The organism is Amycolatopsis ruanii, assembly GCF_003385175.1.
Lineage (GTDB): Bacteria > Actinomycetota > Actinomycetes > Mycobacteriales > Pseudonocardiaceae > Amycolatopsis_E > Amycolatopsis_E thermalba.
Genome location: NZ_PQHY01000007.1, coordinates 1 through 57,671, shown reverse-complemented (window position 1 = coordinate 57,671; position 57,671 = coordinate 1). Strand labels below are relative to the sequence as shown.

50 protein-coding genes, 1 rRNA gene and 1 pseudogene (1 of these 52 running past the window's edge) are annotated in these 57,671 nt (G+C 73.1%); 17 read left to right on the top strand and 35 right to left on the bottom strand.

Annotated features, from left to right (window positions below; genetic code table 11):
- Positions 1-554, bottom strand: partial view of a CitMHS family transporter gene (locus D0D28_RS05775; protein WP_116109971.1) — the start only. The gene continues 739 nt to the left of window position 1, outside the view; 554 of the gene's 1,293 nt are visible here — the first part of the coding sequence; the start codon lies at positions 552-554; the stop codon falls past the left edge of the window.
- 99 nt (positions 555-653) lie between these two features.
- Between D0D28_RS05775 and D0D28_RS05770 the strand changes: the two are divergent.
- Positions 654-1,665, top strand: a pseudogene (locus D0D28_RS05770) (LysR family transcriptional regulator).
- On the opposite strand, the gene D0D28_RS05765 reads toward D0D28_RS05770, so the two are convergent.
- The gene (locus D0D28_RS05765) at positions 1,580-3,496 is read right to left on the bottom strand and encodes a primary-amine oxidase (RefSeq protein WP_116109970.1); all 1,917 of its coding nucleotides are present in this window, start codon (positions 3,494-3,496) and stop codon (positions 1,580-1,582) included. The pseudogene D0D28_RS05770 and the gene D0D28_RS05765 sit on opposite strands and share 86 nt — an antisense overlap.
- A gap of 11 nt (positions 3,497-3,507) precedes the next feature.
- Positions 3,508-4,908 (bottom strand): APC family permease, encoded by a 1,401-nt coding sequence (locus D0D28_RS05760; RefSeq protein WP_116109969.1) that lies wholly within the window; start codon positions 4,906-4,908, stop codon positions 3,508-3,510.
- A 242-nt stretch (positions 4,909-5,150) separates the two neighbouring features.
- Here D0D28_RS05760 and D0D28_RS05755 point away from each other — a divergent pair, with 242 nt between their 5' ends.
- The 4 genes from D0D28_RS05755 (at position 5,151) to D0D28_RS05740 (ending at position 8,819) form a co-directional block, all read left to right on the top strand.
- Entirely contained in the window at positions 5,151-6,590 is a 1,440-nt protein-coding gene (locus D0D28_RS05755; protein WP_116109968.1) for an APC family permease, read from the top strand.
- Entirely contained in the window at positions 6,587-7,333 is a 747-nt protein-coding gene (locus tag D0D28_RS05750) for an IclR family transcriptional regulator (RefSeq protein WP_116109967.1), read from the top strand. Before D0D28_RS05755 ends, D0D28_RS05750 begins: the two co-directional genes overlap by 4 nt.
- Positions 7,334-7,400: 67 nt before the next feature.
- Entirely contained in the window at positions 7,401-7,889 is a 489-nt protein-coding gene (locus tag D0D28_RS05745) for a pyridoxamine 5'-phosphate oxidase family protein (protein WP_094008664.1), read from the top strand.
- A 9-nt stretch (positions 7,890-7,898) separates the two neighbouring features.
- Positions 7,899-8,819 carry a cobalamin-binding protein gene (locus D0D28_RS05740; RefSeq protein ID WP_094008665.1) on the top strand — a complete coding sequence of 307 codons (921 nt, stop codon included), beginning with the start codon at positions 7,899-7,901 and terminating at the stop codon, positions 8,817-8,819.
- Here the strand turns inward: D0D28_RS05740 and D0D28_RS05735 are convergent.
- Positions 8,774-9,277, bottom strand: a complete 504-nt coding sequence (locus D0D28_RS05735; RefSeq protein ID WP_094008666.1) for an OsmC family protein — start codon at positions 9,275-9,277, stop codon at positions 8,774-8,776. The two genes, D0D28_RS05740 and D0D28_RS05735, sit on opposite strands and share 46 nt — an antisense overlap.
- A gap of 144 nt (positions 9,278-9,421) precedes the next feature.
- On the opposite strand from D0D28_RS05735, the gene lysA reads away from it, so the two are divergent.
- Together lysA and D0D28_RS05725 are read left to right on the top strand one after the other, a co-directional pair.
- Positions 9,422-10,738: a diaminopimelate decarboxylase gene (gene lysA / locus D0D28_RS05730; RefSeq protein ID WP_116109966.1), complete on the top strand. Its 1,317-nt coding sequence runs from the start codon at positions 9,422-9,424 to the stop codon at positions 10,736-10,738.
- A 17-nt stretch (positions 10,739-10,755) separates the two neighbouring features.
- Positions 10,756-11,139, top strand: coding sequence for a VOC family protein (locus D0D28_RS05725; protein WP_094008668.1), 384 nt, complete (start codon positions 10,756-10,758; stop codon positions 11,137-11,139).
- A gap of 9 nt (positions 11,140-11,148) precedes the next feature.
- On the opposite strand, the gene D0D28_RS05720 is transcribed toward D0D28_RS05725, so the two are convergent.
- Positions 11,149-12,030 carry a LysR family transcriptional regulator gene (locus D0D28_RS05720; RefSeq protein ID WP_233157517.1) on the bottom strand — a complete coding sequence of 294 codons (882 nt, stop codon included), beginning with the start codon at positions 12,028-12,030 and terminating at the stop codon, positions 11,149-11,151.
- 87 nt (positions 12,031-12,117) lie between these two features.
- Between D0D28_RS05720 and D0D28_RS05715 the strand changes: the two genes are divergently transcribed.
- The 5 genes from D0D28_RS05715 (at position 12,118) to D0D28_RS05695 (ending at position 19,143) form a co-directional block, all read left to right on the top strand.
- Positions 12,118-13,905: a gamma-glutamyltransferase family protein gene (locus D0D28_RS05715; protein WP_094008670.1), complete on the top strand. Its 1,788-nt coding sequence runs from the start codon at positions 12,118-12,120 to the stop codon at positions 13,903-13,905.
- Positions 13,906-14,082: 177 nt separating this feature from the next.
- Positions 14,083-15,723 carry an ABC transporter substrate-binding protein gene (locus tag D0D28_RS05710; RefSeq protein WP_116109965.1) on the top strand — a complete coding sequence of 547 codons (1,641 nt, stop codon included), beginning with the start codon at positions 14,083-14,085 and terminating at the stop codon, positions 15,721-15,723.
- 5 nt (positions 15,724-15,728) lie between these two features.
- On the top strand, positions 15,729-16,685 hold the full coding sequence (locus D0D28_RS05705; protein ID WP_094008672.1) for an ABC transporter permease: 957 nt from the start codon (positions 15,729-15,731) through the stop codon (positions 16,683-16,685).
- Positions 16,682-17,563, top strand: coding sequence for an ABC transporter permease (locus D0D28_RS05700; protein WP_094008673.1), 882 nt, complete (start codon positions 16,682-16,684; stop codon positions 17,561-17,563). The genes D0D28_RS05705 and D0D28_RS05700 overlap by 4 nt, the downstream gene beginning before the upstream one ends.
- Positions 17,560-19,143 carry an ABC transporter ATP-binding protein gene (locus D0D28_RS05695; RefSeq protein WP_116109964.1) on the top strand — a complete coding sequence of 528 codons (1,584 nt, stop codon included), beginning with the start codon at positions 17,560-17,562 and terminating at the stop codon, positions 19,141-19,143. The genes D0D28_RS05700 and D0D28_RS05695 overlap by 4 nt, the downstream gene beginning before the upstream one ends.
- Before the next feature lie 111 nt (positions 19,144-19,254).
- Here D0D28_RS05695 and D0D28_RS05690 read toward each other — a convergent pair whose 3' ends face one another.
- The 10 genes from D0D28_RS05690 to cmk form a co-directional block, all read right to left on the bottom strand.
- A complete protein-coding gene (locus D0D28_RS05690; RefSeq protein ID WP_094008675.1) occupies positions 19,255-20,430 on the bottom strand; it encodes an ROK family transcriptional regulator in 1,176 nt (391 codons plus the stop codon).
- A 45-nt stretch (positions 20,431-20,475) separates the two neighbouring features.
- Positions 20,476-21,906, bottom strand: a complete 1,431-nt coding sequence (locus tag D0D28_RS05685) for a sugar ABC transporter permease (RefSeq protein WP_116109963.1) — start codon at positions 21,904-21,906, stop codon at positions 20,476-20,478.
- Between the two features lie 14 nt (positions 21,907-21,920).
- On the bottom strand, positions 21,921-22,694 hold the full coding sequence (locus D0D28_RS05680) for an ATP-binding cassette domain-containing protein (RefSeq protein ID WP_094008677.1): 774 nt from the start codon (positions 22,692-22,694) through the stop codon (positions 21,921-21,923).
- A 92-nt stretch (positions 22,695-22,786) separates the two neighbouring features.
- The gene (locus D0D28_RS05675; RefSeq protein ID WP_094008678.1) at positions 22,787-23,905 is read right to left on the bottom strand and encodes a sugar ABC transporter substrate-binding protein; all 1,119 of its coding nucleotides are present in this window, start codon (positions 23,903-23,905) and stop codon (positions 22,787-22,789) included.
- A 125-nt stretch (positions 23,906-24,030) separates the two neighbouring features.
- Complete coding sequence (locus tag D0D28_RS36550; protein WP_240323105.1) at positions 24,031-24,210, bottom strand: hypothetical protein; 180 nt, start codon at positions 24,208-24,210, stop codon at positions 24,031-24,033.
- A 148-nt stretch (positions 24,211-24,358) separates the two neighbouring features.
- Positions 24,359-25,609, bottom strand: a complete 1,251-nt coding sequence (locus D0D28_RS05665) for a M1 family metallopeptidase (protein ID WP_094008679.1) — start codon at positions 25,607-25,609, stop codon at positions 24,359-24,361.
- Positions 25,597-29,457, bottom strand: coding sequence for a Pls/PosA family non-ribosomal peptide synthetase (locus D0D28_RS05660; protein ID WP_116109962.1), 3,861 nt, complete (start codon positions 29,455-29,457; stop codon positions 25,597-25,599). The genes D0D28_RS05665 and D0D28_RS05660 overlap by 13 nt, the downstream gene beginning before the upstream one ends.
- Positions 29,458-29,598: 141 nt before the next feature.
- Positions 29,599-31,023, bottom strand: coding sequence for a ribosome biogenesis GTPase Der (gene der / locus D0D28_RS05655; protein ID WP_094008681.1), 1,425 nt, complete (start codon positions 31,021-31,023; stop codon positions 29,599-29,601).
- Positions 31,020-31,697 (bottom strand): lysophospholipid acyltransferase family protein, encoded by a 678-nt coding sequence (locus tag D0D28_RS05650; protein ID WP_094008682.1) that lies wholly within the window; start codon positions 31,695-31,697, stop codon positions 31,020-31,022. Before D0D28_RS05650 ends, der begins: the two co-directional genes overlap by 4 nt.
- Positions 31,694-32,395 (bottom strand): (d)CMP kinase, encoded by a 702-nt coding sequence (cmk, locus tag D0D28_RS05645; protein ID WP_094008683.1) that lies wholly within the window; start codon positions 32,393-32,395, stop codon positions 31,694-31,696. Before cmk ends, D0D28_RS05650 begins: the two co-directional genes overlap by 4 nt.
- Positions 32,396-32,510: 115 nt before the next feature.
- Between cmk and D0D28_RS05640 the strand changes: the two genes are divergently transcribed.
- Positions 32,511-32,993 (top strand): cation:proton antiporter regulatory subunit, encoded by a 483-nt coding sequence (locus D0D28_RS05640; protein WP_116110024.1) that lies wholly within the window; start codon positions 32,511-32,513, stop codon positions 32,991-32,993.
- Between the two features lie 4 nt (positions 32,994-32,997).
- Entirely contained in the window at positions 32,998-34,194 is a 1,197-nt protein-coding gene (locus D0D28_RS05635) for a cation:proton antiporter (RefSeq protein WP_116109961.1), read from the top strand.
- Positions 34,195-34,515: 321 nt separating this feature from the next.
- Here D0D28_RS05635 and D0D28_RS05630 read toward each other — a convergent pair whose 3' ends face one another.
- Together D0D28_RS05630 and recQ are read right to left on the bottom strand one after the other, a co-directional pair.
- Positions 34,516-34,872, bottom strand: a complete 357-nt coding sequence (locus D0D28_RS05630) for an arsenate reductase family protein (protein ID WP_094008685.1) — start codon at positions 34,870-34,872, stop codon at positions 34,516-34,518.
- Positions 34,872-36,704 carry a DNA helicase RecQ gene (gene recQ, locus D0D28_RS05625; protein WP_094008686.1) on the bottom strand — a complete coding sequence of 611 codons (1,833 nt, stop codon included), beginning with the start codon at positions 36,702-36,704 and terminating at the stop codon, positions 34,872-34,874. Before recQ ends, D0D28_RS05630 begins: the two co-directional genes overlap by 1 nt.
- On the opposite strand from recQ, the gene D0D28_RS37560 reads away from it, so the two are divergent.
- On the top strand, positions 36,698-37,459 hold the full coding sequence (locus tag D0D28_RS37560; protein ID WP_116110023.1) for a M50 family metallopeptidase: 762 nt from the start codon (positions 36,698-36,700) through the stop codon (positions 37,457-37,459). The genes recQ and D0D28_RS37560 overlap by 7 nt on opposite strands.
- Here D0D28_RS37560 and D0D28_RS05615 read toward each other — a convergent pair.
- From D0D28_RS05615 to D0D28_RS05580, 8 genes are all read right to left on the bottom strand, one after another.
- Entirely contained in the window at positions 37,413-38,156 is a 744-nt protein-coding gene (locus D0D28_RS05615; protein WP_116109960.1) for a pseudouridine synthase, read from the bottom strand. The genes D0D28_RS37560 and D0D28_RS05615 overlap by 47 nt on opposite strands.
- On the bottom strand, positions 38,146-38,847 hold the full coding sequence (gene scpB, locus D0D28_RS05610; RefSeq protein WP_116109959.1) for an SMC-Scp complex subunit ScpB: 702 nt from the start codon (positions 38,845-38,847) through the stop codon (positions 38,146-38,148). The genes D0D28_RS05615 and scpB overlap by 11 nt, the downstream gene beginning before the upstream one ends.
- Positions 38,844-39,698 carry a segregation and condensation protein A gene (locus tag D0D28_RS05605; RefSeq protein ID WP_094008689.1) on the bottom strand — a complete coding sequence of 285 codons (855 nt, stop codon included), beginning with the start codon at positions 39,696-39,698 and terminating at the stop codon, positions 38,844-38,846. Before D0D28_RS05605 ends, scpB begins: the two co-directional genes overlap by 4 nt.
- Positions 39,695-40,120 (bottom strand): cobyrinic acid ac-diamide synthase, encoded by a 426-nt coding sequence (locus D0D28_RS05600; RefSeq protein ID WP_205413189.1) that lies wholly within the window; start codon positions 40,118-40,120, stop codon positions 39,695-39,697. Before D0D28_RS05600 ends, D0D28_RS05605 begins: the two co-directional genes overlap by 4 nt.
- Positions 40,117-41,088 (bottom strand): ParA family protein, encoded by a 972-nt coding sequence (locus D0D28_RS05595; protein ID WP_094008690.1) that lies wholly within the window; start codon positions 41,086-41,088, stop codon positions 40,117-40,119. Before D0D28_RS05595 ends, D0D28_RS05600 begins: the two co-directional genes overlap by 4 nt.
- Positions 41,089-41,174: 86 nt before the next feature.
- On the bottom strand, positions 41,175-42,077 hold the full coding sequence (xerD, locus tag D0D28_RS05590; protein WP_094008704.1) for a site-specific tyrosine recombinase XerD: 903 nt from the start codon (positions 42,075-42,077) through the stop codon (positions 41,175-41,177).
- A 46-nt stretch (positions 42,078-42,123) separates the two neighbouring features.
- Positions 42,124-42,750: an NUDIX domain-containing protein gene (locus tag D0D28_RS05585; protein ID WP_116109957.1), complete on the bottom strand. Its 627-nt coding sequence runs from the start codon at positions 42,748-42,750 to the stop codon at positions 42,124-42,126.
- Positions 42,747-44,447 (bottom strand): CTP synthase, encoded by a 1,701-nt coding sequence (locus D0D28_RS05580; protein ID WP_116109956.1) that lies wholly within the window; start codon positions 44,445-44,447, stop codon positions 42,747-42,749. The genes D0D28_RS05585 and D0D28_RS05580 overlap by 4 nt, the downstream gene beginning before the upstream one ends.
- Positions 44,448-44,544: 97 nt before the next feature.
- Here D0D28_RS05580 and aroA point away from each other — a divergent pair, with 97 nt between their 5' ends.
- Positions 44,545-45,831, top strand: coding sequence for a 3-phosphoshikimate 1-carboxyvinyltransferase (aroA, locus tag D0D28_RS05575; RefSeq protein ID WP_094008693.1), 1,287 nt, complete (start codon positions 44,545-44,547; stop codon positions 45,829-45,831).
- Here aroA and D0D28_RS05570 read toward each other — a convergent pair.
- A complete protein-coding gene (locus tag D0D28_RS05570; protein WP_094008694.1) occupies positions 45,824-46,651 on the bottom strand; it encodes an LLM class flavin-dependent oxidoreductase in 828 nt (275 codons plus the stop codon). The genes aroA and D0D28_RS05570 overlap by 8 nt on opposite strands.
- 212 nt (positions 46,652-46,863) lie before the next feature.
- Between D0D28_RS05570 and D0D28_RS05565 the strand changes: the two genes are divergently transcribed.
- Positions 46,864-47,412, top strand: coding sequence for an SUKH-4 family immunity protein (locus D0D28_RS05565; protein WP_116109955.1), 549 nt, complete (start codon positions 46,864-46,866; stop codon positions 47,410-47,412).
- A gap of 224 nt (positions 47,413-47,636) precedes the next feature.
- Here D0D28_RS05565 and D0D28_RS05560 read toward each other — a convergent pair whose 3' ends face one another.
- The 9 genes from D0D28_RS05560 to rrf all read right to left on the bottom strand — a co-directional run bounded on the left by D0D28_RS05560 (position 47,637) and on the right by rrf (position 57,562).
- Positions 47,637-48,584, bottom strand: coding sequence for a copper transporter (locus D0D28_RS05560; RefSeq protein ID WP_116109954.1), 948 nt, complete (start codon positions 48,582-48,584; stop codon positions 47,637-47,639).
- The gene (gene steA, locus D0D28_RS05555) at positions 48,581-49,765 is read right to left on the bottom strand and encodes a putative cytokinetic ring protein SteA (RefSeq protein WP_094008697.1); all 1,185 of its coding nucleotides are present in this window, start codon (positions 49,763-49,765) and stop codon (positions 48,581-48,583) included. Before steA ends, D0D28_RS05560 begins: the two co-directional genes overlap by 4 nt.
- Positions 49,766-49,868: 103 nt before the next feature.
- Complete coding sequence (recN, locus tag D0D28_RS05550) at positions 49,869-51,659, bottom strand: DNA repair protein RecN (RefSeq protein WP_198958384.1); 1,791 nt, start codon at positions 51,657-51,659, stop codon at positions 49,869-49,871.
- A gap of 47 nt (positions 51,660-51,706) precedes the next feature.
- Complete coding sequence (locus D0D28_RS05545; RefSeq protein ID WP_116109953.1) at positions 51,707-52,618, bottom strand: NAD kinase; 912 nt, start codon at positions 52,616-52,618, stop codon at positions 51,707-51,709.
- Positions 52,615-53,424: a TlyA family RNA methyltransferase gene (locus D0D28_RS05540; RefSeq protein WP_094008700.1), complete on the bottom strand. Its 810-nt coding sequence runs from the start codon at positions 53,422-53,424 to the stop codon at positions 52,615-52,617. Before D0D28_RS05540 ends, D0D28_RS05545 begins: the two co-directional genes overlap by 4 nt.
- Before the next feature lie 4 nt (positions 53,425-53,428).
- On the bottom strand, positions 53,429-53,638 hold the full coding sequence (locus D0D28_RS05535; protein WP_191244011.1) for a hypothetical protein: 210 nt from the start codon (positions 53,636-53,638) through the stop codon (positions 53,429-53,431).
- Positions 53,639-53,648: 10 nt separating this feature from the next.
- Positions 53,649-54,659, bottom strand: a complete 1,011-nt coding sequence (locus D0D28_RS05530; RefSeq protein ID WP_116109952.1) for an HAD-IIA family hydrolase — start codon at positions 54,657-54,659, stop codon at positions 53,649-53,651.
- The gene (locus D0D28_RS36545) at positions 54,652-57,348 is read right to left on the bottom strand and encodes a hypothetical protein (RefSeq protein ID WP_233157518.1); all 2,697 of its coding nucleotides are present in this window, start codon (positions 57,346-57,348) and stop codon (positions 54,652-54,654) included. The genes D0D28_RS05530 and D0D28_RS36545 overlap by 8 nt, the downstream gene beginning before the upstream one ends.
- 97 nt (positions 57,349-57,445) lie before the next feature.
- Positions 57,446-57,562 (bottom strand): 5S ribosomal RNA (rrf, locus tag D0D28_RS05520).
- Positions 57,563-57,671: the final 109 nt, after the last annotated feature.

Here is a 57,671-nt window from a genome sequence, read left to right as displayed (position 1 = left end):
ATCCCGGCCAGCATCGCGGGCAGCAGCGGCAGGAAGATCCGCCCGCTGTCGGCGTTCAGCGCCGCCATCGCCCGCGCGGTCGGGCCGCCCCACGGGACCAGGTTCATCACGCCGGCGCCGAGGGCGACGACCCCGGCGAGCACCAGCCGCCGCATCCCGAGCCGCTGGTACAGCGGGAGCAGCGCGGACACGGTGATCAGGAACGTCGAGGCGCCGTCGCCGTCGAGGGCGACCAGCACGGTGAGCGCGGCGGTGCCGACCGTGATCTTCAGCGGATCGCCCTTCGCCCACCGCAGGATCCGCCGCACGGCCGGGTCGAACAGGCCGGCGTCGATCATCAGGCAGAAGTACAGGACCGCGAAGGTGATCATGATCGCGACCGGGGCGACGGTGGTGAGCCCCTTGCCGATCAGCTCGCCCAGACGCGGGGCCGCGCCCACGGCGAGCGCGGCCACCACCGGAACCACGGTGAGCGCCAGCAGGACCGAGACGCGGCGCGAGAGCACCCCGGCGAGGAACATGCCGATCGTCAGAAAGCCCGCCAGGGCAAGCATCTCGGAGACCTCCAGTGCGCTGTCGACGATGACGCCTGCCGACTCTGCGGCATCACAGCTATCGAGGTCAAACAAGAGTTCCGCATAGACTCATGCGTCATGCGCATGGATCTGACGGTGCAGCAGCTCCGGGCCGTGGTCGAGGTGGCCGACGCCGGCGGGTTCACCACGGCCGCCCAGCGGCTGCACCTGGCCCAGGTCGTCGCTGAGCCGCACGGTCGCCGAGGTCGAACGCAAGGTGGGCGTGCCGCTGTTCGAGCGCACCACCCGGCGGCTGGTGCCCACCGCCGAGGGCGTGGAGTTCACCCGGATCGCCCGGGAGGTCCTGGCCTCGTTCGACGCCGGGCTGCGGCACTTCACCGGATTCCTCGCCGGCACGCGCGGGCACGTCCGGGTGGCGACCCTGCCGTCGCTGGCCGCGATCCTGCTGCCGCCGGTGATCGCCCGCTACCGGCGGGAGCTGCCGGACGTCGAACTGTCCATCGAGGACTGCCTGTCCGACGAGGTGCTCACCCGGGTCCGCTCCGGCGCGGTGGACCTCGCGGTCACGGTCGCCGGCGAGCCGCCCGGCGACCTGGAGGTGCGGCCGCTGGCGGCCGACGAGTGCTGCTGCGTCTTCCCGCCCGGCCACCCCTTCGCGGACGCGGAAACGCTGACCTGGCAGGACATCTCCGGTGAGCCGTTCATCGCGTTCTCCCCCGGCAGCAGCATCCGGCCGCTGGTGGACCACGCGCTCGCCGGGGCCGGGGTCGTGCCCGGCCGCACCATCGAGGCACGCAACATCGCCGCCGTCGCCGGGCTCGCCGCGGCCGGGCTGGGCGTGTCCGCGATCCCCGGCCTGGTGCTGCCGCTGGTCGCCTTCGCCGGGCTGCGCCACCGGCCGCTGGACGGGCCGCGCGCCGAGCGCACGATCGCCCTGGTGCGCGACCCGTCCAGGCCGCGGCCGCCGGCCGTCGCCGCGTTCACCGAAGCCCTGCTGCGGGCCCGGGACCGCGGCGACGGCCTGCCGGATCACGCGCGCTGGCTCACCCGCCGTGGCAGTGGCCCTGCGCCGAGGGCGGCACGTCCAGCGTCGGGTTCCGGTCGAAGAAACCGACCGGCTTCAGCTTGAACCCGGTGTAGTCCACGGGCATCACCGGCCAGTCCTCCGGGCGCGGGAAGTGCGTCAGCCCGAAGGTGTGCCACAGCACGATGTCCTCGCCGTCGATGTCCCGGTCGGCCGCCGTCCACGCGGGCAGCCCGGCGCCGCCGGGGTTCTGGTTCACCAGGTCCCCGGCCGGATAACGCTCGGCGGCGTCGTAGCGGGTCACCCACAGGTGCTTCGTCGCGAACGTCGCCCGCGCGTGCACCGACGACGACTCGTCCGCCAGCAGCGTCGGCTGCCCCTCCGGGTACAGCACGTACGCCGGGTTGCGGCCGAAGCGGTTCCGCCGCTCCGGGTTGACGATGTGCCACACCCGGCCACGGGTGTTGTCGGCGGCACGCGCCGCCTCCGACTCCCGGGTCAGCCGCGTGCGGGCCTCGCGGAAGGCGTTGCCGTACGGGTTGGCCTCGCTCACCGGCACCCGCACCGCGTCGACCTCGTCCACCGCGTTGCGGTCACCGTCGACGCTGACGTCCAGCCGCGCGCAGAACAGGTGCTGGTGGTAGGGCGCGCCCAGGCCGGGCGCCATCTCGGTCGCGTACTCGTGCCCCTCCGCCGGGTAGGCCGAGGTGAACGTGATGCCGGTGGCCTTCGCCTCCAGCTCGATCGTGCCGTCGAGGTAGAAGTACCAGTAGAAGCCGTAGTCGTAGTTGCCGATCGTGGTGAAGAACGACACCACCAGCCGCCGCTGCCGCCGCGTCTCGTGCGAGCCGGCGAACATGTCGCTGTGCTTCCACAGCACGCCGAAGTCCTCTTCGTGCATGCAGATCGCGTTGCGGATGGTGCGCGGCTCGCCGAGGTCGTCGGCCACCACGGCGTCGAAGTAGCGGATCTCGCCCAGGCAGTCGCAGCCCAGCTCCAGCGAGTTGGTGTAGCGGGCGAACATGTACTCGCCGCAGTCGAAGTAGTTCTGCCAGAACCGCACCGGCGACGGGTCGGCGTAGGGCACCACCATCTCGGCCACCGACGCCCGGTACAGCACCGGCCGCTCGTGGAACGCGATCTGGTGCAGGGTCAGGCCTTCCCGCTCGTTGAAGCCCAGCCGCAGGTCCCAGTTCTCCCACCGCACCCGGCTGCCCTCGACCGTGAAGCTCGGGCCCTCGGGCTGGGTGATCTCGATCGGCTTGAGCGTGGTGCGGTGCGGCCCGGTCTGCGCCGGGTCGTCGAAGTTGCCCGGCTCGGCCGGCACCGGCAGGTCCCGGTGGTCGATCACCCGCGTCACCGCGCGGGCGGTCAGGTCGACGTAGGCGACCAGCCCGTCCACCGGGTGCGCCCACGGGTGGTCCTTGGCGTGCAGCTGCTGGAAGCCCAGCGCCCGCACCACGCGCCGCCCGGTCTCCTCCGGGTGGTCGTAGGCGCCCGCGGACAGCGGCACCGCGCGCACCGTGGCGGGGTCGAGGCCGCGCCTGCGCAGCGCCTCGGTCCACCGCGGTTCGGCGTTCAGGATGTCCTCGATCAGCTCGAACTCGGTGTCGATGATCGGCGGCTGGCCGTCGGTGACCGGGTCGATCTCCCGCAGCTCGTCCACAGTGGACCGGGTGACCGACACGACCACGTCCGTCGACGTGCCGTCGGCCAGGTCGAGCAGGATCGCCCGGAACCGGCGGTCCACGTCGTCGCCCCGCTGGCGGGCGCGCACCGCCGCCTTGTCCGGCTCCTCCAGCGCGAGGAAGGCGAACCGGGCGGATTCGCCCAGCAGCCCGGCGGCGGCGAGGATCTCGCGGACGGCGCGCACCTCCCCGGCGGTCATCGGGTCCAGCGGGTGCGCGGTGGTGATGCGTTCTTCGGCGAGTGTCATCGGCGATCCTTTCAGGCGAGGGCGGGTTCGGTGGCGGGCGAGCGCAGGACGGCCGAGAGCACGGCGCCGAGGGCGAACGCTCCGGCGAGCACGGCGAAGATGACGGCGGCCAGGCCGGACGAGCCGCCGATGAGCGTCGGGAAGTTGAGCACGGTCAGCACCAGGCACGTGCCCAGCCCGGCCAGGCCGAGCACCGGCGCGGCGAACGTGTGCCAGGCGCGCCGGTCCACCCGCGTGCGGCGGAAGAACACCACCACAGCCAAGCACGTCAGCGTCATCAGCACGAGCACGCCGAGGGTCGCGGTGCCGGCCATCCACGAGAACACCTGGGTCACCGGGTCCATCCCGGCCAGGGCGAACACCGCGATCAGCGCGACCGCGCTCGCCGACTGCGCCAGCGACGCGACGTGCGGCGAACCGTGGCGGGCGTGGCTGCGGCCGCACGCGGCGGGCAGCGCCCCGGAGTTGCCGAGCGAGAACGCGTACCGGGCGAGGACGTTGTGGAACGACAGCAGCGCGGCGAACAGGCTCGTGACCAGCAGGACCTGCACCACGTCGGCGCCGGCGGTGCCCAGGTAGCGGCCGACCGTGGTGATCAGCATGCCGCCCGGGTCGGCACCGGCCTGCTCGACCGCGCCCGCATCCCCCCACGCGGACACGACCGCCCAGCTGGACAGCGTGTAGAACCCGGCGATGAGCAGCAGCGACAGGTAGGTGGCGCGCGGGATCGTGCGGGCCGGGTCGCGGGCCTCGTCCCGGAAGACCGCGGTGGCCTCGAACCCGATGAAGCTCGCGATGGCGAACATGATCGCGATGCCCACCGAGCCGGAACCGATCTGCGCGGGCTGCAGGAACGCCGTGGACAGCCCGCCGTCCCCGCCGCGCACGGTGACGACCGCGTCGAAGACCAGCACGATCCCGGCCTCGCACAGCAGCAGCACGCCGAGCACCTTGCTGCTCAGGTCGATGTGCCGGTAGCCGAGCACGCCGACCACCTCGTGCCCGGCCAGCGACCACACCCACCACGGCAGCGCGGGACCGCCGTAGTGCTGGACCAGGCCGTCCAGGGCAGCGCCGAGGTAGCCGTAGACGGCCAGCTGCACCGCGGTGTAGGTGACCAGGGCGAGGAACGCCGCGCCGAGGCCGGGCGCGCGGCCCAGGCCCTCGCGGATGTAGGCGTAGAACGCCCCGGCGTTGGGCACGTGACGGCTCATCGCGCAGAACCCCACCGCGAACAGCAGCAGGACCACGCAGCACAGCACGAAGGTGGCGGGGAAGGCGGCGCCGTTGCCGAGCGCGACGCCCAGCGGCACGCTGCCGGCGACGACGGTGAGCGGCGCGGCGGCCGCGACGACCATGAAGACGATGGAGCCGGCGCCCAGTGAACCGGTCAGCGACCGTGGCGTATCCATGAGACCTCCGGGGGCTCATCGGGGATTTCCGGTGACGGCTGCACAGCGTTGAGCAGCAACGTTGCGCCGCCGTCAGCCCCGGGTCAAACCCCGGTCTCCGGCACCGGGAACTCCCGCGGCGGCGTTCTCCCAACGCGGGAACGGGCCGGGGAAAATTCTCATTCGGCGTCACGAGGCGTGTGCCGCGGCGTGACCCCGGAGTTACAGTGCCAGGCTACCGTCCACAGAGGAGGAAGAGCCGGATGTCCCTGCCACCCCGGGTGCTGCCGCCGCTGCGGCGTGAGTCCCCGATGTCCGGGCTCGACCGCCGTAACCTCGGCCCGCTCCAGGTGTTCGCGCAGTCGATCTCGGCGGCGGCGCCGTCGGCGGCGATGGCGGCCGCGCCCGCGGTCGCCGCGGCCGGAGCCGGCACCGGGGTGCTGTGGTCGTTCGTCGTGGCGACCGTGCTCGCGCTGCTCATCGGCCTGGGCATCGCCCAGTTCACGCGCCGCATGGCCGCGGCCGGGTCGCTGTACAGCCTGACCGCGAAGGGGCTCGGCCCGGTCGCGGCCTTCGCGTGCGGCTGCGCGCTGCTGGTCGGCTACGGCCTGCTGACCATGGCCGCGCTCACCGGGTCCGGCGTCTACCTGCAGGACCTGCTGCGGCGGGCCGGGGCGGACCCGGGCTGGGGCCTGGTGGCGGTGCTGGTACTCGTGCTGGGCGCGCTGGCCACGGCGTGCGTGCTGCGGGGCGTGCGGTTGTCGGCCACGGTCGTGCTCGTCACCGAGGCGGTGTCGATCTCGCTGATGCTGGTGGTGTTCGGGCTGCTGCTGGCCCGCGTCGGGCCGGAGCTGGCGCCCGCCGCGCCGGACCGCGGCGTCGGCGGGATCGCGGCCGGGGTGCTGCCCGCGCTGGGCGCGTTCATCGGCTTCGAGGCGGCCGCGTCGTTCGGGGTGGAGGCCCGGCGGCCGTTCCGCACGGTGCCGCGCGCGGTGCAGGGCACGGCGGCGCTGTGCGGGGTGCTGTACCTGGTGGCGGCGTACACCCAGGTCGTCGGGCTGGGGGAGCTGCCGGGCGGGCTGGCGGGGCAGGCCGAGCCGGTGAGCACGCTGGCCGCGCGGCAGCAGCTGCCGTGGCTGTCCTACCTGCTGGACCTGGGCATCGCGGCGTCGTTCCTGGCGTGCACGCTGGCGACCGGCAGCGCGCTGGTGCGGGTGCTGCTGTCGATGGGGCGCGAAGGTGTGGCCCCGGCGGCGCTGGGCCGGACGCACCCGCGGTACCGGACGCCGCACGTGGCGATCCTGGCGGTGCTCCCGCCGGTCGCGGTGGTGCCGGTGGTGCTGATGGCGGCCGGGATGAGCACCACGTCGGTGTTCGTCACGCTGCTCAACGTCGCGGTGTTCGGGTACCTGGTGGCGTACTTGCTGGTGTGCGTGGCGGCGCCGGTGTTCCTGTACCGGATCGGCGAGCTGACGCGCGGGGTGCTGGTGGTCAGCGCGATCACCGCGCCCGCCCTGCTGGCGGCGCTGGTGGTGTTCACGGCGGACAACCTGGGCGGGCCGTACCCGGCGGTGTTCGGGCTGTTCGCGCTCGGCGGCCTGGCGTGGTTCGCCTGGTTGCGGCGACGGCGGCCGCGGCAGCTGGCGCGGATCGGCATCTACGACGAGACCTCCGAGGCCGATCTGCTGGGCGGTGCGCGGTGAGCCCGGAGACGCCGCTGTCGGGCCGCCAGCCGAAGGCGGTCCGCAGCGCGCTGGCCGTGCTGGAGGAGGTCGTGGCGTCCGGGCCGGGCGTGACGGCGAAGGAGATCTCGGCCGCGCTGAAACTGCCGCCGGCAACGACCTATCGGCTGCTGAACCTGCTGGTCGGCGAGGAGTACCTGGTGCGGTTGCCGGACCTGCGGGGGTTCGCGCTGGGCCGCCGCGCCGGACGGCTGGCGATGCCGGTGACGGAGCAGGCGCCCGCGGCGGCGCGGGCGATCGTGGAGCACCTGCGGCAGCGGGTGCGGTGGGGCGTGCACCTGGCGTCCTACCGGACGGGGCGGCTGACGCTGGCCGACCCGGACCCCGACCACCCGCCGTCGGACGGGGCGCTGCTCGCGCGGTACCCGCACGTGTCCGCGCTGGGCAAGCTGCTGCTGGCCGAGCAGGCCGACTGGCGGGCGGTGGTGCGGGAGCTGCGGTCGTTCACCGAGCGCACGATCGTCGACGCCGACCGGCTGGACGCCGAGCTGGCGGAGGTGGCGCGCAGCGGGATGGCGCGGCAGTGCGGTGAGCTGCTGGAGCGCAAGGGGTGCCTGGCGGCGGCGATCCGGGACGTGGTGACCGGCGAGCTGGTCGCCGGGCTGGCGGTGAGCGGCCCGGCGGAGCGGGTCGCCGAGCCGAACGCCGAGCTGGTGGCGCTGGTGCGCGACCACGCCGGGCAGCTGGCGCCGCTTCTGGCGTGAGCGATGTCGAGAACGCGGGGCCGGGTCCGTCCCTGGCGTGACACACCCCGAACCGGAGGAGACGGACATGGATGTCACCGCTGAACTGGCCAAGCCGATCGCGCGGGAGCTGCTGCGTTCGGACATCCCGGCGAGGCTGGCCTACGACGGGCTGGACGGTGTGCCGCGGGTGATCCCGATCGGCTTCTGGTGGGACGGTGAGCACCTGGTGATGGCGACCCTGCCGGCGTCGGCGAAGGTGGCGGCCCTGCGACGCAACCCGCGCGTGGCGATCACCATCGACCGCATGGCCCCGTGGCCCCCGCGCGTGCTGCTGATCCGCGGCACGGCGCGCCTGGAGCTGGTCGGCGGGGTGCCGGAGGCCTACATCGAGGCGTCCCGGAAGGTGACGCCCGCCGAGGTGTTCGAGTCCTGGGAGCAGAGCGTGCGCGCGCTGTACGAGCAGATGGTGGTCATCACGGTCACCCCGGACTGGGCGAAGCTGCTGGACTTCGAGACGACCCTGCCCAAGGCGGTCGAGGACCTGATCCGGGCGCGGAGTGCCGGCCCCGCCTAGGCTCGAACCGTGCGGATCGTGTCGTTGTTGCCCGCCGCGACGGACCTCGTGGCCGAGCTGGGGCTGCTCGGGGACCTCGTCGGCCGGACGCACGAATGCGACTGGCCGCCGGGCATCGAGGACGTGCCCGTCGTGACCGGCAGCGGTCTGGACACCACGATGAGCAGCCGCGAGATCTCCCAGGCCGTCGGGGGCGCGCACGCCGGCTCCGCGCTCTACGCCCTCGACGCGGCGAAACTCGCCGAGCTGCGGCCCGACGTCGTGCTCACCCAGGACCTGTGCGACCTCTGCGCGGTCTCCTACCGCCACGTCTCCGGCACCCTGCGCCTGATGGACGCCGGCCCCCGGGTGCTCAGCCTGGAACCCCGCACCCTGCCCGAGGTCCTGGACTGCGTGCGCCAGGTCGGCGACGTCCTCGGCGTGCCGGAGGTCGCCCGCGCCAAGCACGAGGAACTCCGCGCCCGCCTGGCGACCCTCCAGGAGCGGACCCGGCGCCTGCCCCGGCCGCGCGTCGCCGCGATCGAGTGGCTCGATCCGCTCTGGCCGGCCGGTCACTGGGTGCCCGAGCAGATCACCGCCGCCGGCGGGGAGCCCCTGCTCGCGCGCCCCGGCGAACACACGAAAGCCATCAGCTGGGCCGAACTGACCGCCGCCCGGCCGGACGTCCTCCTGCTGCTCCCCTGCGGCCTGCCGCCGGACCGCACCGAAGCCGAACTCGGCCTGCTCACCGGCCGCCCCGGCTGGAGCGACCTGCCCGCCGTGCGCGGCGGCCGGGTGTGGATCCTCGACGGCCCGTCCTACTTCAACCGTCCCGGCCCGCGCGTCGTGCGCGGCGCCGAAATCCTCGCCCACGTGCTGCACGGCATCGGGACCGTCGAGCCGGATCAGGCGAGGCGCACCTCGATCTCCGGTGGCGTCCGCAACGTCTGATACACCACGCAGTACCGCTCGGTGAGCTTGCGCAGCGTCGCCAGCTCGTCGGCGGAGGCGTCGGTGTCCAGGTCGAAGGACAGCCGGATCGACCGGAACCCGACCGGCGCCGTCTTGTCGACCCCGAGCGTGCCGCGGAAGTCCAGGTCGCCCTCGGCGCGCACGGTCCCGCCGCGGATCTCCAGCCCCAGCGACGTCGCGACCGCCCGCAGTGTCACCCCGGAGCACGCCACCAGGGCCTCCAGCAGCATGTCGCCGGAGCAGGCGAGGCTGCCGTCCCCGCCGGTGGCCGGGTGCAGGCCCGCCTCGACCACCGCCCGGCCGGTCTCGACCTTGCACGAGATGCCCAGGCCGTCCAGTTCCGCGTTGGCGCGCAAGGTGATCAGCGCCCGTGACGGGTCCTCCCGGTAGCGCTCCTTGAGCGGCGCCTGCAGTTCCCTGAGTTCGGTCGCGTCCATGCCGCCAGTATGGCCGCGTGAACGGGGTCACGCCGGTGTCAAGGCCGGATCAAGACCGCGCCCGCGCGAGTCATGGCCGCGTCAGCCCCGGCCCCGCGCGAGCCGCCGCGGCGATCTCCTTCAGGGAAACCGAAGGAGGACGTCATGACACTCGCCGAGGTGCTGCCCAGCGTGGGCCTCGCCGGTGAACCGCCGCTGGACGAGGGCCTGTGGCCGCGCACCACCCGCCTCGCCGAGGGCGGTGACCTGACCTGCGGCGGGGTGAGCCTGTCCCGGCTCGCCGCGCGGTTCGGCACGCCGGTGCAGGTGCTCGACGAAACCGAGATCCGGCACCGCGCCGAGACGCTGCGCGCCGCGTTCCCGGGCGCCGAGATCGCCTTCGCCACCAAGGCACTGCCCGTGCGCGGGGTGCTCCGGCTGCTGGGCTTCAGCGCGGACGTCTGCTCGGCCGGGGAGATCGCGATGGCGCGCTCGGCGGGCGTGCCGGGCGACCGGATCCTGGTGCACGGCAACGTGAAGACCCCGGAGGACCTCAAGGCCGCGTTCACCGCGCGCGCCGGCCGGATCGTGGCCGACTCCGGCGACGAGATCGACCAGCTCGCCGCGCTCGCCCCCGCCGGGCAGCGGGTCCTCGTGCGGGTCACCCCGGGCGTCGACGCGCACACCCACCGCGCGCTGGCCACCGCCGTCGACGGCCAGAAGTTCGGGTTCTCCCTCGCCTCGGGCGCCGCGCTGGACGCCGTGGGGCACGTCCTCGCCCAGCCGGGCCTGCGGGCCGCCGGGCTGCACTGCCACCTCGGGTCGCAGGTCCGCGACACCGGCGCCTACGCCGAAGCCGTACGGCGCATGGTGCACCTGCTCGCCCAGGTCCGCGACCGGCACGGGGTGACGCTCGACCAGCTCGACCTCGGCGGCGGGTTCGCCGTGCCCTACCGGCCGGGCGAGGCGGCCTTCGACCTGACCGGCGCCGCCCGCCGCATCCTGGGCACGCTGCGCCTGGAGTGCGACCGCCACCGGCTCGGAGTCCTGGCCCTGGTGCTGGAACCCGGCCGCTGGCTCGTCGCGACGGCCGGAATCACGCTGTACCGGGTGGCCGCGGTGAAGGACGGCTTCGTCGCGGTGGACGGCGGCATGAGCGACAACCCGCGCCCCGCGCTGTACGGCGCGCGCTACACCGCCCGGCTCGTCGGACGGCACACCAGGGCGCCCCGCCGCCCGGTGACCATCGCCGGCCGGCACTGCGAGGCCGGGGACATCCTGGCCGAGGACGTCCCGCTGCCCGCCGACGTCCGCCCCGGCGACCTGCTCGCGGTGCCGGTGAGCGGCGCCTACCACCACGCGCTGGCGTCGAACTACAACCTGACCGGCCGCCCACCACTGGTCGCCGTCGCCGCCGGCGCGGCGCGGGTGCTGGTGCGCCGGGAGACCGAGGAGGACCTGCTGCGCCGCGACGTGGGCTGATCCGGGAAGCTCGGCACATGGTCTCGGTATTGCAGAACGTCGCGATCGACTGCGCGGACGCCTACGAGCTGGCCCGGTTCTGGAGCGGGGTGACCGGCCGTCCGCTCCACCCGGACGACCGGCCGGGCGATCCGGAGACGCAGGTGCTGCTCGCGGAGGGCCCGGTGCTGCACTTCAACCAGGTGCCCGAGCCCAAGACGATCAAGAACCGGATCCACCTGTGCCTGCGCCCGGAGACCTCGCGCGACGAGGAGGTGGCGCGGCTGCTGGGCCTCGGCGCCACGTTCGTCGCCGACCGCCGGAACCCGGACGGTTCCGGCTGGGCCGTCCTCGCCGACCCCGAGGGCAACGAGTTCTGCGTGCTGCGCAGCGAGTCCGATCGGGCCGCGGGGGAATCCTGACGCGCCGGGTCAGTTCCGCGCCGCCAGTGTCGTGTCGATGAACGCGCGCGTCGCGGCGGTGACCGGGCCGCTGCGGTGCACCAGCCACTGCGGCAGCCGCTCCGGCGGGTCGAACCGGTAGACGTCCGCGCCCGCCCGGACGGCCAGGTCCGACCAGCCGTCCGGCATCAGCCCCGCCCCGATGCCCTTCAGCACCATCGGCAGCACCACGCCCCGGTCCCCGGCCTCGGCCGCGATCGTCATGTCCCCCACGGTCGCGGCCAGCCGGTCGAACAGCGCCCGCACCGCCGTGGCCGGCTTGGTGACCACGAACCGCATGCCGCGCAGCATCTCCGGCGCCACCGCGGGCCCCGGCACGCCGAGCGCGCCGGGCGGCACGACCAGCAGGAACTCCTCGTCCCGCAGGTGGTGCGTCACCAGCCCCTGCCCGGACGGCCGCTCCGCGCTGCCGCACACCCCGACCTCGCACCGGCCCTGCAGCACCATCGCGACCACCTCGGCCGCCGACATCGCCGACGTCGTGCTGACCGTGACCCCCGGATGCCGCCGCGCCAGCTCGGCGATCACGCTGGTGACCGGTTCCAGCCCGGACGACGAGGTCGCGGCGACGTCCACCCGCCCGGCCGCGCCGTCCCCGATCGCGCCCGCCGCGGCCCGCAACGCGTCCAGGTCCCGCAGCACCAACCGGGCCCGGCCGGTCAGCGCCTCGCCCGCGGTGCTCAGCACGGCGTGGCGGCCGACCCGGTGGAACAACGTGACGCCCAGCTCGTGTTCGAGCTTGCCGATCGCGCGGGACAGCGACGGCTGCGCGACGTGCAACGCCTTCGCCGCCGCGGTGAACCCGCCGTGCTCGACGATCGCGACGAAGTACTCCAGCTGGCGGCGTTCCACCACGGCTCCCATCGATAGCGAACGGCTATGGGGATGGTGTCACACATGTCTTGGACGTTCACCCGTTCGAGGGTGTCTACTCGATCCGTGTTCACCACCCGTCCCACGCTGCAGGGCACTCACGGCATGGTGTCGTCGACCCACTGGCTCGCCTCCGCCACGGCGATGGCGGTGCTGGAGGACGACGGCAACGCCTTCGACGCGGCCGTGGCCGCCGGGTTCGTGCTGCACGTCGTCGAACCGCACCTCAACGGTCCCGGCGGCGAGGTGCCGATCATCCTCGCGCCCGCCGGCCAGGCGCCGCGCGTGCTGTGCGGGCAGGGCCCGGCCCCGGCGGGGGCGACGGTCGCGCACTACACCTCGCTCGGCCTGGACCTGGTGCCCGGCACCGGCCCGCTGGCCGCCGCCGTGCCCGGCGCGTTCGACGCCTGGATGCTGCTGCTGCGCGACCACGGCACCAAGACGCTGGCCGAGGTGCTGCGCTACGCCATCGGCTACGCCGAGCACGGGCACCCGGCGGTCGAGCGGATCGGCTCGACCATCGCCAGCGTGCGGGAGCTGTTCGAGACCGAGTGGACCAGCTCCGCGGAGATCTACCTGCGCGACGCGCGCCCGCCGAAGCCCGGTGAGATGCTGCGCAACCCGGCGCTGGCCGCGACCTGGCGCCGGGTGATCGCCGAGGCCGAAGCCGCCGGCGCGGGCCGGGAGACCCAGATCGAGGCCGCCCGCCGGATCTGGCGCGAGGGCTTCATCGCCGAGGCGATCGCCGAGGCCGCCGCCCGCCCCACCCTGGACACCTCCGGCGAACGCCACGCCGGCACCCTGACCGCCGACGACCTCGCCGCGTTCGAAGCCGGCTACGAGGACCCGGTCACCTACGACTGGCAGGGCTGGACGGTCGCCAAGTGCGGCCTGTGGAGCCAGGGGCCGTCGTTCCTGCAGCAGCTCGCCCTGCTGCCGGACGGTCTCGAGTACGGCACCCCGGACTACCTGCACACGCTGATCGAGGGCACCAAGCTCGCCATGGCCGACCGCGAGGCGTGGTACGGCGACAGCACCGGCGTCTCGCTGGACACCCTGCTGTCCGCGTCCTACAACGACTCCCGCCGCGCCCTGATCGGCGAGCGGGCGTCGGCCGAACTGCGGCCCGGCTCGCCCGACGGCCGTCAGCCGCGGCTGAGCAAGCAGGCCGAACTGGCGCTCAGCGGCGCGGTCCCGCCGCCGCCCGCCGCGGGCGCCGGTGAGCCGACCGTCGCCAAGGACGGCGCCACCCGCGGCGACACCTGCCACCTCGACGTGGCCGACCGGTGGGGCAACCTGATCGCGGCGACCCCGAGCGGCGGCTGGCTGCAGTCCAACCCGGTCATCCCGGCCCTCGGCTTCCCGCTGGGCACCCGGCTGCAGATGGCCTGGCTCGACGAGGGCCTGCCCAACTCCCTGGTACCCGGCCGCCGCCCGCGCACCACGCTGTCGCCGTCGATGGCGCTGCGCGACGGGGTGCCGGTGATGGCGTTCGGCACGCCCGGCGGGGACCAGCAGGACCAGTGGAGCGTGCATTTCTTCCTCGCCGTCGCGCTGCGCGGAACGGTACGCGGAAGCCTCGACCTGCAGGGCGCGATCGACGCCCCGAACTGGCACACCGACAGTTTCCCGAGTTCGTTCTACCCGCGCGCGATGAAACCGGGCAGCGTCACCGTCGAATCGCGCATCGGCGATTCCGCGATAACCGAACTGCGCCGCCGTGGGCACGATGTCGAGATCGCCGACCCGTGGTCGGAGGGACGGCTCTGCGCGGTCGCCCGCGACCCGGAAACCGGTGTGCTGTCAGCGGGTGCGAACCCGCGCGGCATGCAGGGCTACGCCGTCGGACGCTAGCCCGCGACATTTCCGAAAACGGAAATCAGCGGTCCGATCCATCCCCCCGGACCGCTGTTTTTCCTGCCCGCGCGGCGACCGTGATTCGTTACCGGAATTAACTCGCCGGAAATCGATGACAAACCGCGGGAAACTACCGTAGGCTGCGCACACATTCGAACGCGCTGGAGTTTGCCCATGCCCCACGAGAAGTCCCGGTGGCGCGTTTTCGCGTCACTCGCGGCGGTCACCGTGGCGCTCACCGCGTGCGTGCCGGTTCAGCACGTGGCGAGCACCGCCGAGCACACCGACGACTACGGCACGCCGGTCGGCGCCCAGGCCGTGCAGGCCGGGGGCGAGCTCGTGATGGGCCTGTCGTCCGAGCCGGACCGGCTCGACCCGACCACGTCCAGCTCGCTCTACACGCGGTACGTGATGAGTTCGATCTGCGAGAAGCTCTACGACCTGGATGCGTCCGGGCAGATCGTGCCGCAGCTGGCCACCGCGCTGCCGGCGCTGTCCGCGGACGGCCTCACGGTCACCATCCCGGTGCGCACCGGCATCACGTTCGCCGACGGCACCCCGTTCGACGCCGCCGCCGTCCGCACCAGCCTGCAACGCCACCTCACGCTCAAGGGCTCGCAGCGGGCCAGCGAGATGGGTCCCGTGCAGAGCGTCGAGGCGCCCGACGCGACCCACGTCGTGCTCACCTACAAACGCCCGTTCGCGCCGATCACCGCCGCGCTGGCCGACCGCGCCGGGATGATCCTGTCCCCCGCCGCGCTGGCGGCCGATGGCGCGAACTTCGGCGACCACCCGGTGTGCGTGGGGCCGTTCAAGTTCGTCAAGCGCGTGCCGCAGACCTCGATCGAGGTCGAGCGCGACCCGCTGTACTACGACGCGGCGCACGTCCACTTCGACCGCATCCTGTACCGGATCATGCCCGACGCCAACATCCGCGCCGCGAACCTGCGCTCCGGTGACATCCAGGTCGCCGACCTGATCTCGCCGCAGGACGTCGACGCGCTGGCCAAGGACCCGGACCTGAAGGTGCTGCAGTCCCCGTCGCTGGGCTACCAGGGCGTCACCATCAACACCGGCAACGTCGACGGCGCCGGCACCCCGGCCAAGCCGATCGACACCCCGATCGCGCGCGATCGGCGGGTGCGGGAGGCGTTCGCCGCGAGCATCGACCGGCAGACCCTGGTCGACACCGTCTTCAACAACTGGTTCGACGTGGCCTGCTCCCCCATCGCGCCGCAGTCGCCGTACGCGACACCGGCCAGCAACGCCTGCCCCGCCTTCGACCCGGCGCGGTCGCGGCGGCTGCTGGCCGAGGCCGGCGTGCCGGTGCCCTACACCGTCACGCTGCAGGTGTCCAACAGCCAGGACCAGCTGCGCTACGCCCAGGCGCTGCAGGCCAGCGTCGCCGAGGGCGGGTTCGACCTGAAGATCGTCCCGGTCGAGTACTCGACGCTGCTGGACGTGCAGAAGCGCGGCGCGTTCGAGGTGCTGCAGCTGGGCTGGTCGGGCCGCATCGACCCGGACGCCAACACCGCGCGGTTCCTGTCGTCGGGCTCGGCCGGCAACTACGGCGGGTTCGCCTCGCCCGAACTGGACGATCTGCTCGCCAGGGCCGCCCGCACCACCGACACCGCCGCCCTCGCCGAGCTGTACGGCCAGGCCACGCGGGTGATCCAGCGGGAGAACCCGATCGTCTACACCTACCGGCTGCGCAACCTCACCGTCCACTCGGCCCGGGTGGCCGGGGTCGAGGTGTACGCCGACGGCGTGGTCCGGCTCGGCAAGGCCGCCTTCCGCGCGGGCCAGGAGGGCTGACGACCATGCTGCGTTACCTGTTCCACCGGCTCTGGCAGTCCGCGGTCACGCTGGTGCTCGCCTCGATCGTGGTGTTCGCCGGGGTGCGCGCGCTGCCCGGCGACCCGGCGCTGGCGATGGCGGGCGAGGAGGCCGACGCCGAGACGCTGGCCGCCGTGCGCGCCCAGCTCGGCCTCGACCAGCCGCTGCCGGTGCAGTACTTCAAGTTCCTCGGCAACGCGGTGACCGGCGACTTCGGCCGCTCGACCCGCACCGGCACGCCGGTGACCGAGATGATCGGCACGACCCTGCCGGTCACCGTGCAGCTCGCGGTGTACGCGATGCTGATCGCGGTGCTGGCCGGCGTGCTGCTCGGCGTGCTCGCCGCGGTGTTCCGCGGCCGCTGGCCGGAGTGGGCCGCCAACGGGTTCTCGCTGTTCGCCCTGTCGGTGCCGACGTTCTGGCTCGGCATCCTCGCCGTGGTCTACCTGTCCGTCCAGCTGGGATGGTTCCCGGCGTCGGGATACGTGTCCCCGCTGAAGGATCCGCTGCGCGGCGTGTACTACCTGACGCTGCCCGCGGTGATCCTCGGCCTGTCGCACGCCGCGGTGGTGCAGCGCCAGACCCGCGCCTCGATGACCGGCACGCTGACCGCCGACTTCGTGCGCACCGCGCGGGCGAAGGGCCTGGGCCGCGGCGCGGTGATCTTCCGCTACGGGCTGCGCAACAGCCTCATCGTGGTCACCACGATCGTCGGCCTGCAGCTGGGCGGGCTGATCGCCGGGGCGGTGGTCACCGAGCGGATCTTCAGCCTGCCCGGCATCGGCAAGCTCACGCTCGACTCGGTGTTCAGCCGGGACTACCCGGTGATCCAGGCCGTCGTGCTGGTGATCACCTTCGCCTACATCGTCATCAACCTGCTGGTCGACGTCCTCTACACGGTCATCGACCCGCGGGTCCGGGTGTCTGGGAGGGCCGCATGACCGCGCCCGAGGTCACTGCCGAAACCACGCTCGCTCCCGGGCGGGTCCGCGGCCGGGTGTGGCGCAACCTGCTGCGCAACCCGATGGGCATCACCGGCGGCGTGCTGCTGCTGATCGTGCTCGTCGCCGGGATCTTCGCGCCGTGGCTGGCGCCCTACGCACCGTCCGAAGTGCACTTCACGACGCCGTTCCAGCAGCCGGCGACGGTCGGGTTCGCCCTGGGCACCGACGACCTCGGCCGCGACGTGCTCTCCCGCGTGCTGTACGGGACGCGGACCTCGCTCGAGGTCGGGCTGCTGTCGGTGCTGCTCGCGATCGTCGTGGGCGTCCCGCTGGGGCTGCTGGCCGGATACTGGCGGTGGCTCGACGCGATCGTGTCCCGGCTGACCGACCTGATGCTGGCGTTCCCGTTCCTGCTGCTGGCGGTCGGGCTGGCCGCGATCAACGGCGGCGGGCTGACCAACGCGGCGATCGCGCTGGGCATCGCCAACATCCCCACGATGATCCGCGTGGTGCGGGCGGAGACGCTGCGGCTGAAGGACAGCGATTTCGTGCTCGCGGCGCACACCATGCACGCCGGGCCGCTGCGCGTGCTCGGGCAGCACATCCTGCCGAACGCGATGTCGGCGATCATCGTGCAGGCGACGGTGATCATGCCGGCCGCGGTGCTCGGCGAGGCGATCCTGTCGTTCCTCGGGCTGGGCATCCAGCCGCCCGAGCCGAGCCTGGGCATCATGCTCTCCGACGCGCAGCAGTACCTGTTCCGCACCGTGTGGCCGGGGGTGTTCCCGGGCATCGCGCTGGCCCTGATCTGCCTGGGGTTCAACCTGTTCGGCGACGCGCTGCGCGACGCACTCGACCCGAGGAGCTCCCGATGACCGAACCGTTGCTGCGGGTCGAGGACCTGCGGGTGTCCTTCGGCGGCACCGAGGTCGTGCACGGCGCGGACCTGACGATCATGCCCGGGGAGCGGGTCGCCGTGGTGGGCGAGTCCGGGTCCGGCAAGTCGACGACGGCGCACGCGGTGCTGGGCCTGCTGCCCGGATCCGGCCGGGTGACCGGCGGGCGGATCGTGGTGCGCGGCGAGGACGTCACGCACGCCGGCGAAAAGCGGATGCGGCGGCTGCGCGGCCGGGAAATCGGCCTGGTGCCGCAGGATCCGATGACGAACCTGAACCCGGTCGCGCGGGTGGGCAGGCAGGTCGCGGAGACGCTGGTGACGCACGGGCTGGCGAACCGGCGGGAGGCGATGGCGCGGGCGGTGGAGATCCTCGGCGAGGCGGGGCTGCCCGATCCGGCGCGGCGCGCGCGGCAGTACCCGCACGAGTTCTCCGGTGGCATGCGGCAGCGGGTGCTGATCGCGATCGGGCTGGCGTGCCGGCCGGACCTGCTGATCGCCGACGAGCCGACCTCGGCGCTGGATGTCACGGTGCAGCGGCAGATCCTGGACCACCTGGACGGGCTCACCCGCGAGCTGGGCACGGCGATGCTGCTGGTCACGCACGACCTGGGGCTGGCCGCGGACCGGGCCGACCGGGTGGTGGTGATGTCGCAGGGCCGGGTCGTGGAGTCCGGTCCCGCGCGGCGGGTGCTGACGGCGCCGGAGCACGAGTACACGCGGCGGCTGATCGCGGCCGCGCCGTCGCTGAAGGAACCGCTGCCGGTGGCGGCCGCCGCGGCGGCGGTGCTCGAGGTGTCCGGGGTGTCGAAGGAGTACCGGATCCGCGGCGGCGGGGGCGTGTTCAAGGCGGTGGACGACGTGTCGTTCACGGTCGAGCGCGGCCGCACGACGGCGATCGTCGGCGAGTCGGGGTCGGGCAAGACGACGACGGCGCGGATGGTGCTCGGGCTGGTCCCGGTGACCGCCGGCACGATCCGGCTGGACGGGGAGGACGTGCTGGGCCTGCGCGGGGCGCGGCTGAAGGCGGCGCGCCGGGCGATGCAGCCGGTGTTCCAGGACCCGTACGCCTCGCTCGACCCGCTGTTCACGGTGGAGCGGCTGATCAGCGAGCCGTTGCGGGTCTTCCGGATCGGCGACAAGGCGAGCCGCGCGGCGAAGGTGCGGGAGCTGCTGGACCAGGTGGCCCTGCCGTCGTCGGTGGCGCACCGGTACCCGAACGAGCTGTCCGGCGGCCAGCGGCAACGGGTGGCGATCGCGCGGGCCCTGGCGCTGGACCCCAGGCTGGTGGTGTGCGACGAGGCGGTGTCCGCGCTGGACGTGCTGGTGCAGGACCAGATCCTCACCCTGCTGCGGCGCCTGCAGGAGGAGCTGGGGCTCAGTTACCTCTTCATCTCGCACGACCTGGCCGTGGTGCGCGCCATCGCGCACGACGTGGTGGTGATGCGCGCCGGGCGGGCGGTGGAGCAGGGCCCGGTCGGGAAGGTGCTGGCCGCCCCGGAGGAGCCCTACACGCAGGCACTGCTGGACGCCATCCCGGGAGCGGGCGTGTTCGCCTGACCGGTGCACACGGACCGGCCGACCAGCGCGACGAGTCAGCTCCGCGGTCGGCCGGGCGTCCTTGCGCCGCGCCACCGTCCAGGCCCCGCGGCGTGCCGCCGGGGCATGCCCTCACCCGTCGGCGAGTACCGTCTCGAAGGCCAGCTCCGCGGCGCCCAGCAGCTTCGCGTCCGTGCCCAGCGCCGAGGTCGCCACCCGGGTGCCGGCCAGGGCCCGGCTCACCAGGCTCCGCTCGCGCACCGAGCGCTCCACCTGCTCGACCAGCACCGGCGGCAGCGCGGTCAGCAGGTCGCCCAGCACGACCAGCTGCGGGCACAGCAGGTTGACCACGTTGCCGAGCCCGAGCGCGAGCCAGTCGGTGAACTCGGCCAGCTTGTCCAGCGCCGCACCGTTCGCCGACAGCAGCCGCAGCTCGTGCACGATCGCGCCGACCGGGCTGTCCTCGTCCAGCCCCAGCGCCCGCGCCAGGGCCCGCTCCCCCACCTCGGTCTCCCAGCAGCCGCGCGAGCCGCAATAGCACTGCCGCCCCCTCGGCCGCACCACCATGTGCCCGACCTCGCCGACGTGGTGCCCGCCGGCGCCGCGCATCGACACCCCGTTGGAGATCACGCCGCCGCCGACGCCGACGTCCGCGCTGATGTAGACCAGGTCGTCGAACCCGCGCGCCACGCCCCGCAGGTGCTCGGCCAGCGCGCCCAGCTCGGCGTCGTTGCCCATGTGCACCGGCAGGTGCAGCGCGCGCGACAGCCACGCGCCGAGCGGGATGTCCGTCCAGTGCAGGTTCGGCGCCTCGTGCACGAACCCGTCGGCGTGCCGCACCACACCCGGCACCGACACCCCGGCCGCGACCGGCTGGACGCCCAGCTCGTCGATCAGCGGGCCGGCCGTGTCGACGATCTTGGTGAACACCTCGCGCGGGTCGTTGGTGGTGGAGCGGATGTTCCACCCGCCCCGCCCGAGGATCTCGCCGCCGATCCCGACCAGCGCCATCCCGGCCCGCTCGACCCGGATGTCGATCGCCAGCACCACCGCGGCCTGCGGCTGCGGCAGCACCAGCAGCGACGGGCGGCCGGCCCCGCTGCGCTGGGCAGGCACCCGTTCCTCGACGAGCCCGTCCTCGGCCAGCCCGTCCACCAGCGCCTTGATCGTGCTGCGGTTCAGCCCGAGATCGGTGGCGAGACTGGCCCGTGTGGACGGACCATGGACGTGCAGCCGGCGCAACAGGGCGGCCCTGTTGTGCCGGCGCACGTCGTCCGGGCGCGTGCCCGCGGTCGGTGTGGTCGTCACCTGCGCTTCCCTGCTGGCCTGTGATCGGCGGTCCTCACCCGTGCCTCAGCGCGCCACCGCGGCACGCTTGCGGGAGAGCGCGTCGACGGCTGCCGCCACCAGTAGGACCAGGCAGGTGATGATGTTAACCGTTGCCGCCTGGAATCCGAGCAGGCCGAGGCCGTTCTGGACGGTCGCCAGCACCAGACCACCGATCACCGCGTCCCGCAGCCGGCCGCGGCCGCCGAACAGCGACGTGCCACCGATCACCGCCGCGCCGACGGCGAACAGCAGCGTGTTGCCGCCACCGGAGTTGCCGTCCACCGCGCCCACCTTGGAGCTGTAGACGATCCAGTGGATCGCGGCCACCGCCGAGCAGATCAGGAACACGCTCATCCGGATCTTGTCGACCTTGATGCCGGCGCGCCGCGCGGCCTCCTTGTTGCCGCCGACCGCGTAGATGTGCCGCCCGTAGCGGGTGCGGTCCAGCACGAACGTGCCGGCGACCAGCAGCACCAGCACGATCGGCACGACGTAGGGCACGCCGGCGATCGTGGTCAGGTCCGGGTTGGGCGAGCGGTTGGTGTTGAGCAGGTAGGTCGCGACCGCGCCGATCACCAGCACCGCAGCGGCCTTGACGAGCACGATCGTCGTGGGCTGCGCCACCAGCCCGCGGCGCAACCGTCCGAAGTGGCGGGTCAGGACGACCGCGGCGTACCCGCCCGCGGCGACGGCGAACATGATCCAGCCGCCCAGGATGGACAGGTTGCCGTTGGCCACCTGGTAGAGCACGTCGCTCTGCCGGATGGAGATCGTGCCGCCCTCGCCGACCAGCTGCAGCAGCAGGCCGTACCAGCCGATGAACAGCGCCAGGGTCACCACGAACGACGGGATGCCGATCTTGGCGACGATGGTTCCGGTCAGCGCGCCGATGACGACGCCGACGCAGATCGCCAGCACGATCTCGATCCACGGGTTGGCCGCGAACCCGGCGAGCATCACGACCGGTACGACGAGCGAGAGCACCGCGCCGATCCAGACGCGCATCCACACGCACAGCGCGGCCGCCACGATCGACCCGGCGATGAACCCGTAGAACACCGTGCTGCCGAAGTTGCCCAGCAGGTTGCCGTTCTGCGTGAAGTGCAGCGCCATCACCGACGCCGCGAGCCCGGAGGCGGTGCCGGCGGACAGGTCGATCTCGCCGAGCAGCAGCACCGGCACGATGCCCATCGCGATGATGGTCTGCCCGGCGCCCTGTGCGAACAGGTTCGCGATGTTGTTCAGCGACAGGAAGGTGTCGGACAGCCCGGTGAACACCAGCACCAGCACGAGCAGGCCGAGCAGCGCGGGCAGGGCGCCCAGCTCGCCGCCGCGCAGGCGCCCGAAGTAGTCACCGATCGCCTCGCGGGTGGACCGCGAGGTGGTGTCGATGCCGAAGTCCGAGATCGCCGCCGGGGGCCGGCCCGAGCCGGGCTTGGTGGGGGTTTCAGTCATGGCCACTTCTTTCCTCACACGGCCGCGGTCTCGGGGCGGGCCAGGCCGAGGTCGCCGGACCGGCCCGCGGTGATCAGTTCGACGACCTGGCTGTTCGTGACGTCCTTGGTGGCGACGTCGGCGGCCAGCCGGCCGAGGTAGAGGGTCGCGATGCGGTCGGCCACCTCGAACACGTCGTTCATGTTGTGGCTGATCAGCACCACACCCAGGCCCTGCTCGGCCAGGCGCCGGACCAGGTCGAGCACCTGCCGGGTCTGCGCCACGCCGAGCGCGGCGGTCGGCTCGTCGAGCAGCACGACCTTGCTGTTCCACAGCACGGCCTTGGCGATCGCGACCGTCTGCCGCTGCCCGCCGGACAACGACGACACCGGGGTGCGCACCGACTTGACCGTGCGCACCGACAGCGACGCCAGGGTCTTGCGCGCGGCCAGCTCCATCGCCGCCTCGTCGAGCAGGCCGCGCTGGTTGCGCTCGCGGCCGAGGAACATGTTCTGGACGATGTCGAGGTTGTCGCACAGCGCGAGGTCCTGGTAGACGACCTCGATGCCCAGCGCGGCGGCGTCGCGCGGGTTGTGGATGTGGACCGGCTCGCCTTCGAAGACGATCTCGCCGCTGTCGATCGGGTGGATGCCGGCGATGCACTTGACGAGCGTGGACTTCCCGGCGCCGTTGTCGCCGACCAGCGCGGTGACCTCCCCCGCGCGCACCTGGAAGTCCACGTCGTGCAGGACGTGCACCGGCCCGAAGCTCTTGTTGACGCCTCGCAGCGCGAGGACGGGCTCGTTCATGGCAGAACCTCCGCTATCAGTGGCGTGACGCGCGTGCGGGGGACGCGCGGCCGGGGTCACCGGTCCGCGCGTCCCCAGCTCGATGCGCGCCGTCAGGAGATACCCAGCTGCTGGCAGACCGCGGCGGTGTCGCCGCCGCAGATCTCGCTCGCCTTGACGTAACCCTGGTCGACCACCATCTTCACGTTCTCCTTGGTGATCGAGAACGGCTGCAGCAGCACCGACTTGACCGTGCGGTTGCCGGTCGGGTCGGTCGAAGTCTGCTTGGCGATCGCGTCGGCGCCGGCGGTGTCGCCCTTGACCAGCGCGGCGGCCAGCTGCGCGGTGGCGTCGGCCTCCTGCTGGATCGGCTTGAACACCGTCGAGTACTGCTGGCCCTGCAGGATGGACTTCAGGCCGGCGGCGCTGGCGTCCTGGCCGGTGACCGGGACCGAACCGGCGAGGCCGTTCTTCTGCAGCACCGTGATCACGGCACCGGCCATGCCGTCGTTGGCGGCCAGCACACCGTCGACCTTGCCGCCGTTGGCGGACAGGAACTGCTCGAACGTCGCGCCACCGACCGCGTTGTCCCACTTGTCGATGCGCTGGCTGGCGACCTTCTTCAGCGCGCCCGAGCTGTAGAGCGGGCCGAGGACCTCCTGCTGCCCGTTGTAGAACAGGGTCGCGTTGTTGTCCGTCGGCGAGCCCTCGATCTCGATGACCTGGGCGCCGGGCTTGTTCTTCAGCGCGTCCGCGAGCGCCTGGCCCTGCAGGCGGCCGACCTGGACGTTGTCGAAGCTGACGTAGTAGTCGGCGCTGCCACCGAGGTTGAGGCGGTCGTAGTTGATGACCGGAACGCCCTGCTGCTTGGCCTTCTGCTCGACGGTGGCGCCGACGTCCCCGCTGGGCGCGGCGATGATCAGGACCTTGACGCCCTGGCTGAGCATGCTGTCGGCCTGCTGCGCGAACCGCTGGTTGTCGCCCTGGGCGTTCTCGATGATCGGGCTGAGCCCGGCCTTCGTCAGCGCCGACTGGAGCATCGGCTGGTCGAAGCCGGCCCACCGGGCCGAGGTCGCGGTTTCGGGCAGGATCACGCCGACCTTCGGGCCGCCGTTGTCGGACCCGCCGCTCCCACCGCTTTCGTTGTTGGCGCTGTTCGCACCGCACGCGGTCAGCGCCAGGACGAGCCCGGTGCCCGCGGCGGCCAGCGCGAGGGTCTTTCTCCGCTTCATTGCGTCCCCTTGGCAGGAATGTTGTGGCTCACAACATTTGAATGTTGTGGCCGACAACATACGTCGTAACCGCGTGTGAGGGAAGCCCGCTCCGACACGTTCCGGTAACAAAAGGGCCGCGATCCTCAAGTCCCGGACGGACGGGCAGGCCTTCCGGCCCTACCGGGCAAAACGGGGTGGGCACCGGCGTAGCCGCCCCAGTCGATCACCGCGCACGGCACGTCGCCGACCACCCAAGCGTCGTGGCCGGGCGGGCAGATCATGACGTCCCCGGGCCCGAAGCCGGCCTGGTCGCCGTCGTCCATGCGGATCGTCATCCGTCCGGACAGGACGTAGCCGGTGTGGTTCGCCTGACAGCTCTCCGTACCCGCGATCGGTTGATGTGCTGGGACCACCGCCAGCCCGGGTGGAACGTCGCGCGACCCGCGGCTACGCCGGCTACGCCAAGCGGCGCTAGCCCAGCCAGGCGGCGAAGTCGTCGCGCAGCGAGACACCCGCCACGCGCTCCGCGTGCGCGACGAACTCCTCGGTCGTGACCGTGCCGTGCGCGTGCCCGGCCACCCACGACCGCAGCAGGCCGAAGAACACCTCGTCGCCCACGCGGGCGCGCAGCCCGTGCAGCACCAGGGCCCCGCGCTTGTACACCTGCTCGTCGAACAGGCGCGCCACCCCGGGGTCGCCGATCGCGACGTCGGTGCCCACCCGCGCCCGCCAGTCACGCGCCAGCGCCGCTGCGGACGCGCCGCCGGAGGCCTCCGACCACAGCCACTCCGCGTAGGTGGCGAAGCCCTCGTTGAGCCAGATGTGCCGCCAGCCGGCGACCGTGAGGCTGTTGCCGAACCACTGGTGCGCCAGCTCGTGCACCACCAGCCGCTCGAACGTGCGACGGCCGTCGACGTGGTTGGCGCCGAAGATCGCCATCCCCTGCGCCTCGATCGGGTCGTCCAGGTCGTCGTCGGTGACCACCACGACGTACTCGCCGAACGGGTACGGCCCGAACCACTCGGTCAGCCGCGCCATCATCTCCGGCTGGCGGCCGAAGTCGTGCGCGGCCGCCGCACGCAGCCGCCGCGGCACCGCGAGCCGTTGCCCCGCGCCGAGTTCCAGCTCGTCGTACCGTCCGATCTGGACACTCATCAGGTACGGCGCGGTCGGCTCGCGCCGCTCGAACACCCACGTCGTCGCGCTGCCCCCGGCCCGCCGGGCGACCAGGTCCCCGGTCACCAGCACGGTGTAGGCCGACGCGGTGGTCAGCGACACCCGGTAGGCCGCCTTGTCGCCGGGCCGGTCGTTGCACGGGAACCAGGACGGCGCCCCGGTCGGCTGGCTCGCCACGAGCGCGCCGTCGGTCAGCTCGTCCCACCCGATCTCGCCCCACCGGCTCGCGACCGGACGCGGGTTGCCGGCGTAGCGCACCTCGACGGTGAACTCGCCGCGCACCGGGCGGGCCGGTGCGACCACGAGCTTGCCGCCGCGGTGGGTGAACCGCGCGGTCCGCCCGTCGACGCGCACGCCCTTGACGCTGAACCCGGCCAGGTCGAGCGGGATCCGGTTCAGCTCGTCCACCGCGACGGCGGACAGGACCGCCCGCGCGCTCAACCGGTTCGGCCCGATCTTGTAGTCCAGCTCCAGGTCGTAGTGCGTGACCCGGTAGCCGGTGCTGCCGTGGCCGAGCGTGTAGTCCGCGCGGCTCACGCCCGCCACGCCGCGATCGGGTTGCCCAGCCAGCGGCTGTCGGCCGGGACGGCGTCGCCGCGGGTCACCAGCGAACCCGGGCCCACGGTGGTGCGCGCGCCGATGCTGGCGCCGGGCAGCACGATCCCGTGCGGGCCGACGGTCGCGCCCCCGGCCACGGTCACCTCGCTCATGCGCATGATCCGATCATGGAACAGGTGGGTCTGCACGACACAGCCGCGGTTCACGGTCGCGCCGTCGCCCAGCCGCACCAGGTCCGTCTCCGGCAGCCAGTAGGTCTCCAGCCACACCCCGCGGCCGATCTTCGCGCCCATCGTGCGCAGCCAGCACGGCAGCAGCGGCGTGCCCGCGCTCCAGCCCACCAGCCACGGCACGGCGAGCGTCTCGACGAACGTGTCGGCCAGCTCGGTGCGCCACACGAACGAACTCCACAGCGGGTGGTCCACCGCGCGGAACCGGCCGGTCAGCGCCCACTTCACCGCCGTGGTCACCGCACCCGCCACCAGCCCGGCGACGACCAGCACGACCGGCGCGGCGAGCGCGGCCACGACCAGCCCCGCCGCCGACCGCACGGCCGCCAGCGCCGCGAGCACCAGCACCGCGAGCGCGACCGCGCACATCACCGGCACGATCCGGCACAGCTCGACCGCCGCCCGCGCGACCTTCAGCCGCGACGGGGGCGCGAACGTGCGGCTCGCATCCGCCGTCTCGACCGCACGGCGCAGCGGCATCGGCGGCATGCCGAGGTAGGACGAGCCCTTCTTCGCCTTGCGCGGCGCGGAGGACAGCACCCCGACCAGGCCGCGCTTGGGCACCGCGCGCCCGGCCGCGGCCATGCCGGAGTTGCCGAGGAACGCCTGCTTGCCGATGCGCGTCGGGGCGACGTGCAGCCAGCCGTGGCCCAGCTCGTAGGTGGCGACCATGGTGTCGTCGGCGAGGAACGCGCCGTCGTCGACCTGCGTCATCCGCGGCACCGCGAGCACCGTCGAAACCTCCGCGCCGCGGCCGACCTTCGCGCCCAGCAGCCGCAGCCACACCGGCGTGAACAGGCTCGCGTACAGCGGGAACAGCACCTGGCGGGCCAGGTCCATCAGCCGCTCGGTGGCCCACACCTGCCACGCGATCCGGCCGTGCACCGGGTGGTAGCCCTGGTGCAGGCCCAGCCCGAGCAGCCGCACGGACACCAGCACCAGCAGCGCGTACGTGCCGAACGCGGCGAGCGTCCCCACCGGCACCGCCAGCAACGCGGCACCCAGCGCGGCGCCGATGGTCGTCGAATCCGCGACCGCGGCGCCCAGCACCAGCAGGCCGGGCACGGCGGCGAGCACCGGGAACAGGCCCAGCACGAACGACGCGGCGCCGTAGGCGAAGGCCCAGAACCGCGACCGCGGCGGCCGGCTGGACGGCCAGCGCAGCGCGCCCTTGCCGTCGCGGCGGGCGGGCGAACCGGCCCAGCGCTGACCGGCCGGCACCGCGCCCAGCACGGTCGACCCGGCCGCGATCTCCGCGCCCTTGCCGATCCGCGCCCCGGGCAGCAGCACGCTGCGCGCGCCGACGCGGGCACCGGCGCCGATGCGGATCTTGCCGAGGTGCACGACGTCGCCGTCCACCCAGTGCCCGGACAGGTCCACCTCGGGCTCCACGGCCGCCCCGCGGCCCAGCTTGAGCAGCCCGGTGACCGGCGGCGGGGTGTGCAGATCGACGTCCTTGCCCACCTTCGCGCCCAGCGCGCGGGCGTAGAGCGTCATCCAGCTCGCGCCCGAAATCCCGGCCGCACCGGCGGCCTCGGCGAGCCGTTCGGCCGCCCACAGTCGCAAGTGGACCCGGCCACCACGCGGGTGGGTGCCCGGGCGGACCCCGCGCAGCAACAGCCGGGCGCCGCCCGCCGCGATGCCGATGCGGCCCGGCGGGCTGAACAGCACCAGCCACGCCAGGGCGAGCGACCACCACGGCACCGCGGGCGCCCACGCGACACCGGTCATCGAGAGCACAGTGGACAGTGCGGCCAGCGCGGTCAGCCAGCGCAGGCCGGTCAGGGCGAGCACCGGCAGGGCCAGCACGGCCTGGACGGCTCCCGCCCGGCGCGGCACCGGACGGACATCGCGCCGCCGGGCGGTTTCCCCCTCCAGGCCGTCCAGCAGCGCGGCGAGCTGCCCGAGCTTCGGGTGCCGGTAGAGGTCGGCGACCGAGACCTGCGGGTGCCGGGTGCGGATGCGCGCGACCAGCTGCGCCGCGGTGAGGCTGCCACCACCATTGGTGAAGAAGTCCGCGCCCGGATCGGTGACCGGCACGCCGAGGATCTCGGCCCAGCCCTCGGCGAGCCACGACTCGGTGGGCGTCAACGCCGCCACACTGTCCACTGTGGCCAGCGGCCAGGGCAGCGCGGCGCGGTCGACCTTGCCGGAGGTCCGGGTGGGCAGATCGTCCACGACCGCGAGCAGCGGCACCAGCGCGGCGGGCAGCCGGTCCCGGAGCAGAGCCGACGCCTCGGCGGTGCCGAACTCGCCCTGCGGCACGACGTAACCGACGAGGACCTGGTTGCCCGCCTTGGTGGTGCGGATCGCGGCGGCGGCTCCGGCGACGCCGGGCAGCGCCTGCAGCGCGGCGTCCACCTCGCCCAGCTCGATGCGGCGGCCGCCGAGCTTGACCTGCTCGTCGGCTCGGCCCAGGAAGACCAGCCCCGCGGGCTCGGCGCGCACCAGGTCGCCGCTGCGATAGGCGCGCTCCCAGCCCAGCGCGGGCAGCGGCGCGAACTTCTCGGCGTCCTTCACCGGATCCAGGTAACGGGCCAGGCCGGCGCCGCCGATCACCAGCTCACCGGACTCCCCCATCGCCACCGGCTCCCCGGCCGCATCGACGACCACGAGGTCCCAGCCGGCCAGCGGCAGCCCGATCCGCACCGGGCCCTCACCGGTCAGCGGCGCGGCGCAGGCGACCACCGTGGCCTCGGTGGGGCCGTAGGTGTTCCACACCTCGCGGCCCTCGACGGCGACCCGCCCGGCCAGCTCCGGCGGGCACGCCTCGCCGCCGAAGATCAGCAGCCGCACGTCCTCCAGCGCCTCGGCCGGCCACAGCGCGGCCAGCGTCGGCACGGTGGACACGATCGTGATGCGCTGCGCGACCAGCCACGGCCCCAGGTCCACCCCGGTGCGCACGAGCGCGCGCGGTGCCGGCACCAGGCACGCGCCGTGCCGCCAGGCCAGCCACATCTCCTCGCACGAGGCGTCGAAGGCGACCGACAGCCCGGCCAGCACCCGGTCACCGGGCCCGATCGGTTCCTCGGTGAGGAACAGCCGGGCCTCGGCGTCGACGAAGGCGGCCGCCGAGCCGTGGCTGACCGCCACCCCCTTGGGTTTGCCGGTCGAGCCGGAGGTGAAGATGATCCACGCGTCGTCCTCCGGCGCGGGCGGCCCGGTGCGGCGGCCGGGCTCGGCGAGCATCGTCAGCCCGTCGTCCATCAGCACCGCGCACACCCCGGCCTCGCCGAACACCAGCTCGGCCCGCTCGTCCGGGTCGTCGGCGTCGACCGGCACGTACGCCGCGCCCGCGGCGAGCACGCCCAGGATCGCGACGTAGAGGTCGGCGGTGCCGGAGGAGATCCGCACGCCGACGCGGTCACCGCGGCCTACGCCCTCGGCGGCCAGCCGCCGGCCCAGCGCCTGCGCCTCCTCGGACAGCCTGCGGTAGCTCAGGACCCGCGCACCGTCGTCGAGCGCCGCCGCGTTCGGGTGCCGCGCGGCGGTGGCGGCCAGCACGTCCAGCAGCGTGCGCCGGGCCGCGGCGGGTCCACCCGGGAACAGGGCCCGCTCCGGGGCCAGCACCCCGGGCAGCATCGGATCGAGAACGGGCGCGCCCATGGAGTTCACCTTCCGCCAGCGGCCGGGCCGGAACTCGCGAAAAGAGTGAGGCGCCCGCGCGGGACGATCACTCTACCCGAGGTGAACACCGGGTGACCGGGCGGTCTCACCGGGGTGTCGCCGCCGTCACACCTCGTTGCGTCACTTGCCCTTCTTGCCGGGCCGGGGCTTCTTTTCCCGCACCCGCACGTTGATCCGCACCGGGCTGCCCTCGAAACCGAAGCGCTCGCGGAACTTCCGCTCGATGAACCGGCGGTACCCGGCCTCCAGGAAGCCGGTGGTGAACAGCACCAGCGTCGGCGGGCGGATGCCGGCCTGGGTGGCGAACAGCACCTTCGGCTGCTTGCCGCCACGCACCGGCGGCGGGGTGGCCGCGATCAGCTCGGACAGCCACGAGTTCAGCTGCCCGGTCGGCACCCGCTGGTCCCACGACGCGAGCGCGGTCCGCAGCGCCGGCGCGAGCTTGCGCACCGAACGACCGGTGAGCGCGGAGATGTTGACCCGCTCGGCCCACGTGACGCGCACCAGGCCGCGGTCGAGTTCCTTCTCCAGCTGGTGGCGGCGGTCCTCGTCGACGAGGTCCCACTTGTTCAGCGCGAGCACACAGGCCCGGCCGGACTCCACGACCGACGTCAGCACCCGCAGGTCCTGTTCGGACAGCGGCTCGCTGGCGTCCAGCAGGACGATGACGACCTCGGAGGAGTCGATGGCCGCCTTGGTGCGCAGCGACGCGTAGTACTCGGTGCCGCTCGCGGTGTGCACCCGCTTGCGCAGACCGGCGGTGTCGACGAACCGCCACACCTGGCCGTCCAGCTCGACCAGCGAGTCGACCGGGTCGACCGTGGTGCCGGCGACCGAGTCCACGACGGACCGCTGCTCGCCGGTGAGCTTGTTGAGCAGGCTGGACTTGCCCACGTTCGGCTTGCCGACCAGCGCGACGCGGCGCGGCCCGGCCACGGCCTCGCGCTCCCGCGGCGCCTCCGGCAGCGCCTTGATGATCGCGTCGAGCAGGTCGCCCGAGCTGCGGCCGTGCAGCGCGCTCACCGGGTACGGCTCGCCCAGGCCGAGCGACCACAGCGAGGCCACGTCGGACAGCAGCCGCTCGTCGTCGACCTTGTTGGCGGCCAGCAGCACCGGCCGCTTCGACCGGCGCAGCACCTTGGCCACCGCCTCGTCGGTCGCGGTCGCGCCGACCGAGGCGTCCACCACGACCAGCACCGCGTCCGCGGTGTTCATCGCGAGCTCGGCCTGCGCCGCGACCGCGGCCTGCAGGCCGGTCGCGCTCGGCTCCCAGCCACCCGTGTCGACCACGGTGAACCGGCGCCCGGCCCACTGCGCGTCGTAGGCCACCCGGTCCCGGGTCACACCGGGGGTGTCCTGCACGACCGCCTCGCGACGGCCCAGGATCCGGTTGACCAGGGTGGACTTGCCCACGTTCGGGCGCCCGACGACGGCCAGCACGGGCTGGCTCAGCTCGGCTTCCTCCTCGGACGCCGCGTCGTCGGCCTGGTTGTCGAGCGCGGTGAACTCCGCCTCGTCCGACCAGGTCCCGTCAAGCTCCGTCATAATTCCGCTTTCTTCCCGCGCACGGACTCGCCCTGCGCTGCACGCCATTCGTCGAGGGTGCGGACCAGGCCCGCGAGCTCGTCCCGCAGCCGCCCGGTCGCCTCGTCCAGCCCGGCCCGGCCGCGGCCGACCTCGAGCGTGAACGGTTCACCCACCAGGATGTCCACCCGGGGCCGGAACCGCCGCCCGCTGCCGGCGGGACGCCGCGTCCCGCGCACCGCGATCGGCAGGACCACCGCGCCCGAGGCCCGGACCAGCCAGGCCGCGCCGCGTTCGGCGCTGGCCACGTCACCGTCGCCGCGGGTCCCCTCCGGGAACACCGCGACCACTCCGCCGTCGGAGAGCACGTTCGCCGTGGTCAGCAGGGGCGCCCGGCCGGGTTCGCCCCGGCGCACCGGCACCTGGCCGATCCGCCGGAGGAACCACCCGACGGCCCCGGTGAACATCTCCTCCTTGACGAGGAACACCGAACGCCGCGGCAACATTCCGAAGATGATCTGCGGTTCGACCATCGAGCTGTGGTTGGCCACCACCAGCACCGGCCCGGTCCGCGGCACGCGCTCCAGCCCGCGGATCCGCAGCCGGTAGGCCGGCTTGAACAGGTGCGTCCCGACGAACCGCGCGGCGTCGTGCAGCCACGCCGACGCACCCGCAGGCAGACCGGCAGGGCTCACCGCGTGACCTGCGCGCACTCGCCCAGCAGCCCGCGGCGCCCGGCCAGCTCGGACAGGGCGACCAGCACCTGGTCGATGGACAGTTCGGTGGTGTCCAGGTGCACGGCGTCGTCGGCGGCCTTCAGCGGCGCGACCGCGCGGGTCGAGTCGAGCCGGTCCCGCCGGTCGACCGACGCCAGCGCCTCGGCCTGGCTGCTCTGCCGCCCGGCCGCGGTGTCCTGGGCGCTGCGGCGCGCGGCCCGCACCGCCGGGTCCGCGGTCAGGTAGACCTTGAGCGGGGCGTCCGGCGCGACGACCGTGCCGATGTCCCGGCCCTCGACGACGATGCCGCCGACCTCGCCGAGCACCTCGCCGATGATCCGCCGCTGACGGGCCACCAGCAGCTCGCGCACCTCCGGCACCGCCGAGACCGGCGACACCGCGTGGTTGACCTCGGCGCCGCGGATCTCGGCCGCCACGTCCTCACCGGCCAGGTGCACGCTCGGCGCCGACGGATCGGTGCCCAGGGTGAAGTCGGTGGTGCGGGCCAGCTCGGCGACCGCCGGGCCGTCGGCCGGGTCGACGCCCGCGCGCAGCACGGCCAGCGTCACCACCCGGTACATCGCACCGGTGTCGAGGTACCCGGCCGACAGCCGGCCGGCGAGCTTGCGCGCCACCGTGGTCTTCCCGGTTCCCGAGGGTCCGTCCAGAGCGACCACGCCGCGTAGGGCTCCCGCCACCGATGCTCTCCTCGCCGTCTCGATCGGTCCGTACCTGCGGTTCTCCATTGTGCCTGGCCCGCCAGGTGGCGGCCGCACCGGTACCGTGGCGGTCGTGAACGTGGAAGTGACACCCCTGCCGGGCATCGGCGTGCGGAAGGACTTCGCGACCCGGAACGGCCGCCGCATCGGCGTCGTCACGCACCGGGACGGGCAGATCGAGCTGATCGTGTCCAAGTCCGACGACCCCGACGCGTGCCTGGCGTCCCTGCCCCTGACCGCCGACGAGGCCGGCGCGCTGGCGAACCTGCTCGGCGCCCCGCAACTCGCCGCGCTGCTCACCGAGGAGCACCGCGAGGTCCCCGGCATCAACACCAAGCAGCTGCCCATCAAGGCGAACTCACCGTTCGACGGCCGCACCCTCGGCGACACGGCGATGCGGACCCGGACCGGCGTGTCCGTGGTCGCCGTCATGCGCGCCGGCCAGGTGCACCCCTCCCCCACCCCGGACTTCACGTTCACCGCCGGTGACGTGCTGGTCGCGGTCGGCACGTCGGAAGGCCTGGAGGGCGCCCTCAAGATCCTGAAGAACGGCTGAGCCCTTGGAGCACACCGCACTGGCCCTGATCGAACTCGGGGCCGTCTTCTTCGTGCTCGGCGTCCTGGGGCGCCTCGCCGGGAAGATCGGCCTCTCCCCCATCCCGCTCTACCTCCTCGGCGGCCTGGCCTTCGGGCAGGGCGGCCTCATCCCGCTCGGCGACATCGGCGACTTCACGCACCTGGCCAGCGAGATCGGCGTCGTGCTGCTGCTGTTGCTGCTGGGCCTGGAGTACTCGGCGGCCGAGCTGTTCACCGGGCTGAAACGCTCGTGGATGGCCGGGCTGCTGGACATCGTGCTCAACGCCGCACCCGGCGCGGCCGTCGCGCTGCTGCTCGGGTGGGGCCCGATCGGCGCCATCGTGATGGCCGGGGTCACCTACATCTCCTCGTCCGGGATCATCGCGAAGGTGCTCGGCGACCTGGGCCGGCTCGGTAACCGGGAAACCCCGGTCGTGCTGTCGATCCTGGTGTTCGAGGACCTGGCGATGGCGCTGTACCTGCCGATCCTGACCGCGCTGCTGGGCGGCGTGAGCTTCCTCGGCGGCCTGGAGGCCGTCGGCATCTCGCTGCTGGTGATCACCGTGGTGCTGGTGATCGCGCTGAAGTACGGCCGGTACGTGTCGGCGATCGTGGACTCCGACGACCGCGAGGTCTTCCTGCTCAAGGTGCTGGCCGCGGCGCTGCTGGTGGCCGGGCTCGCCTCGGCGATGCAGGTGTCCGCCGCGGTCGGCGCGTTCCTGCTCGGCATCGCGATCTCCGGGTCGACCGCCCACAACGCGACCCGCCTGCTGGAGCCGCTGCGGGACCTGTTCGCCGCGGTGTTCTTCGTGGTGTTCGGGCTCAACACCAACCCGGCGTCCATCCCGCCGGTGCTCGGCTGGGCGGTGCTGCTGGCCGTGCTGACCACCCTGACGAAGGTGGCGACCGGCTGGTGGGCGGCGCGGCGGCAGGGCGTCGGCAAGCTGGGCCGCGCCCGCGCCGGTGCGGCGCTGGTGGCGCGTGGTGAGTTCTCGATCGTCATCGCCGGGCTGGCCGTGTCGGCCGGCGCCGTGGTCGACGAGCTGGCCGCGCTGGCCACCGCGTACGTGCTGCTGATGGCGATCCTCGGCCCCATCGCGGCCCGGGTGGTGGAGCCGCTGGCGAAGGGCATGCAGCGGCGGCGCGGGCACGGCCACGAGCCAGCCACCACCGCGAGCTGAGCGCTCCGGCGACAGTGTGGTCGCCGGGCTTTTCGTGGCTGCGCGGCTTCAAAGATCAAGGGATTGTCCTCGCCGGACGGGCAGGCTCCGGGATGACCTAGGGGTGCCTCGGCTCACCTCGGGTGGGTGGTCGCTGGGTGGTCATCCCGTCGCCTTCCGGTTTGTGCCTATCACCTTGAGCCAGGGCCGCAAGGTTGACATCTCCGGCCGGCGGTTGGCGGCCTGGGTTGCGGCCCTGGCTCAAGGTGATCGTTCCGGTGTCAGGCGACGGGATGACCACCCGGCTACCTTGGGTTCAAAGAAGCGTGGCGCGGTGCGCCGTCAGGGCAGAACCGAGCGCACCGCCTCTGCCGTCCGTCCCACCACCGTCGTTCCGTCGTCGGCGGTGATGATCGGGCGCTGGATCAGCTTCGGGTGCTCTGCCAGCGCCTCCAGCCAGCGGCCGCGGGTCGCCTCGTCGCGCGGCCAGCTCTTGATGCCCAGTTCGGCCGCCTCGGGCTCCTGCAGGCGCGCGATGTCCCACGGGTCCAGGCCCAGGCGCTTCAGCACCGCGTCCAGCTCGGCGACCGTCGGCGGCTCCTCCAGGTACCGGCGCACCTCGTAGGACACGCCGGCCTCGTCCAGGATCGACAGCGCCGAACGGCACTTCGAGCACCGCGGGTTGACCCAGATCTCCACTACTCGCCTCCCGCCAGTGTCGCCAGCACCTGCTCGCCGTACTTGGCGAGCTTGTTCTCCCCGACCCCGCTCACGCCGGCCAGTTCGTCCAAGGTGGACGGCTGTTCGGTGGCGATCTGCCGCAGGGTGGCGTCGCTGAAGACGATGTAGGCCGGCACGCCCTGGTTCTTCGCCTCCTCGAACCGCCAGGCGCGCAACCGCTCGAACACCGGGCGCGCCTCCTCCGGCATCTCCGCCGCCGGCTTGCGCTTGGCCGCCGCGGCGGCACGGGCGGCGCGCTTGGGCTCGCGGCGCATCCGCACCTCGCGCTTGCGGCCCAGCACCTCGGCGCTGGCCTCGGTCAGCAGCAGCGTCCCGTAGTCGCCCTCGACGGCCAGCAGCCCCTGCGCCAGCAGCTGCCGCACCACGCCGCGCCACTCGCTCTCCGACAGCTCCTGCCCCACGCCGAACACGGTCAGCTGGTCGTGCCGGTGCTGCGTCACCTTCGGGGTCTGCTTGCCCAGCAGGATGTCGATGACCTGCCCGGCGCCGAACTTCTGGCCGCGCTCGTGCTGCAGCCGGTACACCGCCGACAGCAGCTTCTGCGCGGCGATCGTGCCGTCCCACGACTCGGGCGGCGTCAGGCAGGTGTCGCAGTTCCCGCACGGCTGCCCGGACTGGCCGAAGTAGTTCAGCAGCTGCACGCGGCGGCACTCGACGGTCTCGCACAGCGCCAGCATCGCGTCCAGGTGCTGCGACAGCCGGCGGCGGTGCGCGTCGTCGCCCTCGGAGGTCTGGATCATCCGCCGCTGCTGCACGACGTCCTGCAGCCCGTAGGCCAGCCACGCGGTGGACGGCAGCCCATCGCGGCCGGCGCGGCCGGTCTCCTGGTAGTAGCCCTCGACGGACTTCGGCAGGTCCAGGTGCGCCACGAACCGCACGTCCGGCTTGTCGATGCCCATGCCGAACGCGATGGTGGCGACCACGACCAGCCCGTCCTCGCGCAGGAACCGCGCCTGGTTGCGCGCGCGGGTGCGGGAATCCAGGCCCGCGTGGTAGGGCACCGCGCTGATCCCGTTGGCCACCAGGAACTCGGCGGTCTTCTCCACCGAGTTGCGCGACAGGCAGTACACGATGCCCGCGTCGCCGGGGTGCTCGGTGCGGATCAGGTCGAGCAGCTGCTTCTTCGGCTCGGCCTTCGGCGCGATGCGGTACTGGATGTTGGGCCGGTCGAAGCTCGCCACGAACTGGCGGGCCTCGCCGAGGTTGAGCCGGGACACGATCTCGGCGTGCGTGGCCTTCGTGGCGGTCGCGGTCAGCGCGATGCGCGGCACGTCCGGCCAGCGCTCGTGCAGCTCGGACAGGCCCAGGTAGTCGGGCCGGAAGTCGTGGCCCCACTGGGACACGCAGTGCGCCTCGTCGATCGCGAACAACGCGACCTTGCCCCGGTCCAGCAGGTTCCGGGTGGACTCCATGGACAGCCGTTCCGGCGCCAGGTACAGCAGGTCCAGCTCGCCCGCGACGAACGCGGCCTCGACCTCGCGGCGCTGCTCGAAGTCCTGCGACGAGTTGAGGAACCCGGCGCGCACGCCGACCGCCAGCAGCGCGTCGACCTGGTCCTGCATGAGCGCGATCAGCGGCGAGACGACCACGCCGGTGCCCGGGCGCACCAGGGACGGGATCTGGTAGCACAGGGACTTCCCGCCGCCGGTGGGCATCAGCACGACCGCGTCACCACCGCCGATCACGTGCTCGACGATCGCTTCCTGGTCACCGCGGAAGGAGTCGTAGCCGAAGACGCGCCGCAGCGCCTGCAGCGCGTCGCTCACGGGGATGGTTTCAGCGGATGCCACGCCGCGATCCTAGGGGCTCGCCGCGACCGCCGGGCGCCGCCACACGAGATGCCCGGTCACGCGGCCCGGAGCGTTCATTCTCACCGGGCTGGCGCGCACTACCCGAGAAACTGCACGGCCCAGCCCATCGAGTGGAGATCACGTCATGTCTTTCCCCCAGGTGGAGGCTGGGCTCGGCAGCCCTGAGCCGGATCATCACGGCCACTACACCTGCCCCACAGGAGTGGCTGGTGGTGCTGACCGGGCTGTTCGCAGTGGCCGTCACCGCGTCGACATTCCTGTCGATCACCACCGGGCAACGCCAGATCCTGCTCGACGTCAACGTGCTCGGTACGAGCATCCACGAGGCTGGGCATGCGCTCGTCAGCTGCCTGACCGGGGGCGGAGTTTACCGATTCACCATCCTCGGGCCCGGCTCAGGGCTGGTGCACACCTGGTACGGCTCACGGTTCTCGGACATCGCCGGTGATGGGCTCGTCCAGCTCCGGGTCGATCACGGTGTCCAGCGCGCTACGGTGGTCACCCTCGCCCTGCGGTGGGGCACCGGTTGGTTGCCGAACCTGGTCGCTTACACGAGACCCGGCTACTGCTCACCATACCGACCGCGACGACGCCGGGGACCCTTGCCGATTCCACCCGCATCCCGGATCTCATTTGGATCGGCGGCTGGTACGCCCTCATCGGGTGGGGAGTCGCGTTGCCCGGTCGCTACAGGCCGACGCGCCGGTACAGGCTGCCGACCTCGTCGCGGTTGAGCTTGCGGATCGTGCCCGGCTTGCCGTTGCCCAGCTGGACGTCGCCGATCGCGGTGCGCACCAGCTTGCGCACCGGGAACCCGACCTCGGCCAGCAGGCGCCGCACGATGTGCTTGCGGCCCTCGTGCAGCACGATCTCCAGCAGGGTGCGCCCGCCCATGCTGTCCTTGACCCGGAACGCGTCCACGCGCACCGCGCCGTCCTCCAGTACGATGCCGTCCTTCAGCTCCTTGCCCAGGCCGCGCGGCACCTTGCCGTCGACCTCGGCCAGGTAGGTCTTGGGCACGTGGTAGGAGGGGTGCATCAGCCGGTGGGCGAGGTCACCGTCGTTGGTGAGCAGCAGCAGGCCCTCGGTGTCGGCGTCCAGGCGGCCGACGTGGAACAGGCGCTCGCTGCGGTCGCGCACGTAGTCGCCGACGCACGGGCGGCCCTGGTCGTCGTACATCGTGGTGTGCACGCCGCGGGGCTTGTTGAGCGCCAGGTGGATCAGGTCCTCGCGGAGGATGACCCGCGTGCCGTCGACGTGGATCACGGCGCTGTCCGGGTCGACGCGCCGGCCGAGCTCGCGGACGACCTTGCCGTCGACGCTCACCCGGCCCTGCACGATCAGCTCTTCGGCGGCGCGGCGCGAGGCCACGCCCGCCTTGGCGAGCACCTTCTGCAGGCGCACGCCCTCGGCTTCGGGCTCAGATGTCATCGATGGAGTCCACTTCCGGCAACAGGGGGGCGATCGGCGGCAGGTCGGTCAGCGAGGACAGGCCCAGCCGCTCGAGGAACAGTTCGGTCGTCACGTACAGGGTGCCACCCGTCTCCGGGTCGGCGCCGCTCTCCTCGATGAGTCCGCGGGCGAGCAGGGTGCGGATCACACCGTCGACGTTGACCCCGCGCACGGCCGCGACGCGGGAACGCGTGACGGGTTGGCGGTAGGCGATCACGGCGAGGGTTTCCAGGGCGGCCCTGGTCAGCTTGGCGCGCTGCCCGTCGAGCAGGAGCTTTTCGACGAACGGCGCGTAGGTGTCGCGGGTGAACAGGCGCCACCCCTCGCCGACCCGCCGCAGGTCGATGCCGCTGCCGCGCTCGGTGAGCTCGGTGGCCATGACCTGCAGCGTCTGCGTGACGCGGGCCTCGGGCTGGCCGAGCGCGCCGGCGAGCGCTTCTTCGCTGACGGGCGAGTCGACGACCAGGAGGAGGGCTTCCAGCGCCGCGGCCAGCGCGGAGTGCTCGGAGAGATCCGGCAGCCCATCGCCCACGGCGACGAGGTCTTCGGGCTCGTCCAGTTCGTCCGGGACCGGCACCTCCGCCGCGGCAGGCGCCTCCACCGCGGGCACCTCCCGGGTCCCGGGCACCTCGGCGGCCTCGGTCTCGACCGGCTCCTGTTCGGGACTCACCCGTACTCCTCTTCCTCGACGCGGGCCCGCTCCATCTCCGCGGCGGCCTCGGCCTCCGAGACCGACCCGCCGATCCACCGCACCCGCAACATGGTCAGCGGCTCGTCCTGCTCGAACTGCACGCTGGACTCCCGGTAGAGCTCCAGCAGCGCCAGGAACCGGGCCACCACCTCGACCGTGTGCTCGCAGTCCTCGACCAGCTCGGTGAACGTCGCGTCGCCCCGCTCGGCCAGCTTCAGCCGCAGCAGCGCCGCGTGTTCCCGCACCGACACCCGGTGCGCGTGGATGTGGTCCAGCGACACCGTCGGCGGCGGCTTGGGCCGGAACACCGCCAGCGCGATCTCCGCGAACTTCGCCGCGTCCACGCCGAGCATCACCTCGGGCAGCAGCCCGACGAACCGCTCCTCCAGCGACACCGACCGCGGGTAGCGCCGCAGCGCCCCGGCCTCCAGCTCCGCGAACAGCGCCGCGACCTGCTTGTACGCCCGGTACTGCAACACCCGGGCGAACAGCAGGTCCCGTGCCTCGAGCAACGCCAGGTCGTCCTCGTCCTCGACCTCGGCGGCGGGCAGCAGCCGCGCCGCCTTCAGGTCGAGCAGCGTCGCCGCGATGACGAGGAACTCGGTCACCTCGTCCAGGTCCCACTCCGGCCCCAGCGCCCGCGTGTAGGCGATGAAGTCGTCGGTGACCTGGTGCAACGCGACCTCGGTGACGTCGAGCTGGTGCTGCGAGATCAGCTGCAGCAACAGGTCGAACGGCCCCTCGAAGTTGTCCAGCCGGACCTTGAACTTCGGCGCCGCCGATTCCTCGACGGGCTGGGCCCCGTCGACCGGAGCCCCGTTCTCGCTCACGGCCCGGCGGCTTCCTCGGAGTCGAGGCCGCCCTCGCGCAGCCGGCGCACCAGCACCGAGTCCGCGCCGTGCTCGTCGAAGTCCGCCAGCAGCACCGCCACCGCCTCGCGCACGAGACGGCCGCGGTCGATGGCCAGGCCGTGCTCGGCCCGCAGGCTCAGCCGGGCCTGCTCCATCGCGACCAGCTCGTCACCGGAGACGTAGACGGTGATCTTCGAGTCGTGCTTCTGCCGTCCGCTGCCGCGGCGCCCGGCGGCGCTGCGCTCCAGCTGCTCGCGGTGCCCGGGGTTCTGCCCGTGGCCCGGCCGCTGCGCCTCCGGGCGCTGCGGGGCGGGCGTGGGCGGCGCGGGCACGTCGAGGGCCGGGCTGCTGGTCAGGCGGAAGAGTTCCGAAGCCCCGGGGAGGGAGGCTCGCCTGCTCACCGAGCGATCACCTCGCGGGCCAGCGCGCGATAGGCCTGCGCGCCGGCGGATTTGGGGGCCCAGCGGGTGATGGGCTCACCGGCCACGGTGGTCTCCGGGAACCGCACGGTGCGGTTGATCACCGTGTCGAACACGGTGTCGCCGAAGGCCTCCACGACCCGTGCCATGACCTCCCGTGAGTGGAGGGTCCGCGGGTCGAACATGGTGGCCAGGATGCCGGTGATATCCAGTTTGGGGTTCAAGCGTTCGCGTACCTTCTCGATCGTGTCGATCAACAAAGCCACGCCACGCAAGCTGAAGAACTCGCACTCCAGCGGGATGATCACGCCGTCGGCGGCCGTGAGCGCGTTCACCGTGAGCAACCCGAGCGATGGCTGGCAGTCGACCAGAACATAGTCGTACTCCGAGATGAGGGGTTGCACGACCCGGAGCAACGTGTGCTCGCGGCCCACCTCGGCGACCAGCTGCACCTCGGCGGCCGACAGGTCGATGTTGCTCGGCAGCAGGTCCATGCCCTCGACACTGGTGTGCCGCAGGATGTCCTGGGCGGTCACGGAGCGCTCCATGATCGCGTTGTAGACCGTCTGGTCCAGCTCGTGCGGCTGCACGCCGAGCCCCACCGACAGCGCGCCCTGCGGGTCGAAGTCCACCAGCAGCACCCGTCGGCCGTACTCGGCGAGCGCGGCGCCCAGGTTGATCGTCGACGTGGTCTTGCCGACGCCGCCCTTCTGGTTGCACATCGCCAGCACCGTGGCCGGGCCGTGCTTGTCCAGCAGGGGCGGTTCGGGAATCTCACGCAACGGTCTGCCGGTCGGGCCGAGCCTGGGCTTGCCGTTCGCTTCGGCGCCCACGGCCACGACAGAGTCCACGGTGTCGGGCTCCCCCTCGGTCGCGATGGTCAACTGGTCGAGGTTCGCGGCAGCCGATGCGGCTGTGACCGATCTGGTCGAGGGCTGCGGTGTCGACATGGCGCGAAACTCCTCGTTCGACGGGTTGGCCGCAGCCTATTCGGCGAGCCGTTTGTCGCCAAAGCAACTCGCCGGAGGCGATCAGGTCAACCCAGCGCCCGAGGATGCGCCGTAGCATATACCTCACGCAGAGTGTTCATCGTGACCAGGGTGTACACCTGCGTCGTCGTCACCGAAGCGTGGCCGAGCAGCTCTTGGACCACCCGGACGTCCGCCCCGCCCTCCAGCAGGTGGGTGGCGAAACTGTGACGCAGCGTGTGCGGGGACACGGCGGTGGAGATCCCGGCGCGCTCGGCGGTGGTCTTGAGCACCTGCCACGCGCTCTGCCGGGACAGCCGCGTGCCGCGCGCGTTGAGGAACAGCGCCGCGGTGCCCCGGCCGCGCCGCGCCAGCACCGGGCGGGCCCGCACCAGGTAGGCCTCCAGCGCCTCGACCGCGGGGCGGCCGATCGGCACCAGCCGCTGCTTGCCGCCCTTGCCGTCGAGCAGCACGGTGCGCTCCTCGCGGTCGACGTCGTCGAGGTCGAGCCCGACCGCCTCGGAGATCCGGGCCCCGGTGGAGTACAGCAGCTCCAGCAGGGCCCGGTCGCGCAGCGGCCGCTCCCCCTCGGCGGGCGGCACGGCCAGCAGCCGCAGCACGTCGTCCACCGGCAGCGCCTTGGGCAGCCGCTTGGCCGCCGCCGGGGGCCGCACCTCGCGGGCCGGGTCGTCCTCGATCAGCCCGTCGAGGTGCGCGAAGCGGTGCAGCCCGCGCACGGCCACCAGCGCCCGCGCCGCCGAGGACGCCGCCAGCGGCGGGTGCACCTCGTCGCCCTCGCGCAGCGCGGCGCCGAACCCGGTCACGTGGGCCTCGGTGATCCGCCGGAAGTCCCGGATCCCGGCCTGCTCCAGGTACCGCAGGTACCGGCGCAGGTCGCGGGCGTAGCTGTCCAGGGTGTTGCGTGCCGTCCCGCGCTCCACGGCGAGATGATCGAGATAGGCCGTGACCACCTCGGCAGCCGGCAGAACGTGCACGCCGACACCCTAGAGCGTGACGTCAGGAAATGCGATCGGCGAACCTCGTCGGCCGGTCCCGCCACGGCGCGTCCGCCGGCCGCGAGGGGGCGCCGTCGTGCACGACCGCGTGCGCGGCCAGCAGCCCGCCCACGGTGGCGCCGTTGACGATCTCCCCGGACAGCGCCATCCGCACCGCCTCGGCCAGCGGCACCCGGTGCACCACCAGGTCGGCCAGCTCGTCGCCGAGGACCTCCCGGTCCACCGGGGTCAGGTCGCGCGCCAGGAACACGCGCACCACCTCGTCGGTGAACCCGGGCGAGGCGGCCACGTCGACCAGCGTCTCCCACCGCCCGGCGGCGAGCCCGGCCTCCTCGGCCAGCTCGCGCCGCGCGGCCTCGACCGGGTCCTCCCCGGCGTGGTCGAGCAGCCCGGCGGGCAGCTCCCAGATCCGCCGCCCCAGCGGGTGCCGGTACTGGTGGACCAGGGTGACCGTGCCGTCGGTGTCCACGGCGGCGACGGCGACCGCGCCGGGGTGCTCGACCACTTCGCGCCTGGCGGTGCCGCCGCCGGGCATCGCGACCTCGTCGATCCGCAGGCCCACCACGCGTCCGATGTGGACGTCCTTGGTGGACACCACCCGGAAGTCGTGCTCGCCGGGCGCGGTCAATGCGCGCTCACGGTGGGCTCGGGCAGCTCGACCGGCAGCCGGTCGGCCGTGCGGTACCGGACGACGGCGTCGATGAACGCGTCGAACAGCGGGTGCGGCCGGGTCGGGCGGCTCTTGAGCTCCGGGTGCGCCTGGGTGCCCACGAAGAACGGGTGCACCTCGGCGGGCAGCTCGACGAACTCCACCAGCCGGTCGTCCGGCGAGGTGCCGGAGAAGACCAGGCCGGCGTCGGACAGCCGCTTGCGGTAGGCGTTGTTGACCTCGTAGCGGTGCCGGTGCCGCTCGGACACGTCGGTGCTGCCGTAGGCCTTCGCGACCTGCGAACCCGGCTTGAGCTTGGCCGGGTAGGCGCCCAGCCGCATGGTGCCGCCCATGTCGCGCTCACCGGCGACGACGTCCTTCTGGTCGGCCATCGTGGAGATCACCGGGTGCTCGGTGGCCTCGTCGAACTCGGCCGAGTTCGCGCCTTCGATGCCGGCCAGGTTGCGCGCCGCCTCGATGACCATGCACTGCAGGCCCAGGCACAGCCCGAGCACCGGGATGCCGCGGGTGCGGGCGTAGTGGATCGCGCCGATCTTGCCCTCGATGCCGCGCACGCCGAACCCGCCCGGCACCAGGACGCCGTCGACGTCGCCCAGCGCGGCGGCCGCGCCGGCGGGGGTGGTGGCGCGGTCGGAGGCGACCCACACGATCTCGACCTTGGCCCGGTGGGCGAACCCGCCGGCGCGCAGGGCCTCGGTGACCGACAGGTAGGCGTCGGGCAGGTCGATGTACTTGCCGACCAGCGCGACCCGGACCGTCTCGGACGGGTTGTGCACGCGGTCGAGCAGGTCGCCCCACACCGTCCAGTCGACGTCGCGGAAGGGCAGGCCGAGGCGGCGCACGACGTAGGCGTCCAGCGCCTCGCGGTGCAGCACCTTGGGGATGTCGTAGATGGACCGGGCGTCCGGGCAGGCGATGACGGCCTCGTTGTCCACGTCGCACATCAGCCCGATCTTGCGCTTGAGGTCCTCGGGCAGGTCGCGGTCGGCCCGGCACACCAGCGCGTCGGGCTGGATGCCGATGTTGCGCAGCGCGGCGACCGAGTGCTGGGTCGGCTTGGTCTTCAGCTCGCCCGAGGGCGCCAGGTAGGGCACCAGCGACACGTGCAGGAAGAAGCAGTTGTCGCGGCCGATCTCGTGCCGCACCTGGCGGCAGGCCTCCAGGAACGGCAGCGACTCGATGTCGCCGACCGTGCCGCCGACCTCGGTGATGACCACGTCGGGCCGCTGCCCGGTGCCGTCGGATTCCGCGACCGCCATGATGCGGCGCTTGATCTCGTCGGTGATGTGCGGGATGACCTGCACGGTGTCGCCGAGGTACTCACCGCGGCGCTCCTTGGCGATCACCTCGGAGTAGACCTGGCCGGTCGTGACGTTCGCCGAGCCGGAGAGGTCCCGGTCCAGGAAGCGCTCGTAGTGGCCGATGTCCAGGTCGGTCTCGGCGCCGTCCTCGGTGACGAACACCTCCCCGTGCTGGAACGGGTTCATCGTGCCCGGATCCACGTTGAGGTAGGGATCCAGCTTCTGCATCGTGACCCGCAGGCCGCGAGAGGTGAGGAGCTGGCCCAGGCTGGAGGCCGTCAGGCCCTTGCCCAGGGAGGAGGCGACGCCCCCCGTGACGAAAACGTACTTGGCTGTCCGCGGCTGAAGTCCCACGGGCTTCCACCTTATCGCACCGGCCCCCGGACGCTCGCCCGCCGCGCCCACGTAGTTCGATAGGTCACGTCAGACGTTCGCGCGTGAAAGAGGCACCGTGTCCCAGCCCACCGCTTCCCAGCCCACCTGGACCGCTCCGGTCGCGTCCGGCCCGCTCGACGCGACGGTGCGCGTCCCCGGCTCCAAGTCGATCACCAACCGGGCGTTCGTGCTGGCCGCGCTGGCGGACGAGCCGACGCTGGTCCGCGCCCCGCTGGACTCCCGCGACGCCCGGCTGATGCTCGGCGCGCTGGAGGCGCTCGGCGGCGGCTCCGAGCGGCGCGGCGACGACGTGCTGGTGCGCCCGCTGGTGCACGGCTCCACCGAACCGGCGTCGGTGGTGCTGGGCAACGCCGGCACGGTCGCGCGGTTCACCCCCGCGCTGGCCGGGCTGGGGTCGGCGCCGGTGACGTTCGACGGGGACGAGGCGATCCGCCGCCGCCCGATCGCGCCGCTGCTGGCCGCGCTGCGCGAGGCGGGCGCGGACATCGACGACGCGGGCCGCGGCGCTCCCCCGTTCACCGTGATCGGGCACGGTGGCCTGCCCGGCGGGAAGGTCGATCTGGACTCGAGCGCGTCCAGCCAGTTCCTGTCGGCGCTGCTGCTGGCCGGCCCCGCGTTCGAGGCCGGGGTGACGGTGCGGCTGACCGGCGGGACCCCGCCGAGCGAGCCGCACATCGCGATGACCCTGGACATGCTGAAGCGGTTCGGCGCGGCGCCGGAGCGGGACGGGCAGGAGTTCCACGTCGGCCCGGCGCGGTTGTCCTGCCCGGACTTCACGGTCGAGCCGGACCTGTCCACCGCGGCGCCGTTCGTGGTGGCCGCGGCAGCCGCGGGCGGCACGGTGCGCATCCCCGGCTGGCCGGAGTACTCCACCCAGCCGGGTGACTGGCTGCGCAGCCTGATGGCCGAGCTGGGCCAGCGCGTCGAGCTGACCCCGGATGGCCTGACCGTCACCGGAACGGGCGAAATCCCGGGCGCCCGGCTCGACCTGCACGAGGTGGGCGAGCTGACCCCGGTGATCGCCGCGCTGCTGTGCTTCGCCGACGGGCCCTCGGTCATCTCCGGTGTCGCGCACCTGCGCGGGCACGAGACCGACCGGCTGGCCGCGCTGGCGGCCGAGCTGTCCGCGCTGGGCGCCGGGGTGACCGAGACCGCGGACGGCCTGGCGATCACCCCGGCCCCGATGCACGGCGGCGTCTTCCACACCTACGAGGACCACCGGCTGGTGATGGCCGGCGCGGTGCTGGGCCTGCGGGTGCCCGGGGTGGCGGTCGAGGACCCGGCGACGGTCGGCAAGACCTTCCCCGGCTTCACCGGTGCGTGGGCGGCGATGCTCAGCTGACCACGTCGGCCAGCCGGTCCACCTGGCCCGGGTCGGTGCCCCAGCAGTAGAGGATCAGCTCGTCGGCGCCGAGGTCCGCGAAGTGCTTCGCCGTTTCGCGGATCTGTTCCGGTGTGGTGAGCATGCGCTCGGCGGTCTGGTTCGCCCAATCACCGGCGAATCCGTAGTAGCCGAGAATCGCCGCGCGTGCGTCGTCCACATCGGACCCGAGCGCGACGTTGACCTGGGCGACCATGCGCGGGCTGCCGTCGCGGCCTTCGTCGGCCCAGAACCGCTCGACCTTGGCGAACAGGTCGCCGGCCCACTGCGGCGGCGCGGCGCACAGGAACCCGTCCCCGTGCCGCGCGACCCGGCGCAGGGCGGGGTCGGCGAAGGCGCCGAACAGGACCTCGGGGCCGCCGGGCGTGGCCGGGGCGGGGCCGATTCCTTCGGCGCCGGACCAGATCCGGCGCATGCGGGCCATCTGCTCGTCGAGGATCCGGCCGCGGTGGCGCGGGTCGGTGCCGGTGGCCCGGTGGTCGTCTTCCCGGCCGCCGACGCCGAGACCGAGGGTGAAGCGGCCGCCGGAGAGGCGGTCCAGGGTCGCGGCCTGCTTGGCGAGCAGGGCGGGTTCGCGCAGCGGGGCCAGCAGGACCTCGGTCTGCAGGCGGACGCGCGTGGTGGCGCCGGCGAGCGCGGCGAGGGTGACCAGCGGCTCGGGGTTGTCGTAGACGATCCGGTCGAGCAGGCCGAGGGTGCGGAACGGGCCGTCGTCGGCGCGGCGAGCCCAGCCGATGAGCTGCTCGGGGCGGCCGACGGGCAGACCGAGACCGTAGTGCATGAGTTACCTCCGGAGGGTGTGACGGATGGACGTGCCGCCCGCTCCGGGCCGGTCGTGACGCTGCCTCGGCGGCAGGACTGCTGCGGCAGGCGTGGCCCCGTCGAGTACATTCGATCTTAGCCGAAGATCACCTGGGGGAAGGACGGATTTTCCATGGCCGATCGCCGTGTCCGGTTCGGGCCGGCCCGCCGCGTCGAGGACCTCGGTTCCGGATGATCACGCACCAGGACATGGTCGATCTCTACGGTCCCGACAACGTCGTCACTTTGGCCCACCAGGAGGTGGACCGGCTTGGGGTCGCACCCCAGGACGCAGAGGTTCTGGCGAATGTCGGACTTCCCTGCATCAGTGCGCCGTTCTTCACGACCCGGATCCACGGAGGACCCGAGTTCCTCCGAGTCATCGACGTGACCACGCGCGACGCAACGAAGCATCGCGAGGTGATCGTCGGTGGTCCCCCTGGGGATTCGGGGATGCGGTTCTCACTCTCCGCATACGAGAGATTCGTGACGTTGATGGACTTGGGCGGGACGAAGCCTCGTGGCGAGGTGGTGAACAACAACCTCGTCGAATTCGTGGAGTTCCTCTACCGCATCGAGATGTTCACTCAGGGTGTCGCCGCCGACCCTGCCGTCAAGGAAGCACGATTCGACGATCTTCAGCGCGCGCTGACGGGCATCGACCCGTTCTCCTTCGAGCTGCCGGAGAACTGGTGGGCCATGGCGCTTCGTCAACTCGGCGGAGACGATCCGGTGATCTAGCCGAGGGCCAGGTGATGGACACGCGGCGCAGCCGCCGGAACGTGAGCGCTCAAGGCCCCGAGGTATAGGTCGTTATACACAGCCGCGCCGTGACCGTCCCCGGCGAGCAGATCCGGAGGCCGGCTGCCGGACCCCGCGCCCTCCAGGCGCACGCCCGGGAGAACCGCCGGCCACAGCTCGCGGCTCGCACTGCCAGCCGGGGCCACCACCGCGGCCCGCGCCCGTCAGCTCCCGGGCTGTGCCACCCCGGGCGCCGGCGACTGCGCGTTGCCCGCGATGCCGTACCGCCCGGTCCCGCCGTCGAGCTGTTCCTTCAGCGCCAGCACGGTGCTGACCCGCCCGGCGGCCGTGTTCGCGTTGTCCACAGTGGACAGGATAGACGTCGCCGAGGTGTCGGCCCGCACGAAGCCGATCGCGCCGGTGCCCTCGGCCGACGCCGGGTCGCCCGCGAGCACCGTCCCGGCGCCCGAGCGGTCCAGCTGCGCCGCGAACCGGGCCAGCGTCGCGGCCTTGTCGCCCGCCCCGTCACCCGTCGCCTGGCCGCCGGTCAGCACCAGCGCCAGCTGGCCCGGCGCGATGCCCGGGCTGGCGTTGGCGAACCCGCCGTCCTGCAGCCCCGCGATCGCCGCCGCCAGTTCGTCCGTTGTGGACTGCGGCTGCGCGGTGTCCTTGTTGAGCAGCAGCACCGAACCGACCAGCGCCCCGGCCAGCGTGCCCGGATCACCCGCGGTCGGGAACGTCGAGCCGGCCGGCTGCAGCCTCGTCACCACCTGACGCAGCTGGTCGGCCTTCACCGGATCGGTGAACGAATCGGTCAGCTGCAGCTCCCCCGACACCCGCGCGCCGGACTGCTCGATCAGCTGCCGCAGCGCGTCGCGGTCGGCCGGGTTCGCCTCCTGCGTCGTGATCAGCACGACCGAGCGCCGGTCCAGGGCGCCCGCGACCACCTTCGGGCCGACCGACCCGGCGAAGGCGTCCGCATCGGACAGCCGCGCGTTCAGCTCGTTGCGCTGGGCCTGGAGATCGGACACCTGCGTGGCGAGCTTGCCCTTCTCGTCGGACAGCCCGGACAGCAGCGACCCGTTCAGCGCCGTCGACCCGAGCACGACGCCCACGGCCAGCGCCAGGAACACCGCCGCGATCGAGACGATGTGGTACCGCAGAGAAATCACGTGAAGAGCCCCTTGACCCAGCTTGTGAACGAATCCCAGGTGGAGCGCGCCCAGTCCAGGTACGCCCCGCCGACGTCGGACATGAGCAGCGCGACCGCGACCGCGACGAGCGCGGCGACCACGAGCAGCACCACCGCGCCCAGCGACACGCGGCTGCGGTGCAGCGCGGCGACCGCCTTGCCGTCGACCAGGCGCGTGCCGAGCTTGAGCCGGGTCAGGAACGTCGACGGGTTCGACCCGGACCGGCCGTGGTCGAGGAACTCCCGCAGCGTCGCCTGGAACCCGACGGTGACCACGAGCCCGGCCTCGTGGGCGTCGGCGAGCAGCAGCGCCAGGTCCTCCGGGTTGCCCGACGCGGGGAAGGTGACCGCGCCGATGCCCAGGTCCTGGATGCGCGCCACACCCGGCGCGTGCCCGTCCGGCTGGGCCGGGACGACGACCTCGGCGCCGCACTTGAGCGTCTCGGCGTCGATGCCGAACGGGTCGCCGACGATGATGTCCGGCTGGTACTTCTGCGCGCGCAGCGTGTCCGCGCCGCCGTCCACGCCGATCAGCACCGGCCGGTGCTCGGCGATGTACTTCTTGAGCGCCCTGAGGTCTTCGGCGTGCCCCTTGCCGGGCGCGACGACCAGCACGTGCCGGTCGCGCAGCGGCACCCGCACCTCGGGCACGCCGACGCCGTCGAGGATCAGCGTGCGCTCCCGGCGCAGGAACTCGATCGTGTTCGCGGAGAAGGCCTCCAGCTGGGTGGACATCCCGGCCTTGGCCTCGATCATCTGGTCGGCCACGCTGTCCGGCGTCTGCTCGCTGCCGCCGGCGATCTGCCGGTCGCCGACGTACACGACGCCCTCGTGCAGGCGGACGCGGCTGCCGTCCTTGATCCGGCGCAGCACCTCGCCGCCGACGTTGTCGACCAGCGGGATGCCGGCGTTGACCAGGATCTCCGGGCCCAGGTTGGGAAACCGCCCGGAGATCGACGGCGAGGCGTTCACCACGGCGGCGACCTCGGCTTCGACGAGCGCGTCGGCGGTGGCGCGGTCCAGGTCGATCTGGTCCAGCACCACGATGTCGCCGGGGCCGACGCGCCGGAGCAGGTCGCGCGTGCGCCGGTCCACCCGGGCGACGCCGACGATGCCGGGGAGGGCCTCGGTGTTGCGGTTGAGCAGACCGGGAAGCTTCATGTGTCCGATGGTGACAAACGAACACCGGATGTCCGCTCGCAACACGCCGTGCACAATCCGGTTTCTCGCGGTGATGCCCGGCGGCACCGGTGCGTGTGGACGGTCAGCGCTTGGGACGCTTCCCCGGCTTGCGGCGGGGTTTGGCGGCCGCCTGCTTGTCCGCGTCGGCCACCGCGAGCAGTTCCTCCGCGTGCGCGCGCCCGGTCTCGGTGCTCTCCATCCCGGCGAGCATCCGCGCCAGCTCGACCACCCGCTCGGACTTCTGCAGGGTCTTCACGTCGCTGCGCGTGACGCCCTCCGCGGTGCCCTTGTCGACCACCAGGTGCCGGTCGGCGAACGCGGCCACCTGCGGCAGGTGGGTCACCACGAGCACCTGGTGGGTGCGGGCCAGCCGGGCCAGCCGCCGCCCGATCTCGATCGCCGCACGGCCGCCGACCCCGGCGTCGACCTCGTCGAACACCAGCGTCTGCACGGTGTCCGCGTCGGCCAGCACGACCTCGATCGCGAGCATCACGCGGGACAGCTCACCGCCGGAGGCGGCCTTGTGCACCGGCATCGCCGGCGCGGCCGGGTGCGCCTTGAGCATCAGCTCGACGTCGTCGACGCCGGAGCCGCCCGCGTGCACCAGCTCGCCGTCCACGCGCAGCGCCTGCGGATCGGACGCGTCGGTGGCGCGCCGCTTCACGGTCACCTCGATCTGGGCCTGGCCCATCGCCAGGCCGGACAGCTCCTCGGTGACCGCACCGGCCAGCTCCGCGGCCGCGGCCGAGCGGGCCTTCGACACCGCGGCGGCGTGCCCGGCCAGCTGCTCCGCCAGCTCGTCCCGCCGCGCGGCCAGCGCCGCCAGCGCTTCCTCGGAGGTGTCCATCGACGCCAGGCGCGAGTTCGCGTCCTCGGCCCAGGCCAGGACGCCGTCGACGTCGGCGGCGTACTTGCGGGTCAGGGTCTTCAGCTCGGCCTGCCGGGCGAGGATCTGCTCCAGCAGGCCCGGATCGGCGTCCAGCCCGTCGAGGTAGCCGCCCAGCTCGGCGCCCACGTCGTTGAGCAGCATCTCGGCCTCGGCGAGCCGGGGCTCCAGGTCCCGCAGCGCCGAGTCGTCCGCGCCGGACAGCCGGCGGCGCGCCTCGCCGATCAGGCCGAGCGCGCCGGGCTGGTCCGGGTCGCCGTCCGCGGCCCCGGACACCGCCGCCTGCGCGGCGCTGGCCGCGGCCCGCAGCTCCTCGGTCGCGGTGAGCCGCTTGACCCGCTCGGCCAGCTCCGCGTCCTCCCCCGGCTTCGGGTCGACGGCGGCGATCTCGTCCAGCCCGTGCTTGAGCAGGTCGGCCTGCTGCGCCATCTCGCGCGAGCGGCTGGTGCGTTCGGCCAGCTCGGCGACCACGGCGAGCCACTCGTCGCGGACCGCCCGGTACTCGCGCAGCGGCTCGGCGACGTCGTCCCCGGCGAACCGGTCGAGCACGTCGCGCTGCTCGGCCGGGCGCAGCAGCCGCAGCTGGTCGTTCTGCCCGTGCACGGCCAGCAGCCGGTCGGCCAGGTCGGACAGCACGCTGACCGGCACCGAGCGGCCGCCCAGGTGGGCGCGGGAGCGCCCGTCGGCGCCCACCGAGCGCAGCGCGATGAGGCTGCCGTCCTCGTCGGTCTCGCCGCCGGCGTCGGCGACGATCCGGGCGACGTGCTCGGCGAACACGCCTTCGAAGCGTCCCTCGACGCTCGCCCGGCCCGAGCCGTTGCGGACCTTCGACGCCTCGGCGCGTCCCCCGGACAGCAGGTGCAGCCCGGTGACGACCATGGTCTTGCCGGCGCCGGTCTCGCCGGTGACCACGGTGAATCCCGGGTGCAGTTCGAGCAGGGCGTCCTCGATCACTCCGAGGCCCTGGATGCGCATCTCGGCCAGCACGCAGACCACCGTAGCGGTCCGCCCCGACAATCCGCGCCCGCCTCGCCTCAGCGCGCGTGCCGTTCCCGCCAGCTCTTGACGGGCAGCGAGAACTTGTGGACCAGCCGGTCGGTGAACGGGCCCGGGTGCAGGCGGGCCAGCCGGACCGGCACCTCCCCCGCCACGACCTCGACCCGCGCGCCGCGCGGCAGGGCGATGTGGCGCAGCCCGTCGCAGGTCAGGACCGCGGGCGAGCCGAACGGGTCGATGCCGACGGTGATCACCGAGTCCCGCGAGACGACCAGCGGGCGGGAGAACATCGCGTGCGCGTTGCTGGGCACGACGAGCAGCGCCTCGACGTCGGGCCAGATGATCGGGCCGCCCGCGGAGAACGCGTAGGCGGTCGAACCGGTCGGAGTGGCGCACAGCACACCGTCGCAGCCGAAGGCGGACACCGGCCTGCCGTCGACCTCGATGAGCGCGTCCAGGATCCGCTCGCGGGTGCTCTTCTCCACGCTGGCCTCGTTGAGCGCCCAGGTGCGCGCCACGATCCGGCCCTCGACCGACACCGTCACGTCGATCGTCATGCGCTCCTCGACGGTGTACTCGCGGGACACCACCCGCTGCACGGTCTCGGTGAGCGCGTCCGAGTCGGCCTCGGTGAGGAACCCGACCCGGCCCAGGTTGACGCCCAGCACCGGCACCCCGGCCGGGCGGGCCAGCTCGGCGGCCCGCAGCGGCGCGGAGTCGCCGCCGAGCACGAGCACCAGCTCGGCGCCGCGGGCCGGGTCGTCGTGCGGCGCGACGAGGGTGCACAGCTCGTCCAGGGAGTCGTGCTCGATCAGCTCCTTGACCTCGTCGTCGATGACGCGCAGCCCGATGCCGGCCTCGCTGAACCGGGTCGCGACCTCCCGCGCGGCGTCCTTGGTCGTCTCCCGGTCGGGGTGCATGACCAGCAGCACCTCGCGGCTCTCGCTCACTGGGGACCCTTCCCGACCGCGTCGCGGACCAGTTGCTCGACGTCCTGGTCCGGCGCCGGATCGCGGCGCAGCCAGGCGAAGTATTCGACGTTGCCGGACGGTCCCGGCAGCGGGCTGGCGACCACCCCGTGCGGGTGCAGGCCCAGCGCGGCGGCGGAGTCCAGCACGTCCAGGACGGCGCGGGCGCGCAGGTCCGGGTCCCGCACCACCCCGCCGCTGCCGAGGCGTTCCTTGCCGACCTCGAACTGCGGCTTGACCATCGGCAGCAGGTCGGCGCCGGCGGTCGCGCACGCGGCGAGCGCGGGCAGGACCAGGCGCAGCGAGATGAACGACAGGTCGCCGACGACCAGGTCGACCGGCCCGCCGCACTGCTCGGGGGTGAGGTTGCGGACGTTGGTCTTGTCCAGCACGACGACGCGTTCGTCGGTCTGCAGCCGCCAGTCGAGCAGGCCGCGGCCGACGTCGGCGGCCACGACCTGGCTGGCGCCGCGGCGCAGCAGGACGTCGGTGAAGCCGCCGGTCGAGGCGCCCGCGTCGAGGCAGCGTTTGCCGGCGACGGACAGCCCGGCCGGTTCGAAGGCCTCGAGCGCGCCGAGCAGCTTGTGGGCGCCGCGGGAGGCCCAGCCGGGGTCGTCGGCGGATTTGACCACGATCGGCGCGCCGGTGTCGACGCCGGTGGCGGGTTTGCCGGCGACCATGCCGTTGACGGTCACCTTGCCCTCGCTGATCAGCGTGCTGGCGTGCTCGCGGGAGCGGGCGAGGCCGCGGCGCACCAGTTCGGCGTCCAGGCGGGCCCTGCGGGGCATCGGCTCACACCTTGTCGATGCTGGACAGGGCGAAGGTCAGCTCGGAGTGCACGGCGTCGAAGCGCTCGACGTGCTCGGCGAGCGGGATCTGGTCCAGGTCGTCGAGCGCGGCCATGGCCTCCTCGATGCCCGCGCGCGGGTCGGCCTGCGGCGCGGCGCTCGGCGGCGGCCCGGGCACCGGGCGCGGCGGCTGCGGAGTCGGTTGGTGCTGCACGGTCACCACGCTAACGGATCGGCTCGCCGCCGGAGGGCAGCCCCAGCTCGGTGAGGGCTTTTCCGGCGGAGTCGTCTCCGGCGCGGACGGCGGTGACGCCGGTGTCCCAGGCCGTGGCGCAGAGGGTGCGCAGCAGGGCCAGCGGGTCGCCCTCGCCGGTCACCAGGAGGGTGTCGCCGTCGCGGCGGACCTGCCAGCCGGGCTGCGGGGCGACGCGGAGTTCGTCCGCGGGCTCGGCCAGGGCGCCGAGGTCGGCGCCGAGGTAGGTCGGGCGCTCGGCGGGCACCGCGGTGACCAGGGTGGCGGGGGTGGCGACGCCGGTGAGCACGCACAGCGAGTCCATGCCGGCGGTGACGGCGCCCGCGATGTCGGTGTCCAGCCGGTCCCCGATCGCCAGCGGGCGGTTCGCGCCGGCCGACTTCGCGGCGGTGTGGAACAGCGGGGCCTCGGGCTTGCCGGCGACCTCCGGGGTGGCGCCGGTGGCGGCGCGCAGGGCGGCGACCATCGAGCCGTTGCCGGGCAGCAGGCCGCGTTCGGTGGGCAGGGTGGTGTCGACGTTGCAGGCCACCCACAGCGCACCGGCGCGGATGGCGAGGCACGCCTCGGCCAGGTCGGCCCAGCCGGTGGCGGGGTTGTGGCCCTGCACGACGGCGGCGACGTCGACCCGGGCCTCGCGCACGGGCTCCAGGCCCACGGCGGTGATCTCGTTCGCGAGCGCGGCGGTGCCGACGACGAGGACGACCGCCCCGGCGGGCAGCCGGTCGCCGAGGAGCCGGGCGGCGGCCTGGGCGCTCGTGCTGACCTCGTCCGGGGTGGCGTCGACGTCGAGGCCGCGGAGGTGGGCCGCGACGTCGCCGGGCGCCTTGGACGCGTTGTTGGTCACGAAGCGCACGGGCGCGCCCTGGTCGCGCAGCTGGCGGATGGCCGCCGCGGCCCCCGGGATGGGCCGGGGGCCGCGGTAGACGGTTCCGTCGAGGTCGAACAGGAACGCGTCGTAGGCGGCCTGGAGGGCGTCAGCCATTCGCGAGCTCCGCGGCGCGCTCGGCGGCGTCGGTCTCGTCCTCCGCATCCGCTTCGGCGGCGTGCAGAAACCAGCGGAGCGCTTCTTCGCCGCGGCCGGCCGCGACGAGGTTGTCGGCGTAGGCGTAGAACAGCCGGGCGCTCCACGGGTCGCGCTTGCGCGGGTCGAGGTCGTCGCCCTGCAGGGAGACGACGGCGGCGTCCACCTGGCCGAGGTCGCGCCGCGCCCCGGCGGCGACGATCTTCAGCTCGATCTCGACGTCCCGCGGCAGCTTGTGGCCCTGCATCTCCTTGGCGAGGTCCAGGGCTCGCTCGGGGCGGCCCAGGGCGCGCTCGGCGTCGGCGATGACGGCCACGTGCTGGTCGGTGTGGGTCATCCGGCGGACGGCCCGCAGCTCGGCGAGGGCTTCCTGCCAGCGGCCGGCGTGGTAGGACACCAGGCCGAGCGCCTCGCGGACGATCGGGATCCGGGAGGCGCGGGTCTTGGCGTACTTGGCGTGCGCCAGGGCGGCCTCCGGGTCGGTGTCGATCAGGTTCCCCGCCGCGACGAGGTGCTTGCCGACGGTCTCGGCGAGCGACTTGGGCAGCGAGCGCAGCTCCCGCCGGACGTCCGGGTCGAGGTCGCTGTACTCGATGTCCTCCGGCAGCTCGGGCGCTTCGAGCAGCTCCCGCGCGAGGGCCGCGTCGTCCAGATCACCGCCGCGCCTACCGCGCCGGTCATCACTCCGGCGGCGCTCCTCACGCGCAGCGGCGGAGCGGAACTCCGCGTCCGCGATCTCGACGTGCTCCTCACGGGCCACCGGAGCGGCAGCCGGCCCAGCGACGTCGTCTTCGTCGAGGGCGCCGGCCTCGTGCTCCGCGCGGACCACAGGAGCCGCCCCGGCGATGTCGTCATCATCGAGGGCGTCGGCCTCGCCGCGTTCCGCACGGACCACAGGAGCCGATCCGGCGATGTCGTCTTCGTCAGGGGTGTCGGCTTCATGCTCCGCACGGACCACGGGAGCCGCCCCGGCGATGTCGTCATCATCGGCGATGCCGGCCTCCTGGGCGCTCTCACGCCCAACGACCTCGCCTCCGGCGAGGCTGCCCTCGGCAGCCACCTCGCCGGCGGTCTCCCCGTGCTCCTCATTCGTCACCGGCGCGGCCACCTCGTCGGCCGGGCGCGCCTCTTCGTCGGTCAGCTCGATCGAAGGCTGCCCAGCCTGCGGCTGGTCCAGCCGCTCCTCGGCGGGCACGGAGCGCTCGTCGCCGACCGGCTGGGGCCGCTCGCCGCGATCGAACCCGCGGCCCGAGCGGTCGTCATCGCGCTTCGGGCTTGGCCGGGCGCCACGATCGGAGCGCTCGTCCCGCTTCCAGCCAGAGCGGTCACCACGCTCGAAACGGCCCCCCGAGCGGTTGTCCCGCTCGAAGCGCCCCCCGGAGCGATCGTCCCGTTGGAAACGGCCGCCGGAGCGATCGTCACGGCTGCCGGGGCGGTCGTCGCGGTTGAAGCGGCCTCCGGAGCGGTTGTCGTCGAACTTGCGGGCCGGCCGGTCGCCGCCGCGGTCGAACTTTCCGCCCGGGCGGTCGTCCCGGCCGTAGCCGCGCCCGCCCGACCGGGTGTCGTCACGACGGGGACCACCGGAGCGGTTGTCGTCCCGCTTCCCGTAGCCGCCGCCACGCCGGTTGTCACTCCCGCGGTTGTCGTCGCGGTTCCAGCCCGGGCGGTCACCACGCCGGTCGTCGAAGGACCGGCGCTCGCCGCCGCGGTTGTCGAACGAACGACCCCCGCGGTTCTCGTCGCGACGGTCGCCACCGCGCGCCTCGAAGGACCGGCCGCCCCGCTCACCACGGTTGTCGGAGGAACGGTCGCCACGGTTCCAGCCGCCGCGGCTCTCGAACGAGCGCCCGCCACGGCTTTCCTCGCGACGGTCACCGCCACGCCCCTCGAAGGAGCGCCCACCACGGTCCTCGCGACGATCGCTGCCACGTCCTTCGAAGGAGCGGCCTCCACGGCTGTCATCGCGGCGCCCCTCGAACGAGCGGCCACCGCGCTTGTCGTCGCGGTTCCAGTCCCGGCGGTCGCCACCCCGCCCTTCGAACGAGCGCCCACCGCGGTTCTCATCACGGCGCCCCTCGAAGGAGCGGCTGCCACGGTTGTCGCCGCCGCGCCCCTCCGCGGAGCGGCTGCCGCGGTTGTCGAACGATCGGCCGCCGCGATCGTCGCGGGTCCAGCCCTGGCGATCGCCACCGCGCCCCTCGGAGGGGCGGTCACCACGGCGATTGTCGTAAGAGCGGTCGCCGCCGCGGCCCTCGGAGGGGCGGTCGCCGCGGCGGTTGTCGTACGAGCGGTCGCCGCGCTTGTCGTCTCGGTTCCAGCCGCCGCGGTCGTTGCCGCGGCGGTTGTCGTCCCGGGTCCAGCCGGACCGCTCGCCGCGTCGGTCGTCGGAGCCGCGGTTGCTTCCACGGCGCTCGTCGTCGCGGTTCCAGCTCGAGCGGTTGCCCGTGCCGCCTCGGCGGTCGCCGAAGTCGCGTCCGCCGGATCGTTTGTCGTCCTGCCGGCCATATCCGCCCGACCGGCCACCCTGTCCCGCCTTGCCGTGCGGGGTGCCTCGCTGTGCTCCCGATCGTCCTGCGCCGGGAGCCGTATCGCGGCGCCGGGGGCGATCGGACGCGGCGCCGTCGAAGTCGCGCCGTCCGAAGTCCGCCACCTGGGCCTCCTCTTTCTAGGTTGTGAAGATCAGTAAACGCGCCAAGGGCCCGTCAGGCGAGCCAATCGGCTATCCTAACGGGCCCTTGGGAAAGGGTGTTCGGCGGTGTCCTACTCTCCCACACCCGCGGGGGTGCAGTACCATCGGCGCTGGCAGGCTTAGCTTCCGGGTTCGGAATGGGACCGGGCGTTTCCCTGCCGCCATGACCACCGAAACTCTGTGAAACAACCACAGGTGTGGTGTGGTGTCTCAGAGTTGCAGAGCGGATGCGTAGCAGCTTCGTGGGCAAGTCCTCGGCCTATTAGTACCAGTCCACTCAAAAA

Coding starts and splice junctions, on each gene's coding strand:
- D0D28_RS05765 (WP_116109970.1), bottom strand. CDS start 3,496: ATGACACTCGCCGAAGAACGCATCACCACCGCGCACCCGCTGGACCCG.
- D0D28_RS05760 (WP_116109969.1), bottom strand. CDS start 4,908: ATGGATACGCCACGGTCGCTGACCGGTTCACTGGGCGCCGGCTCCATC.
- D0D28_RS05755 (WP_116109968.1), top strand. CDS start 5,151: ATGTCCCTGCCACCCCGGGTGCTGCCGCCGCTGCGGCGTGAGTCCCCG.
- D0D28_RS05745 (WP_094008664.1), top strand. CDS start 7,401: ATGGATGTCACCGCTGAACTGGCCAAGCCGATCGCGCGGGAGCTGCTG.
- D0D28_RS05735 (WP_094008666.1), bottom strand. CDS start 9,277: ATGGACGCGACCGAACTCAGGGAACTGCAGGCGCCGCTCAAGGAGCGC.
- lysA (WP_116109966.1), top strand. CDS start 9,422: ATGACACTCGCCGAGGTGCTGCCCAGCGTGGGCCTCGCCGGTGAACCG.
- D0D28_RS05725 (WP_094008668.1), top strand. CDS start 10,756: ATGGTCTCGGTATTGCAGAACGTCGCGATCGACTGCGCGGACGCCTAC.
- D0D28_RS05710 (WP_116109965.1), top strand. CDS start 14,083: ATGCCCCACGAGAAGTCCCGGTGGCGCGTTTTCGCGTCACTCGCGGCG.
- D0D28_RS05705 (WP_094008672.1), top strand. CDS start 15,729: ATGCTGCGTTACCTGTTCCACCGGCTCTGGCAGTCCGCGGTCACGCTG.
- D0D28_RS05700 (WP_094008673.1), top strand. CDS start 16,682: ATGACCGCGCCCGAGGTCACTGCCGAAACCACGCTCGCTCCCGGGCGG.
- D0D28_RS05695 (WP_116109964.1), top strand. CDS start 17,560: ATGACCGAACCGTTGCTGCGGGTCGAGGACCTGCGGGTGTCCTTCGGC.
- D0D28_RS05685 (WP_116109963.1), bottom strand. CDS start 21,906: ATGACTGAAACCCCCACCAAGCCCGGCTCGGGCCGGCCCCCGGCGGCG.
- D0D28_RS05680 (WP_094008677.1), bottom strand. CDS start 22,694: ATGAACGAGCCCGTCCTCGCGCTGCGAGGCGTCAACAAGAGCTTCGGG.
- D0D28_RS05675 (WP_094008678.1), bottom strand. CDS start 23,905: ATGAAGCGGAGAAAGACCCTCGCGCTGGCCGCCGCGGGCACCGGGCTC.
- D0D28_RS36550 (WP_240323105.1), bottom strand. CDS start 24,210: ATGGACGACGGCGACCAGGCCGGCTTCGGGCCCGGGGACGTCATGATC.
- D0D28_RS05660 (WP_116109962.1), bottom strand. CDS start 29,457: ATGGGCGCGCCCGTTCTCGATCCGATGCTGCCCGGGGTGCTGGCCCCG.
- der (WP_094008681.1), bottom strand. CDS start 31,023: ATGACGGAGCTTGACGGGACCTGGTCGGACGAGGCGGAGTTCACCGCG.
- D0D28_RS37560 (WP_116110023.1), top strand. CDS start 36,698: ATGCCACGCCGCGATCCTAGGGGCTCGCCGCGACCGCCGGGCGCCGCC.
- D0D28_RS05615 (WP_116109960.1), bottom strand. CDS start 38,156: ATGACATCTGAGCCCGAAGCCGAGGGCGTGCGCCTGCAGAAGGTGCTC.
- D0D28_RS05595 (WP_094008690.1), bottom strand. CDS start 41,088: ATGTCGACACCGCAGCCCTCGACCAGATCGGTCACAGCCGCATCGGCT.
- D0D28_RS05570 (WP_094008694.1), bottom strand. CDS start 46,651: ATGCACTACGGTCTCGGTCTGCCCGTCGGCCGCCCCGAGCAGCTCATC.
- D0D28_RS05565 (WP_116109955.1), top strand. CDS start 46,864: ATGATCACGCACCAGGACATGGTCGATCTCTACGGTCCCGACAACGTC.
- steA (WP_094008697.1), bottom strand. CDS start 49,765: ATGAAGCTTCCCGGTCTGCTCAACCGCAACACCGAGGCCCTCCCCGGC.
- D0D28_RS05540 (WP_094008700.1), bottom strand. CDS start 53,424: ATGCCCCGCAGGGCCCGCCTGGACGCCGAACTGGTGCGCCGCGGCCTC.
- D0D28_RS05530 (WP_116109952.1), bottom strand. CDS start 54,659: ATGGCTGACGCCCTCCAGGCCGCCTACGACGCGTTCCTGTTCGACCTC.